Genomic DNA, 56,889 nt, shown 5'->3' on the forward strand with positions numbered 1-56,889 from the left:
TCCAGTTACCTGAACCTGGGCCTGCTGTGGTACTGGCTGGGCAAGACCGACGTCTACCAGCGCCGGCCGGGCTGGGGCGGCTATCTGCTGCGACTGCTGCTGGCCTGTGCGGCCATGGTTGGTGTGCTGCTGGCCCTGCTGCACTGGTTGCCGGGCTTCTCGGCGATGAGCGTGTGGGAGCGGATCGGCAGCCTGTCGCTGCTGGTCGGCGGTGGCGGTGCCACCTACGCGGTAGCCATGCTGGCGATGGGCTTCCGCCCGCGCGATCTGCGTGGGCATTGATCGCGGCTTGTGGCGGCTATACTTCAGGGTTACACCATTGAAGCGGCGGCCCCGGTCGGGCCGGAACGAGAGTTGATGAGCAGGCTGTTCAGAAGCGTCGAGGGCGGGGAGCTGTTCCCCAACGGAAGCGTGGTCTGTATCGGTGCATTCGACGGCCTCCACCTGGGCCATCGTGCGCTGGTCCGCCATGCGGTTGCCCGCGCGCGCGCCTTGGGCGTGGCCGCCGTGGCCGTGGCGTTCGAGCCGCTGCCGCGTGAGTTCTTCGCCCAGGGCACACCGCCGCCGCGGCTGACCCTGGCGCGCAGCAAGGTCGAGATCCTGCGCGAGCTCGGTGTCGATGCGGTCGGCCTGCTGCGATTCGACGCGGCGATGGCAGCGATGCCGGCCGAGACCTTCGTGCGCCAGTTGCTGGTCAAGCGCCTGAGTGCGCGTGAGGTCTGGATCGGCCCGGAGTTCTGCTTCGGCAACCGCCGCCGTGGCGACCTGGCTCTGCTGCAGAAAATGGGTGCCGAACTGGGTTTCACTGCGGGCGAAATTGAAGCGGTTGACCTGCATGGCGAACGCATTTCCAGCACCCGCATCCGCCAGCTGCTGCAGCAGGGCGACTTCGCCCGTGCCAACGACCTGCTGGGCCGTCCGTACGCGATCAGCGGCCGGGTGGTGCGCGGGCGCCAGCTCGGCCGTACGCTGGGCTTCCCCACCGCCAACCTGCGGTTCCCGAAGACCCCAGCGCTGTCGGGCATCTACGCGACCTGGGTGCATGGCGTGTTCGACCAACCGTGGCCGTCGGTGTCCAGCTTCGGCACCCGCCCGACGGTGGAGGGCGTGGAGCCGCTGCTGGAAGCCCACCTGTTCGATTTCCAGGGCGACCTGTACGGGCGCCACATCGATGTGGAGTTCGTCGCCAAGCTGCGCGACGAAGAGAAATTCAATGATCTGGCGGCGCTGACCGACCAGATGCACCGCGACGCCGAACAGGCGCGCGCCATCCTTTCCGAACATAGATTGCGAGCCACTGCGTGAGCCAGGACTACAAGACCACCCTGAACCTGCCAGCCACCGAATTCCCGATGCGCGGCGACCTGCCCAAGCGCGAGCCGGGCATTCTGGCGCGGTGGGAAGAGCAGGGGCTCTACCAGCAGCTGCGCGACAACGCCGCCGGCCGCCCGCTGTTCGTGCTGCACGACGGCCCGCCGTACGCCAACGGCCGCATCCATCTGGGCCACGCGGTCAACAAGATCCTGAAGGACATCATCGTCAAGTCGCGCTACCTGGCCGGCTTCGATGCGCCCTACGTGCCGGGCTGGGACTGCCATGGCCTGCCGATCGAGATCGCGGTGGAAAAGAAGTGGGGCAAGGTCGGCACCAAGCTCGACGCCGTTGAATTCCGCCAGAAGTGCCGCGAGTTCGCCGAAGAGCAGATCAACATCCAGCGCGTGGACTTCAAGCGGCTGGGCGTGACCGGTGACTGGGACAACCCGTACAAGACCCTGAGCTTCGACTTCGAAGCCAACGAGATCCGTGCACTGTCCAAGGTCGTGGCCAACGGCCACCTGGTGCGTGGCGCCAAGCCGGTGTACTGGTGCTTCGACTGTGGCTCGGCGCTGGCCGAGGCCGAGATCGAGTACCAGGAAAAGGAATCGCCGGCGATCGACGTGGCCTACGCCGCACGCGATGCGCAGGCCATCGGCCAGGCGTTCGGCGTGAGCGTGCCGGCCGACGTGGAAGTGGCCGTACCGATCTGGACCACCACCCCGTGGACGCTGCCGGCCTCGCTGGCGGTGTCGCTGGGCGCGGAGATCACCTACGTGCTGGCCGAAGGCCCGGCGCACAACGGCAAGCGCCGTTGGCTGGTGCTGGCTGCGGCGCTGGCCGAGCGCGCGCTGCAGCGCTATGGCGTCGAAAACGTGGTGCTGCACGGTGAAACCACCGGTGCGGCGCTGGAGAACCAGCTGCTGGCGCACCCGTTCTACCCGGAGCGCGAGATCCTGGTGCTCAACGGCGACCACGTCTCCGACGAGGACGGTACCGGTGCGGTGCACACCGCCCCCGGCCACGGCCAGGAAGACTTCGTGGTCAGCCAGAAGTACGGCCTGCTGGACAAGTACAACGCCGGCCAGGTGACCCCGATCGACGGCCGTGGCGTGTACCTGGAATCGACCCCGCCGGCCGGTGACGTGGTGCTGGCTGGCCAGCACCTGTGGAAGGCGCAGGAAGCCATCGTCGGCGTGCTGCGCGACAACGGTTCGCTGCTGGCGTTCCATCCGATCCGCCACAGCTACCCGCACTGCTGGCGCCACAAGACGCCGGTGGTGTTCCGCGCCACCCCGCAGTGGTTCATTTCGATGGACAAGGCCAACCTGCGCAACGATGCGCTGGCCGCCATCGACACCGTCGGCTGGTTCCCGACCTGGGGCAAGGCGCGCATCCAGAGCATGGTCGACGGTCGCCCGGACTGGACCATCTCGCGCCAGCGCACCTGGGGCGTGCCGATCGCACTGTTCACCCACCGGCAGACCGGCGAGATCCATCCACGTTCGGTGGAGCTGATGCAGCAGGTCGCCGACCGCGTCGAAGCCGAGGGCATCGACGTGTGGTACTCGCTGGATGCCGCCGAACTGCTGGGCGCTGAAGCCGCCGACTACGAGAAGGTCACCGACATCCTCGACGTCTGGTTCGACTCGGGCGTGACCCATGAAGGCGTGCTTGCGGCGCGAGGCTTCGGCAAGCCGGCCGACCTGTACCTGGAAGGTTCCGACCAGCACCGTGGCTGGTTCCAGTCCTCGCTGCTGACCGGCGTGGCGATCGACAAGCGCGCCCCGTACAAGCAGTGCCTGACCCACGGCTTCACCGTGGACGAGCACGGCCGCAAGATGTCCAAGTCGCTGGGCAACGGCATCGAGCCGCAGGACATCATGAACAAGCTGGGCGCGGACATCCTGCGCCTGTGGATCGCCTCGGCCGACTACAGCAACGAGATGTCGCTGTCGCAGGAGATCCTCAAGCGCAACGCCGATGCCTACCGCCGCCTGCGCAACACCGCACGCTTCCTGCTCGGCAACCTGGACGGTTTCGATCCGGCCCAGCACCTGCGTCCGCTCGACCAGATGGTCGCGCTGGACCGCTGGATCGTGCATCGCGCGTGGGAGCTGCAGGAGAAGATCAAGGCGGCCTACGACGGCTACAACATGGCCGAGATCGTGCAGCTGCTGCTGAACTTCTGCAGCGTGGACCTGGGCTCGCTGTACCTGGACGTGACCAAGGACCGCCTGTACACGATGCCGACCGATTCGCACGGTCGCCGTTCGGCACAGAGCGCGATGTACCACATCGCCGAAGCGTTCACCCGCTGGGTGGCGCCGATCCTGACCTTCACCGCCGACGAGCTGTGGGGCTACCTGCCGGGCGAGCATGCCGGCCATGTGCTGTTCACCACCTGGTACGACGGCCTGGCGCCGCTGCCGGCCGATGCCCAGCTCAACGCCACCGACTTCGACCAGTTGCTGGCTGTGCGCGAGCAGGTGGCCAAGGTGCTCGAGCCGATGCGTGCCAACGGCGCCATCGGTGCCGCGCTGGAAGCGGAGATCACCATTGCCGCCAACGAGGAGCAGGCCGCGAAGTGGCAGCCGCTGGCCGATGAACTGCGCTTCCTGTTCATCAGTGGCGACGTGCAGGTGCGCCCGGCGACCACCGACGAGGTGTTCGTCAGCGCCCAGCCGACCACCAAGGCCAAGTGCGTGCGCTGCTGGCACCACCGCGCCGACGTCGGCAGCAACGCCGACCATCCGGAACTGTGCGGCCGTTGCGTGAGCAACGTGACCGGCGCCGGCGAAGTGCGGAGCTGGTTCTGATGGCCGCGCCCCGTCCGCATCCGAACGCCCTGGTCTGGCTGCTGCTGTCGGCGGCCATCATCGGCCTGGACCAGTGGTCCAAGGCCTGGGTGCTGTCGAGCCTGCCGGAGTTCCAGCCGGTGGTGGTCATCGACGGCTTCTGGAACTGGTACCGCACCTACAACACCGGCGCTGCATTCAGTTTCCTGAGCGACGCCGGTGGCTGGCAGAAGTACTTCTTCACCGCGCTGGCGATCGCCATCAGCGGCCTGATGGCGTGGTGGCTGCGCGGCACCGCGCGCGGCAACTGGAAGGCCGCGGTGCCGTATGCGCTCATCATCGGCGGCGCCATCGGCAACGTGATCGACCGCCAGGTGCACGGCCATGTGGTCGATTTCATCCAGTGGTACGTGGGCAGCTACACCTGGCCCTCGTTCAACATCGCCGACTCGGCCATCGTGGTGGGTGCCATCGGCATCGCCCTGTTTGGGCTGTTCGACGGCAAGTCCGCCAAAAAGGCGGATAATGCCAATCCGAAACCGTAAGCCGGCCGCTGCCGGGAGATTGAACTGATGGATGTGCTGCTCGCCAACCCGCGTGGTTTCTGTGCCGGTGTCGATCGTGCGATCGAGATCGTCAAGCGCGCGATCGAAACGCTGGGCGCGCCCATCTATGTTCGCCATGAAGTGGTGCACAACCGCTTTGTGGTCGACGACCTGAAGCAGCGCGGGGCGATCTTCGTCGAGGAACTCGACGAAGTGCCGGACAACAACACGGTGATCTTCAGCGCCCATGGCGTGTCCCAGGCCGTGCGCCAGGAAGCCGAGCGCCGCGGCCTGAAGGTGTTCGACGCCACCTGCCCGCTGGTGACCAAGGTCCACTTCGAAGTCGCCCGCCACTGCCGTGCCGGCCGTGACGTGGTGCTGATCGGCCACGCCGGTCACCCGGAGGTGGAAGGCACCATGGGCCAGTGGAACCGCGAAGCCGGCACCGGCCAGATCTACCTGGTGGAAGACGTGGAGCAGGTTGCCACGCTGCAGATCAACCAGCCGGAAAACTTCGCCTACACCACCCAGACCACGCTGTCGGTGGATGACACGCGCGGCATCATCGATGCGCTGCGCGAGCGTTTCCCGGCGATGCAGGGCCCGAAGAATGACGACATCTGCTACGCCACGCAGAACCGCCAGGATGCCGTGCGCGATCTGGCCAAGCGCTGCGACCTGGTGCTGGTGGTCGGTTCGCCGAACAGCTCCAACTCCAACCGCTTGAGCGAGCTGGCCCGCCGTGAGGGCGTGGAGTCGTACCTGATCGACGGCGCGCACGAGATCGACCCGGCATGGGTGGCAGGCAAGCAGCACATCGGCGTGACCGCCGGCGCCTCTGCACCGCAGGTGCTGGTCGATGGCGTGCTGGCGCGCCTGGCCGAACTGGGCGCCACCGGCGTGGGCGAGCTGGACGGCGAACCGGAATCGATGGTGTTCGCGCTGCCGAAGGAACTGCGCCTGCGCCTGGTCGACTGACCGGGAAGCGCCTCATCCACGCATGGCGTGGATCTACTGGAACTGCTCTGGTGGGTGCGAACCGGCACAAGGTGGGTGCGAACCTTGGTTCGCACGCTTTTTCGCACGCAAGGATGGGCGGCCCGCCCATGACCTTTGGCCATGGGGCAGGGCACGTTACAGGCCTAGCATCGGAAGATTCTCCGCTGTTGGAACCTGCCCGATGAAGACCCGAGCCTTGGCGATGTCGTTGCTGTTCGCGCTGGCGGCCACGCCTGCACTGGCGCAGACCTCGCCACCGGCGAACGCTGAGGCCCCCGGCCTGCTGCGCATCGATGTCGACGCGCGCGATCTGGCCCGGCGCATCTTCAAGGTGACCGCTACGGTGCCGGCCAAGCCCGGCCCGATGACCCTGCTGTACCCGCAGTGGATTCCCGGCAACCATTCGCCCACCGGCCCGATCGACAAGTTGGCCGGCCTGCGCGTGACCGCCAACGGCAAGCCGCTGGCCTGGCAGCGTGACCAGTTCAACGTCTATGCGTTCAAGGTGAACGTGCCCGAGGGCGTGAGCGAGATCGTCGCCCACTTCGACTTCCTGTCCTCGCAGGGCGGCAGCCAGGGCCGGGTGGTGATGACCCCGGAAATGCTCAACCTGCAGTGGAACGCCAATTCGCTGTATCCGGCCGGCGTCGATGCGCGCGACCTGCAGGTGCAGGCCAGCGTGACCCTGCCCAAGGGCTGGTCGTTCGCAACCGCGCTGGAAACCGCGCGGCGCGACGGTGACACCGTGGTGTTCAAGCCGATCTCGTATGACCATCTGGTCGATTCGCCCTTGTTCGCCGGCGAGCACTACCAGCGCATCGATCTCGACCCGGGCGCGAAGGTGCCGGTGCACCTCAATGTGTTTGCCGACGACGCCAAGTCGCTGAAGCCGAGCGAGGCACAGATCACCATGCATCGCGCGCTGGTCCAGCAGGCCGACAAGCTTTACGGTGCGCGCCACTACAACCACTATGAGTTCCTGCTGGCATTGACCGACCGCCTCGGTGGCATCGGCCTGGAGCATCACCGTTCCAGCGAGAACAGCGCTGACCCGGGCTACTTCACCGAGTGGGACAGCAACGCGTGGATGCGCGATCTGTTGCCGCACGAGTACACCCATTCCTGGAACGGCAAGTACCGTCGCGGCGCCGACCTGACCACCGCCAACTTCAACGTGCCGATGGGCGACAGCCTGCTGTGGGTGTACGAGGGCCAGACCCAGTTCTGGGGCCAGGTGCTGGCGGCGCGTTCGGGGCTGTGGTCGACCGCGCAGGCGCGCGACATGCTGGCCAATGTGGCCGCGACCTACGACCGTGGCCGACCGGGCCTGGCCTGGCGGCCGCTGCAGGACACTACCAACGATCCGACCATTGCCCAGCGCCGCACGCTGCCCTACCGCAACTACCAGATGAGCGAGGACTACTACTCCGGCGGCCAGATGCTGTGGCTGGAAGTGGAGGGCAAGCTGCGCGAACTGAGCGGCAACCGCCGCAGCCTGGACGACTTCGCGCGTGCGTTCTTCGGCGTCGGCAATGGCGACTGGGACGTCAACCCGTACACCTTCGATGATGTGGTCGCGACCTTGAACGGCATCGCGCCGTACGACTGGGCGACGTTCCTGCGCGGGCGCCTGGACGGCCACGGTTCGTTGACCGGCGGCCTGGAGCTGGCGGGCTGGAAGCTGGTCTACCGCGATACGCCGAACGACGCCTACAAGGCACAGGAAAAACGCGCCAAGGCGGCACTGCTCGCCTATTCGCTGGGCGCGACCGTACTCGACAGCGGTACGGTCGGCGATGTGATCTGGGACAGCCCGGCGTTCAACGCCGGTCTTGCACCGGGCATGAAGGTGATCGCGGTTGGCGGCCGTGAGTACAGCAGCCAGCGCTTGAAGGACGCGGTGGCTGCGGCAGCGAAGGACAAGGCGCCGATCGTGCTGCTGGTGAAGCAGTTCGACCGCATCGAAACGATGAGCATCGCCTACCACGGTGGCCTGCAGTACCCGGTGCTGGAGCGTATCGCCGGCAAGCCTGACCGCCTCGCAGAATTGTGGAAGGCGCGATGAAGCCGCGCGCCCGCGATGGCGTGATCCTGCTGATGGCGATCCTGGCCATCATCGGTGCGTTCCTGCACGGTGACGGGCGCTGGCTGCACTGGCTGGCCAAGCCGACCACCACGCTGCTGATCGCTGCCATCGTCTGGCGCGTGCATGATCCCGCGCAGCCGTTCTATCGACGCGCGGTGCTGGCCGGCATGCTGCTGTCGTGCGTGGGTGACATCGCTTTGATGCTGCCGATGGATGCGTTCGTGCCGGGCCTGGTCGCGTTCCTGCTGGCCCACCTCTGCTACATCGTGGCCTTCCACGACGGCCTGCGTGCGGGGCGTGGGCTGTTGGCGGCCAGCGTCCTGCTGGCGACGTTTGCCGTGCTCAACGTACTTGGCCTGTGGCCGCACCTGCCTGCACCGATGCGTGTGCCGGTGCTGGCGTATGTGGTGGTGCTGGCCTCGATGGCGGTGCTGGCACTGGCGCGCCAGTGGCGCCGGCCACAGCCCGCTGCCGTGGAAGCCAGCAGCGCGCGCTGGGCTGCCGCCGGTGCGCTGCTGTTCGTCGCCAGCGATTCACTGCTGGCCTGGGACCGCTTCGCCGGCGGCCTGCCGCTGGCCAGCGTGCTGGTGCTGTCCACGTACTACGGCGCGCAGTACGCCATAGCCCGCTCGGTGAAATAGAAAAAGGGGACGGAGGGGATTAAGTCGCAATCCGCACCAAGGCACATGCGACTTAATCCCCTCCGTCCCCTTTTTGTGTGGCCTATCGGCGGTTCACGCCGCGCAGGGTGCCCTGCGCATCGAACTGCAGGCGCACGGATTCGCGGTCACCGGCGACGTCATCCGGCAGCCACACCAGCTTGCCGCCTTTGCGCACGATCACGTAGACGTGGCCGACTTCGGATGCGGGGTTCTGCAGCGCGTTGCGTTGTTCCTGCAGTGCCTGCCCCACGCGCGGCACGGCCTCGAAATCGATGCTGGCCAGGGGTGTGCTGCTGCGCTGCAGGCTGATGGTCGGCGCGAACTGCTGCGGGTTCACCGGATTGCCCTTGCGCCACTGGCCACGTTCGAAGTGGTAGCTGTCGACGTGGCCCGGCTGTTGCGGGTCGACCAGATCCAGGTTGATGCGGCCATCGTCGTAGAAGTGGATGCTATGGAAGACCGTCAGCCTCTGGCCGGCCAGTGCCGGCAGCTGCTCCAGTGCCTGGCGCGCAGCCTGCAGGTAGTCCGCATCGAACAGGCGATTGTTGCGTTCGGGCGCCGCAGCGGTACTCGCCGCGGGGAAGGCGGCCGGGGACGGCACAAGCGATGCGGGTTGCTCGCGCGGCGACTGAGACGAGACGGAGGGTTGCAACCGGTCCGGCTGTACCGAATGCCCCAGCGTTTCGCTGATGGTCTGCAGGGCGCCGCCGGCAACGGCCACGCCCGCCAGAACCAGCAGCAGTACCAGGAACACGGTGTGGGTGGAGGGCGGCTGTTTCATACGCCCTCCAGGCGCACGTTGCCACGGTCATCCGGGTCGTACAGCAGGGTCACGTTTTCGCGCGGGATGTTGGCTAGATCGATCAGCGGGATGAAGCGGCGCACGCTCACCTGCTGTACGCGGCCGTCGCGATCGGTGTACTCCAGCTGGAACTCCACCTGCGGCTGTTCGTTGAGGTAGGTGCCGGTCTGACGCACCTTCAGCACCCTGGCCTCAACGCCGATGCCGCGGTACTTCAACGCGTCGCCGCGCGCATCAGCCTGCAGCAGGCGGCCAAGCAGGCGCAGCCCCAACATGTACCCACACAGCACCAGCGGGCACACCAGCAGCGGGTGGCCGAAGGACAGGAAGGTCCAGCCAAAGCCCTCGCTCTGCAGCCGGTAGGCCGCCACATAGGCAGCGGCTACCAGGACGATGCCGAGCGCTGCGCCGATGCTTCGCCGCCACAGGCTGGCGACATCCAGTTCGGGCTGGGCACCGTCCAGTACCACGTTCGGGAACGCGCCCGGCACCCGGCTCAGGCGTGCATCGACGTGCCTGCCGACGCCGAAGCGCTGCAGTTGCGGCTTGCTGTCGACCACCAGCAGCTGTTCGCGGATCGGCGTGCCGGACAGGTTCTTGAAGGACAGCTGCAGTTTCCATTGCGCGAAGCCACGCACCTGTACGCCGGTCTGTTCAGCGTGTTCGATCAGCGCATCGCGCGGTTCGCCATCGGCGAGGATCGAGCGGACGCGATGCAGGGCGCGCGGTGGGCCGAGCAGCAGGAAATGCAGGAACGCGAACAGCAGAGAGAGCCATGCAGCCAGCGACAGCACAAGCAGCAGCAGGGACAGCCATGGCGCGCTGCGATCAGCCAGCGCCACCGGCCAGGAGGTTCCGAAATAGAGGATGCAGGGGAAGGGCAACGCGAAGAACAGCAGGAACGCGCCCCAGAACCAGAGATAGGCTTTCATGGGGAAGGTGGCAGACCGGTGGAACAGGCCGCGTAGCGTACTACGCTCAGCGGAACTGCAGGGTAAGCAGGTAGTAGCGACCCAGTGGATCGTCCAGCCCCGGCATCTGCCCACCATTGCCGACCAGGTAGTTCACCGGTTGCGCATCAAGCACGTTGTGCACGTCCAGCGCCGCGATGACGCGTGTGCCCAGGCGGCGCGCCAGGTGCAGGTTCCAGCGCAGCTGGCGCGGATTCATGCAGTGGTTCTGTTCGATCTGCCGCTGCGGGCACTCGGCGCCGGGCAGCCATGCGCGGGTGCGGCCCACCTGGTTGCCGCGCAGGGCGATGTCCCAGTTGCTGTTCTGCCATTGCACGTTGAGGACCGCCGCCATCTCGGGCGTGACATGCCCGCGCAGGTCGATCGCCGGCTCGTGGTCCCGACGGCGGCGCAGCTCCTGCTGCTTCAGCGCGTCCAGCGAGAACAACCACTGGCCGGTGCTGCCGGTGTCGATCCGGTATTCGCCACGCAGCACCCAGTTGCGGGAAGTGGTGCGGCCGATATTGTCGAACGACAGGCGGAGGCTGCTCAGGTTGCCATCCTCATCCAACTGCCAAGTGTCACGGTTCCACACGGCATCGGCCGGCTGCAGCGCGAGGATCTCGTTGCGCAGCTCGACGATGTTGTGGGTCAGCGAAAGCGAGAACGCATCGCTGGGTGACCAGGTCGCCGCCAGCGAATGGCTGCGTGAGCTCTCGGCCTTGAGCGCGTTGTTCTCCTCCACATCCGCAGTGACCACGCAGCGGCCGTCCGGCTCGCTCTGTGCACAAGGTGGCAGTGCGCTTGAGACGGGCAGGGTAAGGGTGCCGAACTGTCCTGGCGGGCGGCGCTGTTCGAACAGGCTGGGCGCGCGATAGCCGCGGCCGCTGGCCAGCAGGAACGACCAGTGCGGTGTTGGCGTCCAGCGCAGGCCGGCACGGGGCGAGAATGCCGTGTAGTCGCCGTCGTAGTCCCAGCGCGCGGCCAGGTCCATGCGCAGTTCCGACGTTAGTGGCAGGCCCAGTTCCGCATACGCACCGCCACTCTGCCGCGACAGGCGCCGCTGCTGCTGCGGCAGTCCCAGTGCCAGATCGCCCTGGCTCAGCAGGGTGTCCGGGTGCGACGTCCAGCGTTCGTGGCGCAGATCGATGCCGGTAGCCAGCTGCGCATTGCCGCCCCGCATCGGCATCAATGCGCGCTGTATGCCCCACCAGCCCTGCCACTGCTCGGTAAGTCCACGGTTGCGGATCGATGGGAACAGCGAAGTGGCTTCATCGGCGGGCAATGCATCGAAGCCTGGCAGGAACCTGAGCGACTGCGCCGCCTCGATGAATGGTTCGGCGCGCACGGTGCCCGGCGTGGCCAGGGTGACGTCGCTGCGCTGCGCGCTGATGCCGGCGTCCCAGCTGTGGCTGCCCTGGTCCCGGCCGATGCCCAGGGTGAGATCGGCGTCGGTGGCACGGACCTGGGGACGCACATTGCCGGCTTCGCGCAGGACACTGTTGAAGGTGTAGCCGTACAGGCCGAGGGCGACGGCGGTCGGGCCCAGATCGAAACGCTGCCGGTTGTGGCTGGCGCGGGCTTCGGCATAGACGTAGCGTCCCTGGCCACGCTCATGCCGGTAGCGCAGATAGGCCGAGGCGGTATCGGAGGCCGGTTGAAGCGAACGAGGGCGCGAACTGTCGAACCAGCAGGCGCCATTGCGTCGTTTCAATGGTCCGTCGCAGCGCGTAGCGGGCCAGTAGTCGCCATCGCGGAAGGCGCCGATCAGGTACTGCGACGTCTCTGCGTGCCAGTCACGCTGGTCCCCCGCCAGGTGATCGACGCGATGCAGGTCGATGCCTGCGAACCAGCGGTCGCCGCTCCCGCGCAGGCCTCCGGTGGCGGCCTGCACGCGGTACTGGCCGGCGTCGCCACGACTGCTCAGACCGGTCTGCAGCGTTGCCTCCGGGCCGTCGGCCTGGTCGCGGAGGATGATGTTGACCACGCCGGACATGGCATCGGCACCGTAGATGGCCGAAGCACCGCCGCGCACCAGTTCGATGCGTTCGACAAAGCTGAGTGGAATGCCGCCCAGGTCGGTGAGCCCGCCCTGTTCCAGGGACACCATCGGATAACGGGGCAGGCGCCGGCCATTGACCAGGAACAGGGTGGCGCGCGGTCCCATGCCATCCAGGCTGGTGGTGGCGGCTGCACCGACAGGCAGGTACTGCGAATCGCCACTGCGTGCGCTGCTCATCGCTGGCAGCCCGTTCATGCCGGGCAGGTGTCGCAGCAGGTCGAACAGGCTGCCGTAGCCACTGCGCAGGATATCTGCGCGATCGATCGTGGTCACCGGCAGGGTGGTCTGCACGGAGGTGCGCGGCAACCGGCTGCCGGTGACATGGATCGGCGCCAGGTCCACTTGGGGGGGCGACTGCGGGGGCATGCGCGGGCGCGGCGCCACCGTTGCCGGAACCGGCGGCGCGACGGCGGGCGCGACGCGGATGCGGCGGACCACGAAGCCACCGGACGGTGTTCGAAGGATGGTCACCGGCATGCCGGCGACCAGCTGTTTCAGGGCCGATGCTGGATCGGCCTGGCCATGGGTGCCGTTGGCATGGAGCCCCGCCAGTTCCCGGGCATCGAACACCAGAGCGATGCCGCTTTGCCGTGCCCATTGCTGCAATGCCGAGGGCAACGGGCCAGCGTTGATGCGGTAGTCGTGGGTGGCAGCCGGATCGCCTGCGAGGGCGGCAGGCGGCGCGGCGACCAGCAGCGCCAGGCACAGCAGGGGGCGGAGCAGCCCCCACTGCAGCGCGCCTGGTCCTGCCATCACCGCAGGCCTCCTCAGTACGTGCGGCGCAGTTCCAGCGCGCCATCCGGGCGCGTCTGGCCAGCAATGGACCAGCCAAGTTCCAGCGCGGACAGCAACTCCTGTGCGTCGCCTGCGCGGAACGTGCCGCTGACTGCCAGATCGGTGATCTCCGGGTCGGCGATCACCAGCGGTGCATGGCCATAGCGGTTCATGCGTTCGACCACGATCGACAGCGGGGTGGCATCGAAGACCAGCTGCCCATGCAGCCAGCCCTCGGCGGCTGCCGTGGAGGACAGCGCTGGACCGGGCTGGATGCGCCCGGAGGGGAGTACCTGCAGTTGCTGGCCAGGGGCCAGGGTGTGCTGGGCGGCGCCGTTGCTGACTTCCACCGCACCCTCCAGCAGCGCGACCTCGACCAGGCCATCGTGCAGGCGCTCGACCTGGAAGGTGGTGCCGATATCGCGGATGGTGCTGGTGCCGGCGCGCAGCTGCAGTGCTTTGTTCGATGGCGCGACCTGCAGCTGCAGGCGGCCGCGTTCGAGGTCCAGCTCGCGGTGGCGCCAGCCAAAGCGTGCGTGCAGCGTCGTGCCGGCATCGAGCATGGCTACGCTGCCATCGGGCAGGGTCAGCCGCTGCGCCTGATGCGTGTCATTGGCAAAGCGCTGCGGGGCTGGGTTGCCATCCACCGCTACCATCCAGCCCACGCCGATGGCCAGGCAGATACCAGCGGCCGCGGCCGCAGCAGGCAGCCAGCGGCGTCGGGCAGGCCGTGCCGCACGCGCCGCAGCCGTCCGCAGCCATGGGTCCGCAGCCAGGCCCTGGCTCTGCTGGAAAAGATCTTCGGCCTGCGCCCAGGCTTTGACATGGGCAGGGTCTTCAGCCAGCCAGTCTTCGAACGACTCGCGTTCGGCAGGGGTGCAGTCCGGGGCCTCCAACCGCGCCACCCAGGCGCTGGCGCGTGCGAACAGCGAGGCGTCTTCCGTGTGCCGGTGGCTGCTCATTCGGTATCCCCGTCGTTGTGCAGCGGATCCGGTCCCAACTCCTGGCGCAGGCCCTGCAGGGCGCGGGCGATGTGTTTTTCCACGGTCTTGGCTGTAATTCCACAGTGCCGCGCGATCTGCGTATAGCTCATGCCGGTGATCCGGTTGAGCAGGTACACCTCGCGCGCACGCTCGGGCAATTTGAAAAGGGCCTGCCGCAGCAGGGACAACATCTGCCCGGACTCTGCCTGGCGCAAGGGGTCCGGCGACGGGCTGGTGGGCTCGTCGTGACCATCATGCTCGGCCAGTGACAGGTGCGGTCGCGACTGCGGCGATCGGCCGCGATCGGCCAGGCGATTGCGCGCGATACGATACAGCAGCAGGCGCAGTTCGTCGGTGCCGTGCGCGCGATAGCGGATCAGCCGCTCCATGCAGTCCTGCGCGATGTCCTCTGCATCCTCCGGCCCGACGCCCCGTGTGCGCAGGAACGCGCACAGTGGCGCGCGTTCCTCGCGTACGAACGCGATGAAGGCGTCCGCAGGTGCGGGTGGCTCCGGCGCGTGGTGGATCAGGGGGGACGGAACGGACAGGGCTGGCCTCGGCTGACGTTGGCGGGTGCGCCTTCGAGTTTTACGCGACGATGACCGGATGGGGAAGAGTGTGTGGTGCCCCTCTCTCATTGTGAATGCATTCATTTTTTCCGGCCGACCGGGCTGGGGGAGATTCCGGCGCTTTGCCGTTTGACTCCTTACCCGCGTGTTGCGGGTGGAGAGAGAGAACGTATGAAGCATTCGAAGTTGAGCCTGGCCCTGGCCGGGCTGATCGCCGTTGGCGCCATCGCGGCGGCTGATGACGTCATGGCAATGAGTTATCACGTGCAGGGGGATCGCATCTTCCTGAGCGGCGGGGTGACCTACGCCGATGTGGTGTCGTTGCCCGCGTTGCTGGCCAAGGCACAGGCCGAGGGCCGGCCGATCCGCGAAGTGGTGCTGCGCACCTCCAATGGTGGCGCGCTGATCGCCGGCGAGTGGCTGCAGGGCGTGATCCGCACGTCCGGCCTGAACACCATCGTGTCCGGCCACTGCATTTCGTCCTGCTCGATCATGCAGTCCGGTGGCGTCGAACGCTATCTGGCCGGTGATCTGCCGATCGTCGATTCGGTACAGATCCACGCGGCCAGCAACAGCGGCAAAGTGATCTACACGCCGTCGCCGCGGATGACCCAGATCTACACCGGCAACTACGGCGGTGGCATCGATGCCGGGCTGCTGCACAAGGCCATGTATGAAGTCGTGCAGCCCAACGGCCTGCTGGTGTTCCGCGATCCGGCGCGCACCACGGGTGCCTCGGTCACTTTCGATCCTGATGGCAGCGGCAGCAAGCTGGAGTCGTTCCCGGGGCAGGACATCTACAGCAACAGGGTCATCACCGCCAAGGGCTACCGCGATCCGGGCGATACGTTGAATGTCACCGCCAACGTGAGCGGCGACATCAACCCGGGCTACCTGCGCACCGGTCGCCAGCTGCAGACCTTCGTCGATGATGACTTCGCGCGCTGGAACACCAACTGGCAGTCCAGCTACATCAACCTGGCGCAGAGCATCTACAACGCCTCCAGCAATGGTCCGCAGGGCATCGGCGCGAACTCGGTACAGGACTACCAGAACGATCCCACATACAAGGCCCTGCTGCTGTCGAAGCTGCGCCTGGGCGACCTGGATGTGTCCACGCTGGACAACTCCATGGGCGTGATCCGCGTGACCAACGGCGCGACATGGCGGACCTCCGCGACCACCGGTGCCGACTTCATGCTGGTCGACAACGGCACCATCGCGCTGGAAGGCGGCGCCCTGCGCGCTTCGGAGGTGCGGGTAATGGGCGCAGGCATGCTGGTCGGCAATGGTGACGTGGCCGGCACCGCTATGGATCTCAGTGCGCTGGCCAGCGGTACCCGCCCGTCCTGGCGCGAGGACGGCTTCAACCGCCTGCGCGTGTACGGGACCCTGATGCCGCGCGGCGGCGATCTGGTCACCCATGGCTACGTCAACATCATGCCGGGCGGGAAGGTGCTGTTCGATGTGACCGAGAACGGCGGGGCGGGCAGTGGCCGCCTGCGCGTAGGCAGTTTCTTCGACAGCAAGCAGACCGACGGCGCGCTGGTGATCTCCAAAGGGGCCTTCCTCGAACTGAACGTGGCGCAGGGTTACTACGGCCAGGACTTCCGCCGTGACCTGGTGCAGGGCCCGATCTACCAGGGCGGCTTCGAAGAGGTCGTGCGCCTGGGTGACACCGGCTACAGCGCCAGCATCACCGGCGGCGAAGTGTTCCGCCCGCGCCACAACTCGCTGCTGAGTTTCAACGTGAAGCAGGCCGCTGACGGCCTGTGGCTGACCGCCAACCCGGGTTTCGACCAGTTGGGCCTGTTCACCAACGGCACTTCCGGCGATGGCTTGGGCCGCGCGCTGGCGACCGCTTCCGATCGCAGGGATGGTGGCCTGAAGTCGCTGCTTGGCGCCCTGCAGTTCGCCGACCGTGACGTTATCGCACAGCAGGCCGGTGCCCTGCGCGGTGACGCGCACGCGACCCTGCGCCTGGCCGACAACGCATTGGTGGGCAGCATCGGCAACGTGGTGCAGCAGCACCAGGCCGCGATGCGCAGTGGCGGTGATGCCGACGGCTTGGCCTCGCAGGCCGCGCAATCGGTGTCGGCGCAGCCGGGCACGCGCCACGGCAGCCTGTTCAACCAACTGGCCATGCATCTGGTCGAGCCGGCGGCGGGTGGCGGTGAAGGCAGTGGCTCTGGTCGCAACCATGGCCTGTGGGCGCGCGGTTTCGCCAGCCACGGCCGCATCGATGCCGACGGTGGCGTGGCAGGCTTGAGCCATAACATCGGCGGCATCGTCGTCGGCGCCGATACCCGCGTTGCCGATGACCGCGTCACTCTGGGCGTCAGCGTGGCCGCGGCGGATATGTCGACCAAGGGCCGCGACGGCTCCAACTTCAGCGGTGACGTGCGCGCGCTGGACGTGGGCGGCTACCTGGACGCGACCTATTCGCGCGGCTATCTCTCGGCGGCGGTGCGCTACACAGACCTGCGTCACGACACCCGCCGCAGCGTCAGCGGTATCGATGGCCTGCAGCAGCCGCTGCGTGCCAAGTACAGCAACGATGCGATCTCCGCGCGGGTGGAGCACGCGTTCTCATTCACCACGGGCAAGGGCCTGGTGATCCAGCCGCTGTTGCCGGTGGTGGACTACGCGCGTACCTCGGCCACGCGCTTCAATGAAGGGCAGGGCGCGGGTGCACTGGTCGGTCGCAGCGGCAGCCTGGAGAGCATCCGCGTGGGCGCCGGCCTGCAGCTGTTCAGGACCTTCGAAGGCAACAACGGCGAGCGCATTACCCCGCGTGCCCGCGTGGTCTGGCAGAAGGAACTGGGTGACTCGCAGGCGCGCTACAGCACCGGCTTCGCCGCAGCACCGGATCTGGTGTTCGGGGCAAGCAGCCAGGCCGTGGGCGAGCAGGTGCTGGCCTGGAACCTGGGCGTGACCAGCCGCGCCAGCGAACGCCTGTCGATCATGGCCGACTACGTGGGCGAGCGTCGTGACGGGCAGATCCAGAACGGCGTGATGCTGGGGCTGGGTTACAAGTTCTGAGTGGCACAGGGCACCGGCGATGTTCGCATCGCCGGTGCCATCCCCACGGACGCGTGGCTGCGGTATGGTCGGCATGGCATTCCATCCAGGTTCTTCCATGCAGATCGCCGTTTTCAGCGCCCGACCCTACGACCGTCGCTTCCTGGACGAAGCCAACCTGCGTGAGGCGGCGGGGCAGGGTTACACGTTCATCTACTTCGATGCCGCGCTGGATGTGCATACCGCAGCGCTGGCACAGGACTGCGCCGCGGTCTGCGTGTTCGTCAACGATCGGCTGGATGCGCAGGTGCTGCGCGCGCTGCACGCGTTGGGTGTGCGGGCCGTGCTGCTGCGCTGTGCGGGCTTCAACAATGTGGACCTGGCCGCTGCGAAAGCGCTGGACCTGTTCGTCGCGCGGGTGCCGGCGTACTCGCCCGAAGCCGTGGCCGAGCACGCATTGGCGCTGGTGATGACCCTCAACCGCCAGACCCATCGTGCCTACAACCGCGTGCGCGAAGGCAACTTCATGCTCGACGGCCTGCTCGGGCGCACCCTGCATGGCCGCACGGTCGGCATCGTCGGTACCGGCAAGATCGGCCTGGCCACCGCGCGCATCTTCAAGGGCATGGGCTGCACGGTGCTGGGGCACGACCCGTATCCGTCGGCGGCCTTCGCAGGTATCGGCGAGATGGTGGCGCTGGATGAACTGCTGGCGCGCGCTGACATCGTCTCGCTGCACTGCCCGCTGACGCCCGATACCCAGCACCTGATCAATGACGCCTCGCTGGCGCGGATGAAACCGGGCGCGATGCTGGTCAACACCTCGCGCGGCGGATTGGTGGATACCCATGCAGTGATCCGCGGGCTGAAGTCGCGGCGGCTCGGCCACCTGGCCATCGACGTCTACGAGCAGGAAAGCGCGCTGTTCTTCCAGGACCTGTCCGGCGAGATCATCGACGACGAGGCCTTCCAGCGCCTGATGACCTTCCCCAACGTGCTGGTGACCGGCCACCAGGGCTTCTTCACCGTGGAGGCGCTGCAGGAGATCTCGGCGATCACGCTGGGGAACCTGCAGGATTTCGCGGCTGGGCGGGTGTGTGCCAACCGGGTAGAGGCGGACTGAGCCGGGTGGATTGACCGCCGGGGCGCCCAGCCCGTAAAATCGCGGGCTCCGCCGGAATAGCTCAGTTGGTAGAGCGGCGCATTCGTAATGCGTAGGTCGCAGGTTCGACTCCTGTTTCCGGCACCAGTTGTAGAAAAGCCCCGGCCTTGGCCGGGGCTTTTTTGTGCTCTGGTATGCCGGCCGCTGGCCGGCAGCTCCAGTAGTGCCAGCCCATGGCTGGCAGGTCGCGATTTTTGAGCCTCGCGATCTACCCGCCCCTCCGCCTTCCCAGGCGCATGGCTCCTTGCACAGTTCCTGACCTGGCAACTGCAGCCGGTCATTCCTGTGCTATGAATACCCAGCCTTGCTTCAAGGCTCTTTTAGAGATTGGAAGGATGCGCAGGTTCGGGGGAACTGCAGGCGGCGTGTTTACCCGCTTCAGGAGATGTGGAGATCGAATTCGTAAGCTGGGGGCATCAGGCGCTTGGCTGTGTTGTGTGCTGCTGATCGGCCTTGGTCTGTCGCCATCCGCAATCGCCCAGACCACTGTGACGTACATCCACACTGACGCCCTGGGCTCGGTCGTGGCTGAGAGCGATGCCAACGGCAATGTGATCAAGCGCTATGACTACGAGCCCTACGGGGCCGTGGTCGGTGGTCAGGTCACGGACGGGCCGGGGTATACCGGGCACGTGAGCGACTCGGCAACGGGCCTGATCTACATGCAGCAGCGCTACATGGATCCGCAGTTGGGTGTGTTCCTGTCGGTTGATCCGGTCACGGCGTATGAGCAGCCGGTGGGGCAGTTCAATCGGTATAGGTATGCGAACGGGAATCCTTACAGGTTCACGGATCCAGATGGGCGAATCGTCAAGTACGCATTTGAAGGCGGAGCGACGCTGCGCGATGGTGCTGCCGTGCTCAACCATTGGATGAAGTCAGAAACCATCAGCTCTGAACTGAAGCAGATTCTCCTATCCGATGAGACCTACACCATACAGTTCAATCGCAATGGTGATTTTGGATATGACGAGAACAAAAGAATCATCAGCATTGATGTCACCTCTGGACTTCGCGTCAAATCCTCCGGGGAGATCCAGTCTCCTGCTCTGGGGGGCGGTCACGAGGTGAGCCATGCTGCCCAGCATGATCGGGTTGGATTGTCCGCTTTCCAGGCTTCGCTTGTTGCGCCACAGTCCAACTCGGAGAGCAACGGCGTGATGCAGATCCGAGTCGGCGTATCTTCGGAGGAGGCGCGGGCTACGGGGGTGGAGACCCGGGCCGCGCGTGAGCTGGGGGAGCCTGCCCGGAAGAGCTACAGCGACACGAACGGCACGGTTAATGTCTGCTCCCCCACCAGCAATCGGGAGTGTTGAATGAACCGCGTTCTGATGCTTGCGTTGGCCTTGTCCAGTGCCTCATGTCGCGCCGGTGAGGAGCTCCCTGGGCCTTGCCAGGCGGCAAGCAGTCCGGTGGAGTCCATTGCGCCGATCGTTTCCGCCGCGACTGAGATGCAGGTGCGTGGCTCTGTCGTGGCGACCGTCGTCGTTGAAGAGGATGGGCGGGTGACAAATCCCGTCATCACGCGGTCACAGTTTGAAGCGCTGGACCGGGGGAGGGTCGACAATGCTGCTTATGAGCGCGCAGCCTTGGTTGCCGTGGCGAAGTGGCGTTTCCCTCCGGTCCCATCCCGGTGCACCAGGAAGGTCACATTCGATTTCCAACGTCTGGATTGAATGAGCCCGGTCAGGCCATGGAAGGCGTTGGCAATCCCCGCCATGGGGCAGCGCGAGTTGGGGAGAAGATCTGCCTCAATAAGCAAGATCGAAATAGTAGATCTTCTTTGCTCCGAACACGCCGCAACCTTCGCTGGTGAGTGCGTGGAAGCCGATCGGTGTCCGCGATGACGCCGCCGACAGGATGGCCGCGTACTTTTCCCGTCCGGATTTGTCGCTGGCCAGATCGATTGTCCAGCGCCCGTCGGAAGCACACTCGTTGTTGGTGGGCTGGCCTTCCAGCCACACGGAAACGAACGTGGATTCGACAACCAGTTTGGTGATTTTTCCGGTCTGGTGTGTATCGGCCCATGCGCTGCCGGACAGCAGCAGTGCACCGAGCGTGATAGCGAGCTGTTTCATGTCTTCCCTGCAGGCCCGGAGGATCAAGCCCTATATATAGCGCAGCAGGTGCCGGATCTGATGAGCACGAGCATCACCAGTTGCCGCAGATAGCCGCCGATCACCCCGGCCAGCACCCCGGCCGCGATCCGCATGGCCAGCCGGAACCATCGCCCGGTGCGTTCCCGCAGCCATGGCAGTACCACCGTTACCTGTGCGGCCAGCAGCAACACCACCACATCCATCCCCAGTGCATCGATCAGCGACAGCAGCGGCAGCAGGTCGGGATTGCAGGCCAGTACAAGCAACAACACGCTGCACAGCAGCGCGAAGGCGCGGCGCCCGGTGGGCAGGGTGGTCCAGCGCAGTAAACGATCAATCAGGGGCATGAAGCTTCTGCTCCTTGTCAGAGCGGTGCTCGCAGGCGGTCATTCCGCGCGGACGGGCTGCCGCAGCACGGTCTTCAACCGCGTCGCGTCGGTCCTGCGCGGGTCGCTCAGGTAGATCTCATGATGGGGGCCGGCAAAGGTGTAACCCAGTGCGGGCATCAGTTCGTCGTGCAGATGGGCCAGGGCCGGACCCTCGTCATCGTAGGCGCCTACGTGAAGCGTCTGCAGGCAGAGGCCCTCTTCAAGAATGTCGTGGCGAAGGCTGGCCGGAACGTCGCCCAGTTTCTTCGCCGCCTTGGCAATGGCAGCCTCCAACTGCGCTGGACGGATCCCATCCGGCGTGCGGATCATCGCCGTCCACCTCCACTCATCCTTGCGGCGTGCCACAAAGCTCGACGGATCCTCGGCGGTCCAAAGCGCTTCCAGCGGTGGCACCACGTAGTCCTGGCCCCCGGCCTTAAGGGCGAACTTCAGTGCATAGCTCACCGAGTACAGCCATTGCACTGCCTGCAGGTAGGCCGGGGCGGTGTTCGGGTCGCCGCGACCGTCGACCATCAGGTAGGGCAGGGGCGGTACATCGACCGGTACGAACTGGCCGGCGGGCGGGTGATAGAGTGCCCGGTCGCGCTTCTTGAAGTCGATCTTGTCCATCGGGGTCTTCCTCCTGTGCCGAGCATCCCATGCCAGGCACCCGTCAGCACGCCTGAACCGATTCAGGTGACTTTGCCGAACGAGGGCGAACGGCCCGCGAACGTCCAGGGCCGGAATGCCGCCCTGGGTCATGCGCCCCGTCATGCCCGCGCGGTGCGACAACGTGTCGCAGCCAGAATCGGGCCTTTCCTGCGCTCGATCAATGTCAATGCCTTTCTTAAATGGTGGGTGACGGCCTAAAATTGAAAGGCTGACTCGACCCACCTCCCTACCTGTCTTCCGGACCGGTGGGACCGGCTTTGGCCGGAACAGGCAGGACGGGGAACGGCATTCCCTCGCAATTGGATCGACCGATGATTCCGTTGAAAACCCTTGGGCGCTGGTTGCGCCCGGGCCTGCTGCTGTCGTTGCTGGTGATGCTCACCGGCTGCGATGCCGTGGCCATCCTCAGTCCGAAGGGCCAGATCGGCCAGGATGAGAAGACCCTGCTGATCACGGCCACCGTGCTCATGCTGCTGGTCGTCATCCCGGTCATCATCATGACCCTGACCTTCGCGTGGAAGTATCGCGCCTCCAACACCAAGGCCCGTTACGAGCCGAAGTGGTCCCACTCGACGGCGATCGAGGTGGTGGTGTGGTCCATTCCCTGCATGATCGTGCTGGTGCTGGCGGTCCTGACCTGGCGTTCGTCGCACGCGCTGGACCCGTATCGTCCGCTGGAATCGGACGTCAAGCCGGTCACCATCGAGGCGATCTCGCTGGACTGGAAGTGGCTGTTCATCTATCCGGAAGAGAAGGTGGCGGTCGTCAACGAAATCAAGTTCCCGGTCAACACGCCGCTGAACTTCAAGATCACGTCCGATTCGGTGATGAATGCCTTCTTCATCCCGCACCTGGGCAGCATGATCTACTCGATGGCTGCGATGGAGACCAAGCTCCACCTGATCGCCAACGAGACCGGTGAATTCCCGGGCATGTCCTCGCACTACAGTGGCGCAGGCTTTGCCAAGATGCACTTCACCGCCTACTCGGTCACCGATGCCGAATACCGCCAGTGGCTGGACCAGGTCCGTGCCGGTGAGCAGACCCTGGACAAGGCCTCGTTCAAGGCCCTGGGTGAAGCACGCAACGCCGAGTGGTATCCGGTCACCTACTTCGGCAAGACCGAAGAAGGCCTGTTCGACTGGGTCATCGCCAAGCACATGGGCGACAACAAGCATTACGGCATGAAGCACTCGCACGCCGGTGCCGCCGCTGCCGATGCCGCCAGCCATGAAGCGCACGAGGGGCATGCCCCCAGTGACGCGCATGATTCCAAGGAATCGGGTGAAAACCTGGATGCCACCGAACACGAACACGCTGGCCATGCTGGCCACGCGGGTTCGGGAGAATGAACATGTTGGGAAAACTCTCTCTTGAGTCGATCCCCCACGATCCGATCGTGCTGACCACCCTGGTCGGCGCGGTGCTGGGTGGCCTGGGCGTCATGGCCCTGATCACCAAGTTCAAGCTGTGGGGCTATCTGTGGAAGGAGTGGTTCACCTCGGTGGATCACAAGAAGATCGGCGTGATGTACCTCATCGTCGCCTTCGTCATGCTGCTGCGCGGCTTCTCCGACGCCATCATGATGCGTACCCAGCAGGCGCTCGCCGTCGGCGGGTCCGAGGGTTACCTGCCGCCGCACCACTACGACCAGATCTTCACCGCCCACGGCGTGATCATGATCTTCTTCGTGGCGATGCCGCTGATCACCGGCCTGATGAACCTGGCCGTGCCGCTGCAGATCGGTGCGCGCGACGTCGCGTTCCCGTTCGTCAACTCGCTCAGCTTCTGGCTGTTCGTGTCGGGCGCTGTGCTGATCATGCTGTCGCTGTGGATCGGTGAGTTCGCTGCCACCGGCTGGCTGGCGTTCCCGCCGTTGTCGGGCATCGAATACAGTCCAAGCGTCGGCATGGACTACTACATCTGGGGTCTACAGGTCGCAGGCCTGGGTACCACGCTGAGCGGTATCAACTTCTTCATCACCATCCTGAAGATGCGTACCCCCAGCATGAAGCTGATGCAGATGCCGGTGTTCACCTGGACCGCCCTGGTGACCAACGTGCTGATCGTCGCTGCCTTCCCGGTGCTGACCATCACCCTGGTGCTGCTGACCCTGGACCGTTACCTGGGTACGCACTTCTTCACCAATGACGGTGGCGGCAACGCCATGCTGTACATCAACCTGATCTGGATCTGGGGTCACCCGGAGGTGTACATCCTGGTCCTGCCGGCGTTCGGTGTGTTCTCCGAAGTCATCGCGACCTTCTCGCGCAAGGCGCTGTTCGGCTACAAGGGCATGGTCTACGCCACCGCCTGCATCGGCGTGCTGTCGTTCATCGTGTGGCTGCACCACTTCTTCACCATGGGCTCGGGTGCCAACGTCAATGCCTTCTTCGGCATCACGACGATGATCATCTCGATCCCGACCGGCGTGAAGATCTTCAACTGGCTGTTCACCATGTTCCGCGGCCGCGTGCACTTCACCACCCCGGTGCTGTGGACCATCGGCTTCATGGTCACCTTCGTCATCGGCGGCATGACCGGCGTGATGCTGGCGATCCCGGCCATCGACTTCGTGCTGCACAACAGCCTGTTCCTGATCGCCCACTTCCACAACGTCATCATCGGCGGCGTGGTGTTCGGCATGTTCGCCGGCATCACCTACTGGTGGCCGAAGATGTTCGGCTTCCGCCTCAACGAGTTCTGGGGCAAGTGCGCGTTCTGGTGCTGGTTCATCGGCTTCTACGTGACCTTCATGCCGATGTACGTGCTGGGCTTCATGGGCATGACCCGCCGCCTGCAGAGCACCGTCAACCCGGCCTATGAGCCGCTGCTGCTGATTGCCGCCGCAGGTGCCTTCATCGTGGGTGCCGGCATCCTGTGCCAGATCATCCAGGTGGCCGTGTCGATCCGCGACCGCAAGAAGACCGTCGACCTGACCGGCGACCCGTGGGATGCCCGTACGCTGGAGTGGGAAACCTCTTCGCCGCCGGCCTTCTACAACTTCGGCACCCTGCCGGAAGTCACCGAACTGGACGATTTCTGGGAGCGCAAGCAGCGTGGTGAAGCCTGGCCGAAGCCGGCCAAGTACACCGACATCCACATGCCGCGCAACACCGGCACGGGCGTTGTCATCGGTGCCTTCAGCCTGGTGTTCGGCTTCGCGATGATCTGGCACATCTGGTGGCTGGCCATCGTCGGCTTCGTCGGCATGATCGCCACGTTCATCTACCGCACCTTCGACCAGGACGTGGACTACTGGGTCCCGGCCGCCGAGGTGGAACGCATCGAGAACGAACACCGCAAGCACCTGGAAGCCCAGGGCCTGGTGAAGTCGGAGCTGAAGGCATGAGCACCAATACCTCGACCCTGAGCCACGGGCACGCCGCGCATGCGGCGGCCCATGGCCATGACGACCACGAGCACCACGACACCGGCGGCAACACCGTCTTCGGTTTCTGGGTGTACCTGATGAGCGACTGCCTCATCTTCGCCTCGCTGTTCGCCACCTACGTCGTGCTGGCAGGCGGCACCGATGGTGGCCCCACCGCGAAGGACCTGTTCGAACTGCCGTTCGTGGCATGGGAAACCGCGCTGTTGCTGACCTCGTCGCTGACCTTCGGCCTGGGCATGATCGCCATGCACCGCAAGCAGATGGGCCAGATGTACCTGTGGCTGGGCATCACCTGGCTGCTGGGCTTCGGCTTCATGTGCATGGAAGTGTGGGAGTTCCAGCACCTGATCCACCAGGGCTACGGTCCGGACCGCAGTGCCTTCCTGTCGGCGTTCTTCGCCCTGGTCGGTACCCACGGCCTGCACGTCAGCGCCGGCCTGCTGTGGCTGCTGGTGATGTTCGTGCAGCTGAAGAAGTACGGCCTGACCCCGACCAACAAGACCCGCATGGCGTGCCTGAGCCTGTTCTGGCACTTCCTGGACCTGATCTGGATCGGCGTGTTCTCCGTCGTCTACCTCAATGGAGCCCTGTAATGGCACATGACAACCATGCACACGACCACGGCACCGGCGGCGAAAGCCATGGCACCGTGAAGTCGTACCTGATCGGCTTCGTGCTGGCGGTGGTGCTGACCGTCATCCCGTTCTGGATGGTGATGTCGGGTGATTTCTCGCGCACCGTCAACGGTGTGGTCATCGCGATCACGGCAGTGCTGCAGATGCTGGTCCACCTGGTGTTCTTCCTGCACCTGGACCGCTCTTCGGAAAGCCGCTGGAACGTCAACGCTGCGGCCTTCACCGTGGTGGTGATCGGCATCATCGTGGTCGGTACCCTGTGGGTCATGCACAACATGAACGTACACATGATGCACTGACGTCCGCGCGACGTTGCCACGCAGAAAGGCCGCCCTCGGGCGGCCTTTTTGTTTGTCGCGCCCACCGGGAATGGCACGCGCGGTGGTAGTGCCGGCCGCTGGCCGGCAATTACGGGAAGCCGGCCAGCGGCCGGCTCTACCAGGATCCACGCCATGCGTGGATGGGGTCAGAGTCCTTGCCTGCGACAAGGGATCCGACCCCAAAGCCATCGGCCTCATCCCACCTGGCATGGCCGGCACAGGGGGTAGTGCCGGCCGCTGGCCGGCAGTTGCGGGAAGCCGGCCAGCGGCCGGCTCTACCAGGAGATCCACGCTGTACGGGGATGGGGTCAGAGCCCTTGCCTGCAGCAAGGGATCCGACCCCAAAGCCATCGGCCTCATCCCACCTGGCATGCCGGCACAGGGGGTAGTGCCGGCCGCTGGCCGGCAGTTGCGGGAAGCCGGCCAGCGGCCGGCTCTACCAGGAGATCCACGCCATGCGTGGATGGGGTCTCACCCCACCCGGCGCAGGAATTCCTCGGCGTCCATCGGTCGGCCCAGGTGGTAACCCTGCAATTGATCACACCCCAGTTCGCTCAGGTACTCGCGCTGTGCCTGCGTCTCCACACCCTCTGCCACCACCTGCAGCTGCAGGGTGCGCCCCAGCGCGATGATCGACGAGACGATGGCGGCATCCTCTTCATTGCATTCCAGATCGTGCACGAACGCGCGGTCGATCTTCAGTTCGGTGGCGGGCATGCGCTTCAGGTAGAGCAGGCTGGAATAGCCCGTGCCGAAGTCGTCGATGGCAATGTGCACGCCCATCGCGGTCAGGTCGTTGAGAATCGCCAGGCTGGCGTCCACGTCCTTCATCGCCGTGGTCTCGGTGATCTCCAGGGTCAGGCACGCCGGCTCGATGCGGTGCCGTTGCAGCACTTCGCGCACACTGTCCAGCAGCGCCGGCGAGGCGAACTGCAACGGTGACAGGTTCACCGCCATCGACCATTCGGAATGTCCGGCATCGTGCCACGCGCGCAGCTGTGCACAGGCACGGTCCAGTACCCAGTCACCGATCGGCAGGATCAGACCGCTGCGTTCGGCGATGGGAATGAACACATCCGGCGCCAGCAGGCCCAGCTCGGGATGCTGCCAGCGCAGCAGCGCTTCGGCGCCGGTGGCCGGTGCGCCGGCGGCAGGGAACTTGGGCTGGTAGTGCAGCACCAGCTCGTCGCGGGCGATGGCCTTGCGCAGGTCCTGCAGCAGGCGCAGCTGGCGGTTGGCACTGAGCTGCATCGAGGGGGTGAAGAACGTATAGCCGTTCCGGCCGGTCTCCTTGGTGTGGTACATCGCCGCATCGGCGTGTGCCATCAGCTCGCGCTCGTTGCCGGCATCAGCCGGATACAGGGCGATGCCCAGGCTGGCGCTGACCTGCAGCTCGGCTGCATCCAGCAGGAACGGTTCGCCCGCCGCCGCGATGATCCGCTCGGCGACCACCACTGCATCGTCGGGAACATCGATGGCCAGCACGATCACGAACTCGTCGCCGCCGAGGCGGGCGAAGGTGTCCTGTGGCCGCAGTAGGCCGCCGATACGCTGCGCCACCGCCACCAGCAGGCGATCTCCCAGCTGGTGTCCGTACGCATCATTGACCGCCTTGAAGCCGTCCAGGTCGCAGAACATCACCGCCACCGCCTGGTTGCGCCGCCGCGCCTTCTCGATGGCCTGCTCGATGCGGTCCTGCAGCAGCATGCGGTTGGGCAGCTGGGTCAGCGGGTCGTGCAGGGCGGCCTGGATCAGCCTGTCGTTGGCGTGTGCCAGTGAATCGGCCAGCAGCCCGGTGCGCACGCGCATCTGCCGGTCGAACAGCGAGGCCACCAGGGCGATGCCCAGGGTCGCTACCGTGGTGACGATCACCAGCACCGCCAGCCAACGCGTGTCGATGCCGCCGCTGCCGACCGCGCCGCAGATGCTGCCCTCCGGGAAGCGCGCCGCGGCCATGCCGGTGTAGTGCATGCCGACGATGGCCAGGCCCATCACCAGTGAGGCGAGCAGGCGCAGGCGCGTGGTGTTGCGCTGCTCGGCACGCAGGCGGAAGGCAATCCACAGCGCCGCACCGGCGGCGCCGATGGCAACCGCGATGGAGGCAGCGAACCAGCCCGGGTGATAGGCGATGCCCGGCTGCATGCGCATCGCGGCCATGCCCAGGTAGTGCATGGTGGCAATGCCCAGGCCCATCAGCACGGCGCCGGCCAGCAGACGTCGCCAGGGCAGGCTGGACCGCGACACCAGCCACAGCGCATAGGCCGAGGCGCCGATCGACACGGCCAGCGAGTACAGGGTGATGCCGAGGTCATAGCCGACCGGAATCGGCAGGTCGAAGGCCAGCATGCCGATGAAATGCATCGACCAGATACCCAGGCCCATCGCCGCCGCGCCGCCGGCCAGCCACCAGCGGGCCACGCGGCCCTCGGCGGTGGCCAGGCGGCCGGCCATGTCCAGCGCCGTGTACGAAGCAAGAATGGCCACCAGCAGGGAGATGGCGACCAGGCTCTGACTGTAACTGCCAGTCATGTTGAATCCAGAGGGGGAGGGAGGGGGCGCCCGCAAGGCGCACGCCCGCGACAGCTATCGGCGCGGGCAGACGGGACTTGAGCGGTCGCAGCACCTGCGACCCGGCTCGGCTATCCTGCCACGCCTGTTCCCGTTGCTGGAAATCATCCGATGGCCAAAGCCCGCACCGCCTACGTCTGCAATGAATGCGGCGCCGAATTCAGCAAGTGGCAGGGCCAGTGCACCGAGTGCAACGCCTGGAACTCGCTGTCGGAAATCGTGCTGGAGAGCGCGGCGGCGGCCAAGGCGCCGGCGTCGCGCCGGGCGGGTTGGGCGGGCAAGATCGATCCGCCGAAGATCACCGCGCTGAAGGACGTGGAGCAGACCGAGCACCGCCGGGTCAGCACCGGCATCGGCGAGTTCGACCGCGTGCTCGGCGGTGGCCTGGTCGAGGGCGCGGTGGTGCTGGTCGGCGGTGACCCGGGCATCGGCAAGTCGACCCTGCTGCTGCAGGCAGTGGCAAAGATGGCGGCCGAACTGCCGGTGCTGTACGTCACCGGCGAGGAGTCGCTGGCGCAGGTGGCCGGTCGTGCGCACCGGCTGGAACTGCCACTGGATGGGGTCAACGCGCTGGCCGAGACCGGCGTCGAGTCGATCCTGCAGCATGCCTCCAGGGCGGGCCCGCGGCTGATCGTGGCCGATTCGGTGCAGACCCTGTGGACCGAGAGCCTGACCGCCGCACCGGGTTCGGTCAGCCAGGTGCGCGAGAGCGCGGCGCGGCTGGTGCGTTTCGCCAAGGAGACCGGCACCGCCGTGTTCCTGGTCGGCCACGTGACCAAGGAGGGCGGCATCGCCGGCCCGCGCGTGCTCGAACACATGGTCGATGCGGTGCTGTACTTCGAAGGCGAGAGCGGCAGCCGCTTCCGTTTGCTGCGCGCGTTCAAGAACCGCTTCGGTGCGGTCAACGAACTCGGCGTGTTCGCGATGGGGGACAAGGGCCTGAAGGAAGTCTCCAATCCATCGGCCATCTTCCTGTCCGGCGGCAGCACCCATCAGCCGGGCAGCTGCGTGATGGTCACCCGCGAGGGCACGAGGCCCCTGCTGGTGGAGGTGCAGGCACTGGTCGATGCATCGCCGCTGTCGAACCCGCGCCGTGTTGCGGTCGGCCTGGAGCAGAACCGCCTGGCCATGTTGCTGGCCGTGCTGCACCGTCACGGCGGCGTGCTGGTCGGCGACCAGGACGTGTTCGTCAATGTGGTCGGGGGTATCCGCGTACAGGAGACCGCGGCCGACCTGCCGGTGCTGCTGGCGGTGCTGTCCTCGCTGCAGGACCGGCCGCTGGCGGAAAAGACGATTGCCTTTGGCGAGGTTGGCCTGTCCGGCGAGATCCGCCCGGTGCCCAACGGCGAGGACCGCCTGCGCGAGGCGGCCACCCATGGTTTCAAGCGCGCCATCGTGCCCAAGGCCAACGCGCCCAAGGGCGGTTCGGTGAAGGGCATGGAAGTGATCGCGGTGGAGCGCCTGTCCGAGGCCATCGACGCGGCGTGATGCGCGGGGCCCTGCCTCTACAAGCGTCGTATACGGCAACGGTCAGCCTGCCTGTGCTAGTTTTTCCCGCTCGACGAAGGCGCCCTCTGGCGTCTTTCCGTGCCCAGGAGTAAACGATTACATGCAGGACACCACGCTCACCGCCCCCAACGCTGAAATCCGTCGTGCCGGGGTCGATCTCAATGGACTGATGACGGTGCTGGGCAAGCACCTGTACTCCACTCCGGTGGTGGCGCTGCGTGAGCTGGTGCAGAACGCGCACGACTCGATCATCCGTCGTCGCATCGAACAGCCCGGCATCGAAGTGCCTTCGCGCATCTCGGTACAGGTCGATGCCGCTGCCGGCGTGCTGCGCATCATCGATACCGGTGCTGGCCTGACCCGCCAGGAAATCCACGACTACCTGGCTACCGTGGGCGTCGGCTACACCCGTGGCCTGCGCCAGGGCGGCGAGGACGATGAGGGCCTGATCGGCATGTTCGGCCTCGGATTCCTGTCGGCCTTCGTGCTGGCGCGCAGGGTCAGCGTGCGTACCACCTCGTACCAGACGCCGGAACTGGGTCATCTGTACGTGTCCAGCAATGCCGAGCAGTACACCGTCAGCGAAATGCCGGCGCGCGCGGTTGGCACCGAGGTGGAACTGGAGCTGCATCCGGATTTCCTGCCGCTGGCCAACGAGGCGCGCCTGCACGAGGTGCTGGGCCGCTATTGCGCGCTGCTGTCCGAGCCGATCTTCATCGGTGCTGCGGCCGAGGCGCTCAACCCCGAGCCGCCGCCGTGGCGCAGCCAGGGTGACGTCGTCGTGCATCCGGTGCAGGCGCGTCGTCAGGCGCTGCAGTTCGCTGCGCGCTTCGAGCATGATTTCGAGCCGATCGTCACCGTGCCACTGCACGCGGATGGCGACAGCGATGCCACCGGCCTGCTGTGGGTCCAGGACGGCGCTACCTACGGCACCAGTGACAACCGCAATCTTTCGGTGTTCGTGCGCGGCATGCTGCTGGACGACGATGCGCGCGACCTGCTGCCGCCGTGGGCCGGTTTCATCGGCGGGGTGATCGAATCCTCGCGGCTGACGCCCACCGCCAGCCGCGAAGACCTGCAGCGCGATGACCAGTACCGGGCCGTGCAGCACGCGCTGCTGGAGGCGCTGATTGATGGCCTGGCCGACGTCGCGCGGCAGCAGCCGGAAGCCTGGCGACGCGTTCTCACGCGCCATAATGAGGCCTTGCTGGGCGCGGCGCTGTGCGATGACCGCCTGTTCGACCTGCTGCTGGAGCACGTGCGCGTGCCGACTTCGCAGGGCGACCTGCCGGCCAGTGCGCTGCCGGCACGGGGTGCCGTGCACGTGATTCTCGACAATGGCGGTGGCTTCGAGGAGATGCTGTTCCGTGCGATGGGGGTACCGGTCGCGCATGGCCACCGCTATGCAGTCGTGCCGTTCCTGCGTCGCTGGGCCCAGGCCAAGGGCCTGCGCCTGGTTGAACTGGGGACCGAGCAGGGTAACCGTGCACTGTTCCGAAGCGATGACAGCCTCGACGAGGCGCAGCTGGCATGGCTGCGCGAGCAGCTGGGCGACGGCGAACAGTTGCTGCCGGCACGCTTCAGCCCCGAGTCGCTGCCGGTGGTGGTGGTGCCCGACCGCGAAGCCGAGCTGAAGCAGCGCCTGGAAGACGACGAGAACGACAAGCGCGTGTCGATGGCCGCGCTGCGCCTGGCCCGGCAGTTCACCGCACGCATCGAGTCGCGCGCGCCGTCGCGGCTGTACCTCAACCTCGACAACCCGGCAGTGCAGGCGCTGTTGCGCGCCCAGCGCGAGGGGCATCCACAGGCCGAAGCCGCAGCCCGTCTGCTGCGCTCACTGAAGATCATCGTCGCCGCGCAGGGCCGCCCGCTGGCACGCGCGAACGCTACGCCCGGCCCGGATCTCAACGGCGCCTTTACCGATATTGCCGGTGCCCTGCAGCAGATGCTGCGCTGAGCACCGTACCTTCTCATCCAGCCTTCGCTAGACAGGAGCACTTACCCCATGGACATCTGGAACTGGGTCGAAAAACTGCAGGGTGACCTGCGCCAGGCCGGCCAGGCGCAGAACGCGCACCTGCTGAACCGTCTCGCCGACGAGGTGAGTGAACTGCAGATCGACCGCGTCGATGCGTTGCTGCCCGAGGCGCGTGCGCTGGGCAAGGCGCTGGACAACCCGTGGGTCGACGTCTATGTCGGCCACTGGGCGCTGCGCAACCGCGTCGGCAACCGCGTCGAAGGCGAGAGCGCGCTGGGCGAAGCGGTGGCGCTGTTCGAACGTGCGCACCGTGAGGACACGCTGGAATGCCCGCAGTCGATCTGCGTGACCCAGGATCTGGCTGCCTGCTATGGCAACATCGATGGCCCGGGCTGGGTGCCCGAGCGCATCGAGGTCTGCGATGAAACACTGGGTCGCATCGACCCGAGCTGGGCGTGTTTCCAGTGCCTGAGCTGCGAGAAGGCCGACGCGCTGCTCGATGATGGTCGTGGCCAGGCGGCGCTGGATTACCTGCAGGCGCAGGCCGATGCCGTGGAGGCCTGTGGCAAGGAAGTGTTCGACAGCTTCCCGGAGATGCAGATCAAGATCCTGCTGGGAATGGGCCGTGCCGATGAGGCACTGGCGCTGATCGAAAAGCGGGAGGCCGAAGTTGCTGCGTCCGGAGAGTACGAACCGGCCAACTGCACGGTGCCGCGCCGCCTGTCCAAGGCCTGGGCGCTGGCCCAGCTGGGCCGCGACGAAGAGGCGCTGCAGCAGCTGGTGCCGTGGAGCGAGCTGACTCCGAACTACTGGCGCCTGTGGGCCAACACCGCCGCCGCGCTCTGCCAGCGGGATCCTGCGCGCAACACCTGGGATCTGGGCACGCGATTCAACACGATCATCGAGCACTTTGCCCGGGTCGGATCGCATCGCCTGCTGATCGAAGTGGCAGCGCTGAGCCTGGAGCTGGCGCTGCAGCGTGGCGCGCGCTGGGTGGCACTGCGGCAGCTGGAACTGGCCCGCACCCATCTGGCGCAGCTGCGCCAGGATCGTGGTGCTGCGGCGCTGGTGGCCGGCCTGGCCACGCGCATCGACGCGTTGCCGGATGTCGCACCGCTGCCGGCGCCGGCGGGCGAGCTGCTGGCATGGCTGGACGCGCAGGGCGAACAGAACCAGTCGCGCGATCCCGAGCGCGAAGCGCAGTGGTTGCTGCAGGCGCATGCCGAGCTGCCCGATGACGAGGCGCTGGCCGAGATGGCGGCCAGCGCACTCAATGCCTGCGGCGCGCAGCCCGAGGCGCGCGCGCTGCTGTGGCGGTTCGTACGCAGCCATGCGCAGAACGATGGTCCCGCGGCCTACACGTTGATGCGCTGGCTGGCCGAACAGGGCGACGACGATGGCCTGCGCCAGCTGGCCGATCTCTACCGTGGCAGCGTGCCGGTGTTCGCGCACTGGTGCGAGGTGCAGCGTGCACGCCGCGTGTCCGACTGGCCGGCGCTGGAGCAGGCGGCCCGATCCCTTCTGGAGCTGTCTCCGGGCTCGCACGGCGCGCGCGGCACGCTGGCGCGCATGTACATGGAAACCGGCCGCTTCAGCGAAGCACAGGCCTGCTATGCGCAGCTGGTTGAATTGCTGGAAGAGCCGAATGCCGCGCATTGGGACCACATGAGCGCCGCCAGCGCGGCGCGGGATTGGGACGCCGTGCGTCGCTCGGCGAAGGCGATCGGCATGGAGCTGTCCAGCCAGGAAGGCGTGGTCGAAGAGCCGTGGGGCTGGGTGATCATCCGCAGCGAAGAGAACGGTGAGCCGATGGAGTACTACGCCCGTCGCAGCGGACCGGTGACCGCGCGCATCGTCGAGAACGCGCCGTCCAACCGCGCCCAGCAGGTGGGCGACTGGGTGGTGTTCGATGCCGCGCTGGTGCATCCGGCACCCGAGGAGGAGGATGCACGCGAGCATTTCATCCCGACCTATGCGCAGGTGCATGTGCTGGAACGCGGCGGCTTCGCCCGCAGCTGGATGATCGATGGCGCGCACCCGGGCGAAGAGGCCTGGAACGTCTTCGTCGAGGCGGCCGAAGCACAGGGTTGGAAGGTGTGGTCGCACAGCCGCCCGGACTACACCGTCACCGACCCCGATGTGGAAGACGGCACGCTGCCCGGCCTGCTGTTCACCGTGGCCCAGCCGCAGGACCATGCACCGCTGGCGCTGCACCGCTTCCTCCAGCAGCAGACCGCGACGTGGCCGCATCCGCATTGCTGGCTGCGCCTGGCCGAAGCCTGCGACCAGGATCGCCAGCCGCACCTGGACGTGATCGAGCGTTACGGGTTGTAAGCCGGGTATCGGGTAGTGCCGGCCGCTGGCCGGCAGCACCGGGATATCCTGTAGTGCCGGCCAGCGGCCGGCACTCCCTCGAGGAGAAATACATGCGAAAGACAGGGATGTTCGTGATCGCCGGGCTGCTGCTGGCCCCCACCGTGCAGGCTGCTCCCGCCTGCCGGGAGCCTGCGGCTGTGGCCCGCGCGTTCTACGAGGCGACGACCGGCAACGGTGATCTGCTGGAGCCGCCGGCTGCGCTGGTCAGCGCGGCCTTCGGCAAGGCGCTGCGTGATGAGCGTGCCTGCCAGCAGCGCGAGGAGGGCATCTGCACGATCGATTCCGATCCGTGGCTGGATGCGCAGGATGGCGACATCGACAGCCCCGTGCGTTACAGCTGGAAAGAGGCCTCGGCGACCACCGGTCAGGTAGAAATGCGCTATTGGGTCTGGAAGAAGGCCTACGTGACCCGGTTGCCGATGGTGCGCCAGGGCCAGGGCTGCTGGCAGGTCGATGACATCCTCACCAACAGCGGCCGTTCGGTGCGGAAGATCCTGGCGCAGCCGGTGCCCTGACCGGCGGCAGCATCCACGCAGGGTGCGGTCCAGTTGCCGGCCAGCGGCCGGCACTACCCGGTGATGTTGGGTGGGTGCCGACCGTTGGTCGGCACGCCTCTACCGCGTATGCCCGAACACCAGCTCGATCACGAACTGGCTGCCGAAGAAGGCCAGCAGCAGCAACAGCATCGCTGCCAGCGTCCAGTGCACCGCCTTCATGCCGCGCCAGCCGTAGCGGCGGCGGCCGACCAGCAGCACGCCGAACACGACCCACGACAGCACGCTCAGCACGGTCTTGTGCACCAGCTTCTGTGCCAGCAGGTCATCGACGAACAGCACACCGGTGACCAGGGTCAGGGTCAGCAGCGCGAAGCCGACGGTGATCACCCGGAACAGCAGTGATTCCAGGTCGGCCAGCGGCGGCAGCGCCCGCAGCCACGGCCGGAACTCGCGGCGACGCAGTGCGCGTTCCTGCAGCCACAGCATGATTGCCAGCAGCGCGGCGATGCTCAGCGTGGCGTAGGCCAGCAGCGCCAGCCAGGCGTGGCTGGCCAGACGCCAGCCCAGCACTTTGCTCGGTTCGTGGCCGTAGCCGTGGTAGGCCAGCAGCAGCACGGCAGCCAGCGGGAACACCACCACGCCCAGCGCCGACATCCGCCCGCGTGCGCCGACCAGCGAGGTCAGCCAGGCCATGCCCAGGCCGACCAGCGACAGCGCGGCGAAGAAGTGCATGTCCGGCCCGCCGTTGGTGCGCATCGCCACCATCACGTGGTAGCCGCCGTGCAGCAGCATCGCCGGCAGGGCGGGCCACAGCCAGGCGGGGGAGCCGGTGCTTTCATCGCGGCCAAGCGCACGCACCAGCAGGGCGCTGGCGGCCAGGTAGAGCAGGGCGGCGATGAGAACGATTAACATCGTTGCAGTTTCGCATACCCCTGCGGTGGTGGCGACGGCCCCGTGGTCGCAGCCCGGGGAGGGGAGCGGACCCGTTATACTGTCTGCCTTATTGTCCCCCGCTTTCAGACAGGTTGCGCCGCATGTTCGAGTCCCTGACCCAGCGCCTTTCCGGCACCATCGAGCGCCTGCGTGGCCGTGGCCGCCTGACCGAGGAGAACATCCGCGAGGCGACCCGCGAAGTGCGCATCGCGCTGCTCGAAGCCGACGTTGCGCTGCCGGTGGTGCAGGCCCTGATCGAGCGCATCAAGGTACGAGCGGTCGGCCAGGAAGTGCTGAAGTCGCTGACCCCGGGCCAGGCGCTGATCAAGGTCGTGCGCGACGAGCTGACCGCGGTGATGGGCGCCGAAGCCAGCGACCTGAACCTCAATGTGCCCGCGCCGGCCATCATCCTGATGGCGGGCCTGCAGGGCGCCGGCAAGACCACCACGGTGGGCAAGCTGGCCAAGCACCTGAAGGAAAAGCGCAAGAAGAAGGTGATGGTGGTTTCGGCCGACGTCTACCGTCCGGCCGCGATCGAACAGCTGAAGACCCTGGCCGAGCAGGTCGGCGTGCTGTTCTTCCCGTCCAGTGCCGACCAGAAGCCGGAAGCCATCGTCCGTGCCGCCATCGACGACGCGCGCAAGTCGTTCGTCGACGTGCTGCTGGTCGATACCGCCGGCCGCCTGGCCATCGACGAAGCGATGATGGCCGAGATCAAGGCCCTGCACGCTGCGGTGAACCCGGCCGAAACCCTGTTCGTGGTCGACGCCATGACCGGCCAGGACGCGGCCAACACCGCCAAGGCCTTCGGCGATGCCCTGCCGCTGACCGGCGTGGTGCTGACCAAGACCGACGGTGACGCCCGTGGCGGTGCCGCACTGAGCGTGCGCTACATCACCGGCAAGCCGATCAAGTTCGTCGGCGTCAGCGAAAAGCCGGAAGGCCTGGACGTGTTCCACCCGGACCGTATCGCCAGCCGCATCCTCGACATGGGCGACGTGCTGTCGCTGGTCGAGCAGGTCGAGCAGCAGGTCGACAAGGACAAGGCGGCCAAGCTGGCCGAGAAGGTCGCCAAGGGCAAGAAGTTCGACCTGAACGACATGCGTGACCAGCTCGAGCAGATGCAGAACATGGGCGGCATCGGCGGCCTGATGGACAAGCTGCCGGGCCTGGGCAACATCCCCGACCATCTGAAGCAGCAGGTCAGCCAGGGCAAGGAAGTGCCGCGCATGATCGCCATCATCAGCTCGATGACCAAGAAGGAACGGCGCAACCCGAACCTGCTGAACGGCTCGCGCCGCGCGCGCATCGCCAAGGGCTCGGGCGTGACGCCGGCTGACGTCAACAAGCTGATGAAGCAGTACATGCAGATGGAAAAGATGATGAGCAAGATGGCCGGCGGCGGCATGAAGGGCATGCTGCGCAGCATGAAGGGCATGATGGGCGCCATGGGCGGCCGCGGCATGCCGTTCCGTTGATGCAGCGACGGGGCCGGCGCGCATTGCGACGCGGCCCCGGTCACAATGACTGGCGTATGCTGGATGGCGACTTCTCCAACAGGTATGTCGCGTGAATGCATCGCCGATTCTTGAACGCGCCGACACCTTCTGTCGGCGTTTTTCATTGCAGCTTCCGATCCTGCTGGCACCGATGGCCGGTGCCTGCCCGGTGCCGCTGTCGGCTGCGCTGGCCAATGCCGGCAGCATGGGCGCGATGGGCGCGGTGTTGTCCTCTTCGGCCGATATCGGTCGCTGGATGGACGATTTCCGCGCCGCTTCGACCGGCCCGGCGCAGGTGAACCTGTGGGTGCCGGATCCGGTGCCGACCCGTGACGTTGCCGCCGAGGCTGCCAGCCGCGCCTTCCTGGCGCAGTGGGGCCCGGACGTGCCGGCCAGCGCCGCCGATGCCACGCCCGCCGACTTCGAAGAACAGTTCGCCGCACTGCTGGCCGCACGCCCGGCGGTGGCCTCGACCATCATGGGCGTGTTGCTGCCGCGCCACGTGCAGCAGTTGAAGGATGCCGGCATTGCCTGGATCGCCTGCGCGACCACCTTGTCCGAAGCGCGTGCAGCACAGGACGCCGGTGCCGATGCGGTGGTGGCGCAGGGCATGGAAGCGGGCGGCCATCGCGGTGCGTTCGATCCGGCGATGGCCGAGCGCCAGCTGGTCGGCCTGTTCGCGCTGCTGCCGCGCCTGGCCGATCACCTGCAGATCCCGGTGATTGCCGCCGGCGGTATCGCCGATGGCCGCGGTATCGCCGCCGCGCTCACGTTGGGGGCCAGCGCGGTGCAGATCGGCACCGCGTTCCTGCGCACGCCCGAAGCAGCGATCGCCTCGGCATGGGCCGATGGGCTGGCCGCCAGCGAACCGGAAGACACCTGGCCGACCCGCGCCTTCAGCGGCCGCCTGGGCCGCGGCCTGGCGACCGCCTATGTGCGCGCCGCTGCCGCAGAAGGCGCCCCGGCGCCACGCCCGTACCCGGTGCAGCGCGGGCTGACCGCGCCGATGCGCAAGCAGGCCGCGCAGGAAAACCGCCTGGCGGCGATGCAGGCCTGGGCCGGGCAGTCGGCGTGGATGGCGCCGGCACAGCCGGCCGCCGACGTGCTGCGTGGCATGTGGAGCCAGGCGCAGGCGCTGCTGCGATGACGGTGACCTGCAACGGTCTGCCGGCACAGGTCGAGGATCTGCTGCCGGCGCTGGTCAACTACGGCCATTTCACCTCGCTGCAGGTGCGCGACCACGCGGTGCAGGGACTGGACCTGCATCTGGCGCGGCTGTCACAGGCCACGCGTGCACTGTTCGGCAGCGAGCTGGATACGGTGCAGGTACAGACCTGGATGGCACAGGCCCTGCAGCAGGCCGGCCTGGCCGATGCCTCGCTGCGGGTGACGGTGTACTCGCGCCGGTTCGATTTCCGCAACCCGCTGGCGGCGGTGCCGGTGGACGTGCTGGTGGCAGTATCAGCGCCGGTGGCCCTGATCGCGCCCAAGCGTGTGCGCAGCGTGGTCTGGCAGCGCGAAATGCCGCAGATCAAGCACGTGGGCACGTTTGGCCTGTTCGCCGAGCGCCGCGCGGCGATGGCCGAAGGATTCGACGATGTGCTGTTCGTGACCGCTGATGGCGACGTGAGTGAAGGCAGCACCTGGAACCTGGCCGTGCACGATGGTGAACGGCTGCTCTGGCCGCAGGCGCCGGCCCTGCGCGGTACGGCCGAAGCGCTGCTGAAGCGGCATTGGCCCGATGCGCAGTTGACGCGGCCGTTGGCGCTGGCTGAACTGGGCAGTGTGAAGGCCGCTTTTGCCTGCAACGCCAGCGGCCTGTGGGCGCTGGAGGCCATCGACGGGCATCTCCTGCCAAGCTCGCAGGCGCTGGCTGAACAGGGCAGGGCGGTGCTGGCGGCTGTGGCTTGGCAGCCGCTTTCCTGAACGAGGCGCGTAGTTGGCGATCGCTGGGCATGGCCGGACGCTACCTTGAAGCGTTGCAGTCGGTAGCGCCGGGGCCATGCCCGGCGGATGCGTCCGCAGCGAACAACACTCAGGAGTTCCAATCAGATATGGGTACGGTCACCGAGCAGCATCGCGCGGTAGCGATGCACGCAATCAAGGTCATGGGCGCTGAGGGGCGGCCCAAGGTCCAGACCTTTCACGATGATCATCGCCTACGTTCGGTCGATATCCTCACGACGTTCAGCTCTCCGGAAGCAGGGCTGAAGTCCATCTCGTCCATCGGCCTATCGGATTCTGTGTTACGTCATGCGGAGGGGCACGAACTGGAAACGCGCGTCGAGCTGTGTGCGTGCGCAGAACAGGACGCGCTGCACTGGGACAACGTCGTCGCCTCGACGGCTTTCGCGATCCTGCGCGATCGTGCGGCGGTGCAGCCCGGTAGCGTGATTCCCGACATCCTGCGGGACTACTTCCCGTCGACCCGGATGCCGCACGTCTATCTGGTGCCGCCCTTCTTCTGGAATGACGCCAGGTTCCCGGGGCTGCAGTTCCCGCCGGTGGCCATCAACTGGCTGCAGTGCATCGCCATCCACGAATCCGAGCGGCAACTTGTCGAGCGGATTGGCGGCGATGCATTTGACGACCTGCTGCAGCGGCACGAGGTAGATGTGCTGGACATGCATCGGGCGCCGGTAGCTGGAGCGCTCTGACGCTATCGCCCCGGGAATCTTGGAGGGGCGGTCGGAGGTTGATCACTTAGCTGAACGAAAGTGGCGAGGCATAGCACTGCGCTACCGTGAAGATGGATACAGCCCGGGGTTGGCTCGGCCGGGCTCTGCCGCTATAATCGCCCGCTTACCTCGCCATCCTGGCGACTGGGCAATAGGAAAAACACCATGGTCAAGATTCGACTGACCCGCGGCGGCGCCAAGAAGCGTCCGTTCTACCACATCATCGTCACCGACGTGCGCAGCGCGCGCGACGGCCGCAACATCGAGCGCGTTGGTTTCTACAACCCGGTCGCCCAAGGCGGCGAGAAGCGCATCGAGCTGGACCTGGCCCGCGTTGACCATTGGGTCAAGAACGGCGCCCAGCCGACCGACAAGGTCCGCAACCTGATCAAGGAAGCGACCAAGTCCCAGGCCGCTGCGGCCTGATCCTGACGGGCCACGCTTCGGCGTGGCCCTCTTGGTTGAAGCAGATGAAAGATATCGAGCGCCGCATCCTGCTGGGCAGGGTTGTCGGCGCTTTTGGTGTGCGCGGCGAGATCAAGCTCGAGTCCTGGACCGAGCCACGTTCCGCCATTTTCCGTTACCAGCCGTGGATCGTGCGCAGCCCGTCCGGCGTGGAAACCACAATTGAAGGTGTGCGTGGCCGCGACAGTGGCAAGCACCTGGTCGCCCGTTTCCCCGGCGTCGAGGACCGCGATACCGTCGAAGCGATGCGCGGCACCGAGATCTACGTGGCCCGCAGTGCCCTGCCACCGCCGAAGCCCGATGAGTATTACTGGGTGGACCTGGAAGGCCTGGACGTGAAGACCACCGAGGGCGTTGCCCTGGGCCAGGTCTCGCACTTGTTCAGCACCGGCGCCAACGACGTGGTGGTGGTCCGGGGTGACCGCGAGCGGATGATTCCGTTCGTGCAGCCGGACTTCGTCAAGTCGGTCGATTTCGAGGCCAACCTGGTCGTGGTCGACTGGGATCCCGAGTTCTGAGTGTGAGCATGCGTTTCGACGTCATCACCCTGTTCCCCGAGTTCCTCGCCCAGTCCGCTGGACTGGGCGTGGTCGGGCGCGCGCAGGAGAAGGGATTGTTCAGCCTGCATGGCTGGAATCCCCGTGATTACGCCGAAGGCAACTACCGCCGGGTGGACGACCGTCCGTTCGGTGGCGGCCCGGGCATGGTGATGCTGATCGAGCCGTTGCAGGCCTGCCTGCAGGCGATCCGCGATGCTGATCCGACCCCGGCGCGGGTGATCTACCTCAGCCCGCAGGGGGCGCCGTTGACCCAGGCCAAGGTGCGGGAACTGGCGGCATTGCCGCGCATGGTCCTGCTCTGTGGCCGCTACGAGGGCATCGACGAGCGTTTCCTGGAAGCCAATGTCGACGAGGAAATCTCCCTCGGCGACTACGTGCTGTCGGGTGGCGAGCTGGGTGCCGCGGTCATCATCGACGCCGTGGCCCGCCTGCAGGACGGGGCCCTGAATGACGCTGAATCAGCGGCCCAGGACAGCTTCGAAGGTGATCTGGGCCTGCTCGACTGTCCGCACTACAGCCAGCCGGCCCAGCACCCTCTGGGCGACGTGCCGGACGTGCTGCGCTCAGGCAACCATGCGGCCATCGCCGCGTGGCGCCGCCAGCAGTCGCTGGTCCGTACCGCCCAGCGGCGCCCGGACCTGCTGGATGAACAGGCGCTGGGCAAGGCCGACCGCACGCTGCTGGAACAGGGCCGTCAGGCCCAGAAACAGAAGGCCGACCCCTAGCGCAGGGCCGGCTTTATCGGCTATCATGGCCAATTACCGCCAGCCTAGGCCGGCGCGCGCAGTACCCACAACAAACGTGCAGCACAGTCCGGTGACTGCATGAGCCCACGTTGTCTACATGACACGCCCACCCGAACAAGAATCGGTGTAACCCATGAGCAAGCTGAACAAGTCCATCGTTGCGGAATTCGAATCCGCCCAGATCACCCGTGAACTGCCGAAGTTCAGCCAGGGCGACACCGTTGTCGTCAACGTGAAGGTGAAGGAAGGCAGCCGCGAGCGCGTGCAGGCCTACGAAGGCGTCGTCATCGCCACCAAGAACGCCGGCCTGAACTCCTCGTTCACCGTGCGCAAGATCTCGCACGGCTACGGCGTCGAGCGCGTGTTCCAGACCCACAGCGCCATCATCGACTCGGTCGAAGTGAAGCGTCGTGGCAAGGTCCGCGCCGGCAAGCTGTACTACCTGCGTGGCCTGGAAGGCAAGGCTGCCCGCATCAAGGAAGACCTGGCTGCCGCTGCTGCCGCCAAGGCTGCCCGTCTGGCCGAAAAGGCCTGATAAACAACTTCGGTTGTTGCCGCGACGGCCACCTTCGGGTGGCCGTTTGCGTTTTCGGCAGCGCATCGGCCACGATCAGGTGATGAACGACATCAACCCGCGCTATCCCGCCGTGATCCAGTCGGCGTTGCGCTTCCTCGACGGCAAGGGATTGGCGCGTGTGCAGTCGGCGCCGTTGCTGCATCGCCTGCTGTGGCGCATGGGCATCGCACTGCCACCGCCGATCCTGGTCGGCTTCGGTACCAATGCGCTGGTGCAGGGCCTGTTGTTCGGGCTGTTCTGGACCGCGCTGATGTGGCTGATGCTGTGGCAGGGCAGTGAGCGTCCGCTGGCGCTGCTGCTGGTGGCCGGGCTGTTGGCCGGAGCGCTGTTCGGCATGGTGATGGCGGCGCTGATGCGCGCGCTGCGCCGGCACCGCAAGCTGCCGGAGTGGCGCCAGTTCCGCGCGGGGCAGGCGGACTGAGCCGATGGCGCACTGCGCCGTGACCGCCCGGCACAGGCCGCGGTAGGCTGCCGGCATCATCCCGATGGACGTGCCGTGCGATGCCTGCCAAGCGAACCGCACCTTCCGCTGCGCACAAGCTGTTGTCAGGCGGTAATCCGCAGATCGCCAAGGGCGAGGGCGATGCCACGGTACAGGCCTATATCGCGGCGATGCCGGACTGGAAGCGGCCGATCGGCGCACGGCTGGATGCGCTGGTCGAACAGGCCGTACCCGGGGTGCACAAGGCGGTGAAGTGGAACTCGCCGATGTATGCGGTGGCCGCGGGCGAAGGCTGGTTTCTCAGCTTCCATTGCTTCACCCGCTATATCAAGGTGGCGTTCTTCCGCGGCGCTGCGCTGAAACCGGTGCCGCCGGAGCCGTCCAGGAGTGCCGATACGCGCTACCTGCACATTGCACAGGATGGCGTACTGGATGAAGCCCGGTTTCTTGACTGGGTGCGCCAGGCCGCGGCATTGCCCGGCGAACACATGTAAGCCCACCGTTCTGATCTCCTTGCCGACGAGAGCCGCTGATGGCCACGCATGCACCCAACCCGGCTGATGCCGGAACCCCGGCCGCCGAACTGATCGATGCGCGCATCGCCGAACTGGGCGACTGGCGTGGCGAAGCGCTGGCACGCGTGCGTGCGTTGATCCAAGAGGCGCTGCCCGACGTGCAGGAAACCTGGAAATGGCGGGGTACACCGGTGTGGGAGCACAACGGCATCCTGTGCACCGGCGAGACCTACAAGCAGGCGGTGAAGCTGACGTTTGCCAATGGCGCGGCGCTGGCCGATCCGAAGGGCCTGTTCAACGCCAGTCTGGAGGGCAACACGCGCGCGCGATCGATATCCATGAAGGCGCGATGCCGGATGCCGCCGCGTTCAAGGCGCTGATGCGCGCGGCGGCCATGTTCAACGCGGCGAAGAAGAAGCGGTAGAGCCGGCCGCTGGCCGGCTGTGCCGCGATGCTGCTGGAGAGGTGTGAGGTTGCCGGCCAGCGGCCGGCACTACCGTGGCGTTCACTGGCCCATGAGGTTGCCGGCCCGCGGCCGGCACTACCGCAGCGGTGCGGCATCCGGGTCGGCCACCGGCGACGGCGGGCAGGCCGGAATTTCCGAGGGCGTGGCCAGTTCCTCGGCGTGCGAGGGCTTGCTGATCATCTTCGCCTTGCGCCAGCCGCCCCAGCGGTAGTACGCCAGCGACAGCAGCATCGAAACCAGCGAGCTGACCGGGAAACTCCACCAGATCGCATCGGCGCCCCAATACGGCTGCAGCAGCTCGGCGAACGGCACGCGCACGCCCCACAGCGAACCAGCCAGGATCAGCAGCGGCGGGATCACCGCGCCGGTGGAGCGCACCACGCCGGAGATCACGAAGCTGACGCCGAAGAACAGGAACGAGCCGATCACCACGTGGTTGAGGTGACGGGCAATGTCCAGCGCCTGGCTGGCCGGCGGCAGGAACAGGGCCAGCAGCTGGCGATCGAACAGGACCAGCGGCAGGATCAGCGCGCCGGTCAGCAGGAAATTGAACAGCACGCCCTGGCGTGCGGTGCCGCGTACGCGGTCCCAGCGCTGTGCACCGACGTTCTGCGCCGCCATCGAAGAGCACGCCGCGCCGATCGCCATCGCCGGCATCTGCAGGTAGTTCCACAGCTGCAGGGAAGCGCCGTAACCGGCGGCGGTGTCGGTGCCGTACTGGTTGACCATGGTCATCAGCAGGATCACCGACAGCGAGATCAGCACCATCTGCAGGCCCATCGGCACGCCCTTGAGCACCAGCGCTTTCAGGATGGTCAGGTCGAGCTTGAACAGGCGCATGTCGGCGCGGCCCAGCCACAACGTGTGGCGCTTGTGCCGCATGTACAGCAGCAGGCCGGCCAGCGACAGCGTCTGCGCGACGAGCGTGGCCCAGGCCGAGCCGGCGATGCCCAGCGCGGGGAACGGCCCCATGCCGAAGATCAGAACCGGGTTCAGCACGATGTCCAGTGCCACCGACACCATCAGGAAACGGAACGGTGTGCGCGAGTCACCGGCACCGCGCAGCGCGGCGGTGAGGAAGGCGAACGCATACAGCGTCGGCATCGCCAGGAAGATGATCTGCAGGTAGGCCTCGGCCAATGGCAGCGAGGCGGCCGGCGTGCCCATCGCCGCCAGCAGCGGATGGGCCATGAACCAGCCGGCGATGGCGATGATCACCGACAGGCCGATGAAGAAGGTGGCGCTGGTACCCACCACGCGCCGCGCCTGCGCGATGTCGCGCGCGCCGATCGCTTGGCCGATCAGGATGGTCGAGGCCATGCCGAAGCCGAACACCGAGCCGATCAGGAAGAACATGATGTTGTTGGCGTTCGCGGTGGCGGTCAGTGCCGCCTCGCCGAGGAAGCGCCCGACCCAGACCGCATTCACCGAACCGTTCAGCGACTGCGCGATGTTGCCGGCCAGGATCGGCAGGGAAAACAACAGGAGATTGCGGCCGATCGGGCCGGAGGTCAGGTCAAGCGGCGCTTTGGCCATGGAGTGGTGATCGAATCCCGGGAGGCGCACACTAGCACCAAGCCGGTTTGCAGGATGTGGCAATGCATCAACGACTGCAGGTGAAGCGAAGCCTGGCGCTGGCCTTGATCGGCGCCGCGCTGGCCGCATGTTCGACAGGTGACCGGCTGGGCGATACCCAGGTGCGGCCAACCGACCGCCCCGAGTGCCTGGTCGGCAGCCAGCGCCAGGATCTTTCCGCCGGCGTTCCCACCCTGATCGGGGGCAGTGGCTGCCGCACCGACCCCGACAACCCGCGTCCCCTGAACAAGCGAACGGAGTAGTCCCTGCCGATGACCGAGCTTTCCCCGCTGTCGCCCAGTGTCCGCCTGGACATCTGGCTGTGGGCGGCCCGTTTCTTCAAGACCCGCAGCCTGGCCAAGCAGGCCATCGAGACCGGCAAGGTCAGCGTCGCCGGGCAGCGCCCGAAATCCTCACGCGCAGTGCGCGTCGGTGAGCAGCTGCAGGTCGACCGCGGCGAAGAGCATTTCGAGATCCAGGTGCTGGGCCTGAGCGACCAGCGCGGGCCGGCGCCGACGGCGCAGCAGTTGTATGCTGAGAGTGAGGCCTCGAAGGCGCGCCGTGCCGAACAGCGCGCGTTGCGCATCGCGGCGCGCGATGGTTTCCAGCCGCCGGAGCACAAGCCGGACAAGCGCGCACGGCGGTTGATCCGTGCACTGGGCGATATCGACGCGTTGTGATGCGGTCCGGCCTCGCTAATGGCGAGACCGGCTGCTTGACGGCGGACGGCAGCCTGGCGAGCGTTGCCGGAATGCCGCAGCGGCTGTTCAGTCAGTGCGGGACTGATCGAAATGAGCGACAACGCCGCGCAGCAGGCCAGCGGCCTGCAGCGTTGAGTCCGTTGAAATCGCCTTCCGCCACAGCTCGATCCGTTCCATGCTTTCTGCCATGGAGACCAGGTCATCAAGAATGGCCGACGGGACGTCCTGGCCGTCCAGCAGCCTGATCAATCGTGTTCGCGGCGATTCGAGCAATTCGAGCAACTCGAGCGACGCGGCGTCGATGCTCGCCTTGGCCGCTGGCTTCACAGCATCGTCCAGCGGATCGATCAGCATCCACAGATACTCTGTGGTCAGCAGACGGAATTCCTCGGACGCCGGATCCAGTTTGCTCCAGGCGGAAAGCAGGAGGTGGTGGCTGCAGAGCTGGGTACGCGCCGACTGGGCCAGCTCCCCGCGATCGGTGTTTTCGAACAAGTTGTTGAGTACAAACAGGCTGTGGTGCAGGGGCAGCGTGGCCTCGGCTTTGATGTCATCCAGCACCCGGTGGCTACCCCGTTGGAAGATGCGGGCGGCTGCATCCGCTTCGAGCTGCGTCGACAGTACTTCCCAGGCCAGGCCAAGATCCCCGACGCTGTAGTCAGCGACCTTGAGCAGTGCCATCTCCAGCCGGCCCCCCTCCGGCTTGGGATGCATGCGGACCAGGTTGTCCAGAAGCAGTGTTTCCCGCGTGCTGCAGGCAATGCCGGCAAACATCTCCGCATTGGAGGGTAGCCGGATCTCGACGAGAACGGCTTTTGCCAGGTCCGCATCGAATGCCTCTGACACCCGGTCCAGCAGGGCATTGATGAACTCGGCCCAGGCGCGGCCGATGCCGATGCCACCATACTTGGAGTTCACGCCCGCCTCGCTTACCAGGGCGGCCAGCCCACGTCCCAGCGACGTCGCCAGTTCCCTGCTGCAGATGCGCAGCAAATCGAATGTACCCTGCAGCGTGGTGAGATGTCCGGCATCCACATCGGACACACTCGGGATGAACTTCACCAGCAGTGCCAGTGATGCCTGCACATCCCTGTTGCCGGCATCCAGCCGGGAGATTCTCGAGGCGATGCTGGAAAAATCGCTCGCGCGAATCGGGCGAAGGCCCAAGGTCCTCACCGTCATTTCAAGGTGATGAGAGAACCCGGATCGTGAGCTCAGCTCCAGCAGGCGCTGCGCATCATCGCCGGGGGCGGACAAGGCGGCCAGGATCAGGTCGGGCAGCAGGATCTGCGTTGCGTGGGCGACCGGAACGTTGAACCACAGGGCGGCCAGGTGCTCCTGCAGATGCTCATCGTCGGCCAGTTTGACCAGCGCCGGCTCCAGGCCCTCCGGGCGCCCGTGCATCGTCTCGAGCAGCCTTGGCGAGTGGCGGGTGGCGACGAACAATGCAGCGGTCTGCAGCGGAATTTCCTCCCACCACTGGTCGGTGATCGAGGTCAGGTCGTTGATGAACGAGATGATCCGTCGTGGCGTCTGCGCTTGGTCAGGATCGGCAGCGGCGAACATCCGGTAGACCTGGTCGCACGCGAGTGCATTGGTGCCTTCCGGCAGCGCCTTGCGGAGCTGGCAGGAAAAGAACTCCGAAGCATCGGACAGGACCGGCGCTGAAACCACGAACGACACATCAAAGGTCTTTCGCAGCAGGTCCGCCTGCTCTTGGTGGCTGCCGCCACCCCGCGATCCGTGCATGGCGGAAAGCACATGACCGCGATCATAGGGGATCACGATCAGCAGATTTCCAGTCGATGGACTGCGCGATTCGAAGGAATCCACCGTGATCGAATGGATGTCCGCCCAGGCGGCCGGGATGCGCGAGGGCGGCAGCCGGTCCACATTGTCCAGGACAATGACCAGCCGGCGATCATCGTTCTGGAATTCAGATGAAATGTTGGCAAGCAGCTTCCTGAAGCCATGCTGCGTGGAATCATGCTCATTGATCTTCTGCTCGACATCGGTGCTGGCGGCATCCTTGTCAAACAGCCGGATCGCGCTGGACAGGGCATAGGTCATTCTGTGGCTGAACCCTCTGACGTCCTCGGGTGCATCGGCATAGGCGCGCTTGACATGGATCGCACCGGCACTGAGTACCGTGGCCAGAATCGCCATCGACGAGAAGATGTGCAGTGGCGACGGATCTGCGGCACGCAGCTGCGACAATTCCAGGCCGGAGTAGACAATCGGCAGCAGCGGCAGGCTCAGCAGGGCGACCAGGCCAAAACCACTGAATAGCTTCCGGTTGCTGGTATGCGTGCGTACTTTCCTGGCGGAGACGTTGTCTGCCAGTTCGCGGCAGAAGGGCTTGAGCGTTTCATCCTGCTCCTGCATCCAGATCAGCAGGCTTTCCGTGAACGTGGCGCGGAAGCCTGTCGATTGATTGGCCCACAAGTCGTAATTGAAGAACCGGAACCTGCCTGCGGCACGCCGGTCCAACTCGGCTGCGGCCAGCTGCACAAGGGTGGACTTGCCCGAACCCCAGGGCCCTTCGATTCCGATGGTCGCGGAGCGCACCTGCAGCTGTTCAAGCGTGTTGGCCAGGGCGCGTGCGGTTCTGGCGTGACCGCCGCCGGAAAACTGGTCGCTGTCGGACGGAATGTCGAACAGCACCGTGCGTCTGCGATCGATCATGAGCGTTTCACTTTCCTTGTGATGGGCCACACACGCTAGCAGGCGGGCAGGGCCATCAACAATGGCCCTCATGCCCACGGCAACCGGCCCCACGCGCGGCCAGGGCCGTGCGCGGTGATATCGACGCGTTGTAAGCAACCGGGCGCCGGACCGGGTCCGGCGCCCGCATGCCTCAGCGCTTGCCGCCCAGCAGGCTGCCGCCGATCTTCAGCAGATCGCCCACGCCGAGCTGGCCGTCACCATCCTGGTCCAGCAGGCTGCCGAGCAGGCCACCGGCAAGACCGCCCTGCTGCTGCACCTGCTGCTTTTCCTGGCCGAGGGCCTGGCTGAGCGAGCCGGCGTCGGCCTGGCCGCCACCGAGGCGCTGGGCGAGGAAAGCCATCACGATCGGTGCGAGGATCTGCAGCAGCTGGCTGGTGCGGCCACTGTCGAGCTGGGTGGCCTGGGCCAGGCCGGTTTCCACCTTCTGCTGGTTGCCGCCGAAGATGTGGCCGAGGATGCCGGCGCCATCGCTGGCGGCACCACCGCCACCGCCGCCCAGTACCGAACCGAGCACGCTGCCCAGGTCCAGCCCACTGTGGTTGTTCTGCAGCGCGCCGAGCAGCGCCTGCGCGCCCTGCGGCTGCGAGGCGTTGTTGCCCAGCGCGCCCATCAGCACCGGCAGCGCGGCACTGATCGCACCGGAAGCCTGGGTGTCGCTGATGCCGAGCTGCTGCGACACCTGCTGCAGCGGGGCGCCCTGCAGTTTGGCGAGAAGTTCGTCGGTGAGGCTCATCTGCGGAATCCTTGATTGGGGTGGGGCGTGCAGAAGGTACGACGCGGACCGTTAAAACGGCGACGCCGCCTCACGGGGAGGCGGCGTGCTGTTCACGGGGCAGGGCGATCAGAGCTCGATGTCTTCGGCGCCCGGGGTCGCGGTGGGGAAGTCCGCTTCCGGCTGCGCCGGCTTGAACGGATCCGAAGGCTGGCTGGCCAGCGCCTTCAGCGCTGCGGCAACGCCAGCGCCATAGGCCGGGTCGGCCTTGCTGCAGTTGTCGATGTGGCGCTGCTTGATGAAGTCCGGCGCATCGCCCAGGGCGCGGGCGGTGTTGGCGAACAGGCGGTCCTTCTGTGCCTGGTTGTAGCTGCGGAACAGCGCACCGGGCTGGCTGAAGTAGTCGGCGTCGTCCTCACGGAAATTCCAGAAGTCGGCGTCACCGCGGATCTTCATCGGCGGCTCGCGGTACTGCGGCTGTTCCTGCCACTGGCCGTAGCTGTTCGGCTCGTAGTGCGGCAGGCCGCCGTAGTTGCCGTCCACGCGCATCGCACCGTCGCGGTGGTTGCTGTGCACCGGGCAGCGTGCGGCGTTCACCGGAATCTGGTGGTGGTTTACGCCCAGGCGGTAGCGCTGCGCATCGGAATAGGCGAACAGGCGTGCCTGCAGCATCTTGTCCGGCGACGGGCCGATGCCCGGCACCAGGTTGCTCGGTGCGAACGCAGACTGCTCCACGTCCTGGTACCAGTTGACCGGGTTGCGGTTCAGTTCGAACTGGCCGACTTCGATCAGCGGGTAGTCGCTCTTCGGCCACACCTTGGTCAGGTCGAACGGATGGATGCGGTAGGTTTCCGCCTCCAGCTCGGGCATGACTTGGATGAACAGCTTCCACTTCGGGAAGTCGCCCTTCTCGATTGCGGCGAACAGGTCGCGGCCGTGGCTTTCGCGGTCATGGCCGACCAGGATCTGCGCCTGCGCGTCGGTCAGCGATTCGATGCCCTGCTGGCTGACGAAGTGGAACTTCACCCAGAAGCGCTCGCTGTCGGCGTTGGTGAAGCTGTAGGTGTGCGAGCCGAAGCCGTGCATGTGGCGGAAGCTGCGCGGGATGCCGCGGTCGCTCATCACCACGGTCACCTGCAGCAGGGCTTCGGGCAGCAACGTCCAGAAGTCCCAGTTGTTGCGCGCGCTGCGCAGGTTGGTATGCGGGTCGCGCTTCACGGCCTTGTTGAGGTCGGCGAACTTGCGCGGGTCGCGCAGGAAGAACACCGGCGTGTTGTTGCCGACCAGGTCCCAGTTGCCTTCTTCGGTGTAGAACTTCAGCGCGAAGCCGCGGATGTCACGCTCGGCGTCGGCGGCGCCACGCTCGCCGGCCACGGTGGTGAAGCGGGCGAACATCTCGGTCTGCTTGCCGACCTTCTCGAACAGCTTGGCGCGGGTGTACTTGCTGATGTCATGGGTGACAGTGAAGGTACCGAACGCGCCCGAGCCCTTGGCGTGCATGCGGCGCTCGGGAATGATCTCGCGGTTGAGGTTGGCCAGCTTCTCCAGCAGCCAGACGTCTTCCATCAGCAGCGGGCCACGTGGGCCGGCGGTCTTGCTGTTCTGGTTGTCCACCACCGGTGCGCCGAAGGCCGTGGTCATCGGCGTGACCGGATCATCGCCGTGCTTCTGCTTGGGCGTGGTGCTCAGTTCACGCTGCTGCTGGGCGCCTTCCGCAGGCGACGGCGCGGTGTGATACGGGCACTTGGGGCTGTTGTTATCGGACTGGCTCATGGCTGGCTCCTGCGGGTGAAGACGGGGTGGAACATCTTCACTCGACTTTAGCTATGGCCAGATGAAATGAATAATCGAATGAATCATTCACTTCTATAGCTTCTGTCTATCGATTGTCGGGAATTCATTGCCGGGGCCTTGTTCCGGTCGCCCGGCGGCTCGCATCCCGACACGCTCCGATCATGGGCCAGCAGTGCTCGATTCGACGATGCGCACCGGGCGCGCTAGGCCGTCGAATGCATCCACATAACGACGATGAAGCATCCCGTCCCGGCGCAGCTGGGTGTCCTGCATCGGCCGGATCTGGGTGGTCAGCGGATTCCCGCGTGGCGCCAGTTGCGTTCCATAGCGTGCGGGGTAGGGCCCCGATGCGGCTGCCTTCACATACCGGGTTTCCTGTACCACCAGGCCGGCACGGCGAAGGCGCTCGATCTGCAGGTCGCCGATGTTGGCGGTGTAGTCGTTGCCGAAGACATACTCGGCCTGCACGCCGTCGGGCCGGTTTTCCCAGGTTGTTGAAACGCAGTTGGAGGTGCAGCCACCGGTGAATGACCAGTGTGGTGAGTATGTGTACGTCCAGGAGGCGGGCTGGATGCCGGGCCCGGACAGGGTCTTGGATACCAGCGACTTGGCCATGTAGGCATTGGGAATGCCGAATGAGCCAAACCCGAAGTTGGAGGAACTAGTGCCGATGATGCCGCAGCTGCCAGGCGTGTTGTCCGATCCGTGGATCAACTGGCGAAGCGAGAACACCCCTTGTGCGCCGCTGGGATGGCGCATGGTGATCACATCGTTGAAGGCCGGGTCGCCGGCATCTTCCGAGCGGAATCCCGTTGCATTCTGCGCGCAGGAATTCATGTAGAAGCCTGGATTCAGGACGGGGGGCACCATCGTCCACGGCATGGCACCCACATGGCGGTCGGTGGAGAAGGTCCAGCGCGACTGGTCGGGAAGTACGACTTCGTTGAGCGTGCGCCCCCAGTAGCTGTCGACGTAGTTGTAACGCCAGGTGCGATCCCCGGCCCGGACGGCGCCGATCTTGCCCTGCGCGTCATAGTCGATATCGATCCGGGCTCCGTCATTGGAAATGATCGCCAGCAGGCGGGTCGGGTTGGCACCGTCGTAGCTGTAACTGACCCAGTTGCCGTGGCGGTCCTCGACACGTGTCGCGTAGAGGAAGACATCGACGACCGGAACCAGCAGGTAGGGCTGCGATGTGCCATTGCCATTGCCATCACGATAGTACTCGTTGGCCAGCACGTCGTGCTGGTCGCGGACCGCCATCCAATCGAAGAAGTAACGGGTGCCATCGGTGGTCCGCACCACAAAACCTTCGCCGGTTCCATTCCTGATGGCTGGCAGGCAGCTGACGCGCCACTGGCTGGCCGAGGTGCCAATGTAGGTTGCCCCATCCTGGGGCAGGCTTGCCCCTGCTTCCTTCAGCAAAAGGGATTCATAACCGACCGCAGGGAGGTTGATGAAGATGCCGCTCCAATAGGTGTGCTTCGGGATGACCCGGGTGTTGAAGTCCGGTGACGGGCCCACCCACTCGGTCGGGGACAGGTTGCTGCCGCTGCAGCGGCCGCCGCCCGCCGCATTCCAGCCCCGGCGTTGATCGTAGGAGCCCATCATGTAGGGGGCATCGATCTCCCAGGACGCCCCCAGCGGGGCGGCAGCGCGATCCAGTCCCTGTTTCTGCTTCGGCGTTGTGCGGGTGAATGCGACCCGCATTCCACTGCTGGTCGGCACCACGACATCGGTCTGCGAGAACTGCAGCGTGCCATCCTTCCTGTTTAGGGAATCACCAAACAGATCATCGCCGAGCGCCGCGACCCGCGCACCCCGCAGGCGTTCGTCGTAGGTACGCTCGCTGCTTACGAATTCCTGTGCATCGGCCACGCCACACACCAGCAACAACGCTAGAACCGTACGCCGCATGTTCGTTCCCTCGTGATCGAATCCCCTCGCTTCGATGCCGCGGCATGTTGCCCGGCCCCATTGCATGCCGCTGGGATCGCAGTTTCAGTGACTGTGCGGAACGGCGCCCCAGCTCCCCTGTGGCGGTCTGCGTGGCCGAGTATGCAGGATTCTCCGCGGTGGCTTCCAGGGGGGCATGGTGCCCCCTGGCCAGGCGCACTTACAGCAGCGTTTTCAGCCGGTACAGCGCTTCCAGCGCCTGCTTCGGCGTCAGTTCGTCCGGATCGATCGCCGCCAGCGCTTCCTGCGCCTTGCTGGATGGCGCCGCGAACAGCCCGAACTGCTGCGGGGCATCCAGCGCCTGCGGCGCCAGCTCGGCGGCGTGGCTTTCAGCGCCGCGCTGTTCCAGCTCGGCCAGGCGACGCCGTGCCTGCGCCACAGTGGCGCGCGGCAGGCCGGCCAGTGCGGCCACCTGCAGGCCAAAGCTGCGGTTGGCCGGGCCGTCCTTCACTGCGTGCATGAACACCAGCGCTTCGCCGTGCTCGACCGCGTCCAGGTGCACGTTGGCGATGCCGCTGCGGCCGCCCTCATGCTGTTCGTCGGCCAGCGCGGTCAGCTCGAAGTAGTGGGTGGCGAACAGCGTGTAGCAGCGGCTCTGGTAGGCCAGGTGGCGGGCCACCGCGTCGGCCAGCGCCAGGCCATCGTAGGTGGAGGTGCCACGGCCGATCTCGTCCATCAGCACCAGCGAATGGGCGGTGGCGTGGTGCAGGATGTAGCTGGTCTCGGCCATCTCGACCATGAAGGTTGACTGCCCGCGGGCGAGGTCGTCGCCGGCGCCGATGCGGGTCAGGATGCGGTCGATCGGGCCGATCACCGCCCGGCTGGCCGGCACGAAGCTGCCGATGTGGGCCAGCAGAACGATCAGCGCATTTTGCCGCATGTAGGTCGATTTACCGCCCATGTTCGGGCCGGTGATGACCAGCATGCGACGGTCCGGATGCAGGTCCAGGTCATTGGGTTCGAACGGCTGTTCGCGTACCGCTTCGACCACTGGATGGCGGCCGCGTTCGATCTTCAGGCACGGCTCGGCCTGCAGTTCCGGGCGCGCCCAGTCCAGCGCCTGCGCGCGTTCGGCGAAGGCGGCCAGCACGTCCAGTTCGCTCAGCGCAGCGGCACACTGCTTCAGCGGTTCCAACTGCCCGCCAAGGGTGTCCAGCAGCTGCTCGTACAGGTACTTCTCGCGCGACAGCGAACGGTCGCGCGCGGACAGCACCTTGTCCTCGAATGCCTTCAGTTCTTCGGTGATGTAGCGCTCGGCATTGGTCAGCGTCTGGCGGCGGGTGTAGTGCACCGGCGCACGATCGGACTGGCCCTTGCTGATTTCGATGTAGTAACCGTGAACGCGGTTGTAGCCCACCTTCAGGGTGGGAATACCGCTGCTCTCGCGCTCGCGCAGTTCCAGGTCGACCAGGAACTGGTCGGCATGGGTGGACAGCCGGCGCAGCTCGTCCAGCTCTTCATCGAAGCCATCGGCCAGCACGCCGCCGTCGCTCAGCTTCAGCGGCGGCATGTCGGCGATGGCGCTGGCCAGCAGCTGCGCGCACGCGTCGTGTTCGCCCAGCGCCGCATGCAGGGCCTGCAGGCGCGGCGAGTCCAGCGGGGCCAGCACTTCGCGCACCGCCGGCAGCAGGCCCAGGCCGTCACGCAGGGTGGAGAAATCGCGCGGGCGCGCCGAGCGCAGCGCGACGCGGGTGAGGATGCGTTCCAGATCGCCGAGGCGGCGGAACTGCTCGCGGATGTCGGCGTCCGCACCGCGATCGATCAGGGTTTCCACCGCGTGGTGGCGCTGCACCAGCACCTCGCGCAGGCGCAGCGGGCGGTGCAGCCAGCGGCGCAGCAGGCGCCCACCCATGGGTGTCACCGTGCTGTCGAGCACGCCCAGCAGGGTATTGCGGGTATCACCGTCGACACGCGTGTCCAATTCCAGGTGGCGGCGGGTGGCGGCGTTCATCGCGATCGCCTCGCCGGCGGTTTCCATCGCGATCGAAGTCAGGTGCGGCAGGCGCTGCTTCTGGGTTTCCTCGACATAGCCGAGCAGGGCGCCGGCGGCGGCGGTGGCACGTGGCTTGTCATCGATACCGAAGCCGCTCAGATCGTGCAGCTTGAAGAAGTTCAGCAGCTGTCGGCGCCCGCTGTCCGCGTCGAACAGCCACGGCGCACGGCGGCGCACGCCGGTGCGCTGGCGCAGGAACTCCGGCCAGTTCTCCTCGTCGGGCACCAGCAGCTCGGCCGGCTCCAGCCGTGCCAGCTCGGCTTCCAGGGCGTCGTCGGTCTCCACTTCGTTGACCAGGAAGCGGCCACCGGCAAGGTCGGCCCAGGCCAGGCCGTAGCCCTGCTTGCTGCGCGACAACGCCATCAGCAGGGTGTCGCGGCGGTCGTCCAGCAGCGCTTCGTCGGTGACCGTGCCGGGGGTGACGATGCGCACCACCTTGCGTTCGACCAGGCCCTTGGCCAGCGCCGGGTCGCCGATCTGCTCGCAGATCGCCACCGACTCGCCCAGCGCCACCAGCCGTGCCAGGTAGCCTTCGTAGGCATGCACCGGCACGCCGGCCATCGGGATCGGTGCGCCGCCGGAGCTGCCACGCTGGGTCAGGGTGATGTCGAGCAGCCGCGCAGCCTTGCGCGCGTCGTCGTAGAACAGCTCGTAGAAGTCGCCCATGCGGAAGAACAGCAGCAGGTCCGGGTAGTCGGACTTGGCTGCGAAGAACTGCTTCATCAGCGGGGTGTGCTCGGCGGACTTGTCTTTGGACATGGGACTCGTGGATCAGGGCGTCCGGCCGCGCCGGGCGGCAGCGGCAGCGGAGCGGGTACAGGGCCGTCCATGGTAACTGCTGGGGCCGGTGGGCGCCGCTGCGGTTGGTGGGCATTGCCGTGCGGGGCACACAGTCAGGCCGGAACCAGGGTGATCTGCCGGTGGCTTGCGAAGATCTCCATTACGATCCCGAAGTAGGTCTGGCCCTGGCCTCGTTGCAGGGCGTCCAGCTGGAGCGCAATGGTCCTCCTATTGAAGGTGCCCGGGGCTTCCAGCTTGGACTGCAGCCACTGACATGTGGTAGTTCGTCCCAGTGCGGCGCGGCTGTGCTCGATATCACCCCAGATCACCGTGGCCCGGTCGTGGCCGGCCAACACCCCATAGCCGCCATGCAGCAGGTCATCCAAGGCGTCGAGGCTTGGCCCGAGCTGCCAGTTCTCGCCGGCCATGAACACGCGGTTGATCTCCGCGTACAGGCTGGGGATGTCATTGATGGCGGCGCCTTCAATCTGTAGGACGATGGTCATGCGGCGACTGTAGCGTCAGCAGGCGGAAGCTGGCGTGCTGTAGTACCAGGGTTCGCGCCATGGCCCGAACGCGCAGCGTCCCGGGCGTTTGCGGCGTGTTGCCCCGCAGTCGACTGAATTT

Annotated in this window: 48 protein-coding genes, 1 tRNA gene and 1 pseudogene (1 of these 50 only partly in view); 33 read left to right on the top strand and 17 right to left on the bottom strand. The window is 66.2% G+C overall.

Translation table 11 applies throughout. The features are described 5' to 3' along the window. From murJ to AC5P9N_RS01410, 7 genes are all read left to right on the top strand, one after another. Nucleotides 1-282 carry the 3' portion of a murein biosynthesis integral membrane protein MurJ gene (gene murJ, locus AC5P9N_RS01380; protein ID WP_032965638.1) on the top strand. It extends 1,323 nt beyond the left edge of the window, so 282 of the gene's 1,605 nt are visible here — the last part of the coding sequence; its start codon lies beyond the left edge, outside the window; the stop codon is at nt 280-282. Nucleotides 283-357: 75 nt separating this feature from the next. Then, on the top strand, nt 358-1,305 hold the full coding sequence (locus AC5P9N_RS01385) for a bifunctional riboflavin kinase/FAD synthetase (RefSeq protein ID WP_012479506.1): 948 nt from the start codon (nt 358-360) through the stop codon (nt 1,303-1,305). Next, nucleotides 1,302-4,133, top strand: a complete 2,832-nt coding sequence (ileS, locus tag AC5P9N_RS01390) for an isoleucine--tRNA ligase (RefSeq protein ID WP_043034123.1) — start codon at nt 1,302-1,304, stop codon at nt 4,131-4,133. Before AC5P9N_RS01385 ends, ileS begins: the two co-directional genes overlap by 4 nt. After that, nucleotides 4,133-4,657: a signal peptidase II gene (gene lspA, locus AC5P9N_RS01395; protein ID WP_005408564.1), complete on the top strand. Its 525-nt coding sequence runs from the start codon at nt 4,133-4,135 to the stop codon at nt 4,655-4,657. The genes ileS and lspA overlap by 1 nt, the downstream gene beginning before the upstream one ends. 27 nt (nt 4,658-4,684) lie before the next feature. Then, on the top strand, nt 4,685-5,635 hold the full coding sequence (gene ispH / locus AC5P9N_RS01400; RefSeq protein WP_005408565.1) for a 4-hydroxy-3-methylbut-2-enyl diphosphate reductase: 951 nt from the start codon (nt 4,685-4,687) through the stop codon (nt 5,633-5,635). Nucleotides 5,636-5,837: 202 nt separating this feature from the next. Beyond that, a complete protein-coding gene (locus AC5P9N_RS01405) occupies nt 5,838-7,721 on the top strand; it encodes a M61 family metallopeptidase (protein ID WP_099484356.1) in 1,884 nt (627 codons plus the stop codon). After that, nucleotides 7,718-8,383, top strand: a complete 666-nt coding sequence (locus AC5P9N_RS01410) for a lysoplasmalogenase (protein ID WP_049417546.1) — start codon at nt 7,718-7,720, stop codon at nt 8,381-8,383. The genes AC5P9N_RS01405 and AC5P9N_RS01410 overlap by 4 nt, the downstream gene beginning before the upstream one ends. 82 nt (nt 8,384-8,465) lie before the next feature. Here AC5P9N_RS01410 and AC5P9N_RS01415 read toward each other — a convergent pair whose 3' ends face one another. From AC5P9N_RS01415 to AC5P9N_RS01435, 5 genes are read right to left on the bottom strand one after another with little or no spacing between them, the layout of a single operon-like run. Then, nucleotides 8,466-9,185, bottom strand: a complete 720-nt coding sequence (locus AC5P9N_RS01415) for a hypothetical protein (protein WP_099484357.1) — start codon at nt 9,183-9,185, stop codon at nt 8,466-8,468. Further along, a complete protein-coding gene (locus tag AC5P9N_RS01420) occupies nt 9,182-10,138 on the bottom strand; it encodes a hypothetical protein (protein ID WP_062606738.1) in 957 nt (318 codons plus the stop codon). Before AC5P9N_RS01420 ends, AC5P9N_RS01415 begins: the two co-directional genes overlap by 4 nt. Before the next feature lie 46 nt (nt 10,139-10,184). Beyond that, on the bottom strand, nt 10,185-12,971 hold the full coding sequence (locus AC5P9N_RS01425) for a TonB-dependent receptor (RefSeq protein ID WP_062606740.1): 2,787 nt from the start codon (nt 12,969-12,971) through the stop codon (nt 10,185-10,187). A 14-nt stretch (nt 12,972-12,985) separates the two neighbouring features. After that, the gene (locus tag AC5P9N_RS01430; protein ID WP_062606741.1) at nt 12,986-13,954 is read right to left on the bottom strand and encodes a FecR family protein; all 969 of its coding nucleotides are present in this window, start codon (nt 13,952-13,954) and stop codon (nt 12,986-12,988) included. Then, the gene (locus AC5P9N_RS01435; RefSeq protein ID WP_080052359.1) at nt 13,951-14,460 is read right to left on the bottom strand and encodes an RNA polymerase sigma factor; all 510 of its coding nucleotides are present in this window, start codon (nt 14,458-14,460) and stop codon (nt 13,951-13,953) included. Before AC5P9N_RS01435 ends, AC5P9N_RS01430 begins: the two co-directional genes overlap by 4 nt. A 255-nt stretch (nt 14,461-14,715) precedes the next feature. Here AC5P9N_RS01435 and AC5P9N_RS01440 point away from each other — a divergent pair, with 255 nt between their 5' ends. The 5 genes from AC5P9N_RS01440 (at nt 14,716) to AC5P9N_RS01460 (ending at nt 20,403) form a co-directional block, all read left to right on the top strand. Next, the gene (locus AC5P9N_RS01440; protein WP_099484358.1) at nt 14,716-17,586 is read left to right on the top strand and encodes an autotransporter outer membrane beta-barrel domain-containing protein; all 2,871 of its coding nucleotides are present in this window, start codon (nt 14,716-14,718) and stop codon (nt 17,584-17,586) included. Nucleotides 17,587-17,683: 97 nt separating this feature from the next. Then, the gene (locus AC5P9N_RS01445) at nt 17,684-18,688 is read left to right on the top strand and encodes a 2-hydroxyacid dehydrogenase (RefSeq protein WP_043034114.1); all 1,005 of its coding nucleotides are present in this window, start codon (nt 17,684-17,686) and stop codon (nt 18,686-18,688) included. Between the two features lie 50 nt (nt 18,689-18,738). After that, nucleotides 18,739-18,814, top strand: a tRNA-Thr gene (locus AC5P9N_RS01450). Nucleotides 18,815-19,017: 203 nt separating this feature from the next. Continuing rightward, complete coding sequence (locus tag AC5P9N_RS01455; RefSeq protein ID WP_414489026.1) at nt 19,018-20,043, top strand: RHS repeat domain-containing protein; 1,026 nt, start codon at nt 19,018-19,020, stop codon at nt 20,041-20,043. Nucleotides 20,044-20,178: 135 nt separating this feature from the next. Next, entirely contained in the window at nt 20,179-20,403 is a 225-nt protein-coding gene (locus AC5P9N_RS01460; RefSeq protein ID WP_227415829.1) for a TonB family protein, read from the top strand. 75 nt (nt 20,404-20,478) lie between these two features. Here AC5P9N_RS01460 and AC5P9N_RS01465 read toward each other — a convergent pair whose 3' ends face one another. From AC5P9N_RS01465 to AC5P9N_RS01475, 3 genes are read right to left on the bottom strand one after another with little or no spacing between them, the layout of a single operon-like run. Beyond that, nucleotides 20,479-20,805 (bottom strand): hypothetical protein, encoded by a 327-nt coding sequence (locus tag AC5P9N_RS01465; protein ID WP_005408578.1) that lies wholly within the window; start codon nt 20,803-20,805, stop codon nt 20,479-20,481. Nucleotides 20,806-20,828: 23 nt separating this feature from the next. After that, nucleotides 20,829-21,173 (bottom strand): hypothetical protein, encoded by a 345-nt coding sequence (locus tag AC5P9N_RS01470; RefSeq protein ID WP_005412641.1) that lies wholly within the window; start codon nt 21,171-21,173, stop codon nt 20,829-20,831. Between the two features lie 39 nt (nt 21,174-21,212). Then, nucleotides 21,213-21,824 carry a GyrI-like domain-containing protein gene (locus AC5P9N_RS01475; protein WP_043034112.1) on the bottom strand — a complete coding sequence of 204 codons (612 nt, stop codon included), beginning with the start codon at nt 21,822-21,824 and terminating at the stop codon, nt 21,213-21,215. A gap of 353 nt (nt 21,825-22,177) precedes the next feature. On the opposite strand from AC5P9N_RS01475, the gene cyoA reads away from it, so the two are divergent. Genes cyoA through cyoD form a run of 4 tightly spaced genes read left to right on the top strand, consistent with a single transcriptional unit; the run spans nt 22,178 to nt 26,194 of the window. Next, nucleotides 22,178-23,218 carry a ubiquinol oxidase subunit II gene (cyoA, locus tag AC5P9N_RS01480; protein ID WP_005408581.1) on the top strand — a complete coding sequence of 347 codons (1,041 nt, stop codon included), beginning with the start codon at nt 22,178-22,180 and terminating at the stop codon, nt 23,216-23,218. Nucleotides 23,219-23,220: 2 nt separating this feature from the next. Then, nucleotides 23,221-25,218 (top strand): cytochrome o ubiquinol oxidase subunit I, encoded by a 1,998-nt coding sequence (cyoB, locus tag AC5P9N_RS01485; protein ID WP_005408582.1) that lies wholly within the window; start codon nt 23,221-23,223, stop codon nt 25,216-25,218. Next, the gene (gene cyoC, locus AC5P9N_RS01490; RefSeq protein ID WP_005408583.1) at nt 25,215-25,853 is read left to right on the top strand and encodes a cytochrome o ubiquinol oxidase subunit III; all 639 of its coding nucleotides are present in this window, start codon (nt 25,215-25,217) and stop codon (nt 25,851-25,853) included. Before cyoB ends, cyoC begins: the two co-directional genes overlap by 4 nt. Further along, the gene (gene cyoD, locus AC5P9N_RS01495) at nt 25,853-26,194 is read left to right on the top strand and encodes a cytochrome o ubiquinol oxidase subunit IV (protein WP_005408584.1); all 342 of its coding nucleotides are present in this window, start codon (nt 25,853-25,855) and stop codon (nt 26,192-26,194) included. The genes cyoC and cyoD overlap by 1 nt, the downstream gene beginning before the upstream one ends. A 492-nt stretch (nt 26,195-26,686) precedes the next feature. On the opposite strand, the gene AC5P9N_RS01500 is transcribed toward cyoD, so the two are convergent. Next, a complete protein-coding gene (locus AC5P9N_RS01500) occupies nt 26,687-28,744 on the bottom strand; it encodes a putative bifunctional diguanylate cyclase/phosphodiesterase (RefSeq protein ID WP_099484359.1) in 2,058 nt (685 codons plus the stop codon). A gap of 150 nt (nt 28,745-28,894) precedes the next feature. Here AC5P9N_RS01500 and radA point away from each other — a divergent pair, with 150 nt between their 5' ends. From radA to AC5P9N_RS01520, 4 genes are all read left to right on the top strand, one after another. Then, nucleotides 28,895-30,271 (top strand): DNA repair protein RadA, encoded by a 1,377-nt coding sequence (gene radA, locus AC5P9N_RS01505; protein ID WP_005408586.1) that lies wholly within the window; start codon nt 28,895-28,897, stop codon nt 30,269-30,271. 121 nt (nt 30,272-30,392) lie between these two features. After that, nucleotides 30,393-32,249 (top strand): ATP-binding protein, encoded by a 1,857-nt coding sequence (locus tag AC5P9N_RS01510; protein ID WP_099484360.1) that lies wholly within the window; start codon nt 30,393-30,395, stop codon nt 32,247-32,249. A 48-nt stretch (nt 32,250-32,297) separates the two neighbouring features. Then, nucleotides 32,298-34,604, top strand: a complete 2,307-nt coding sequence (locus AC5P9N_RS01515; protein WP_099484361.1) for a tetratricopeptide repeat protein — start codon at nt 32,298-32,300, stop codon at nt 34,602-34,604. Nucleotides 34,605-34,696: 92 nt separating this feature from the next. Continuing rightward, nucleotides 34,697-35,161 (top strand): YqhG/Tai3 family protein, encoded by a 465-nt coding sequence (locus AC5P9N_RS01520; RefSeq protein WP_099484362.1) that lies wholly within the window; start codon nt 34,697-34,699, stop codon nt 35,159-35,161. A gap of 99 nt (nt 35,162-35,260) precedes the next feature. Here AC5P9N_RS01520 and AC5P9N_RS01525 read toward each other — a convergent pair whose 3' ends face one another. Then, a complete protein-coding gene (locus AC5P9N_RS01525) occupies nt 35,261-36,055 on the bottom strand; it encodes a cytochrome C assembly family protein (RefSeq protein ID WP_049451940.1) in 795 nt (264 codons plus the stop codon). 122 nt (nt 36,056-36,177) lie between these two features. On the opposite strand from AC5P9N_RS01525, the gene ffh reads away from it, so the two are divergent. The 11 genes and pseudogenes from ffh to AC5P9N_RS01580 all read left to right on the top strand — a co-directional run bounded on the left by ffh (nt 36,178) and on the right by AC5P9N_RS01580 (nt 43,982). Further along, the gene (ffh, locus tag AC5P9N_RS01530) at nt 36,178-37,554 is read left to right on the top strand and encodes a signal recognition particle protein (protein WP_005408591.1); all 1,377 of its coding nucleotides are present in this window, start codon (nt 36,178-36,180) and stop codon (nt 37,552-37,554) included. 91 nt (nt 37,555-37,645) lie between these two features. After that, nucleotides 37,646-38,722 (top strand): NAD(P)H-dependent flavin oxidoreductase, encoded by a 1,077-nt coding sequence (locus AC5P9N_RS01535; RefSeq protein ID WP_005412650.1) that lies wholly within the window; start codon nt 37,646-37,648, stop codon nt 38,720-38,722. Then, nucleotides 38,719-39,501: an aminotransferase class IV family protein gene (locus tag AC5P9N_RS01540; RefSeq protein WP_099484363.1), complete on the top strand. Its 783-nt coding sequence runs from the start codon at nt 38,719-38,721 to the stop codon at nt 39,499-39,501. Before AC5P9N_RS01535 ends, AC5P9N_RS01540 begins: the two co-directional genes overlap by 4 nt. A gap of 29 nt (nt 39,502-39,530) precedes the next feature. Beyond that, entirely contained in the window at nt 39,531-40,232 is a 702-nt protein-coding gene (locus tag AC5P9N_RS01545) for a suppressor of fused domain protein (protein WP_229298714.1), read from the top strand. A 186-nt stretch (nt 40,233-40,418) separates the two neighbouring features. Then, on the top strand, nt 40,419-40,679 hold the full coding sequence (rpsP, locus tag AC5P9N_RS01550; RefSeq protein ID WP_005408594.1) for a 30S ribosomal protein S16: 261 nt from the start codon (nt 40,419-40,421) through the stop codon (nt 40,677-40,679). Between the two features lie 44 nt (nt 40,680-40,723). Continuing rightward, complete coding sequence (gene rimM, locus AC5P9N_RS01555; RefSeq protein WP_005408595.1) at nt 40,724-41,236, top strand: ribosome maturation factor RimM; 513 nt, start codon at nt 40,724-40,726, stop codon at nt 41,234-41,236. 8 nt (nt 41,237-41,244) lie between these two features. Further along, the gene (gene trmD / locus AC5P9N_RS01560; RefSeq protein ID WP_024956747.1) at nt 41,245-42,003 is read left to right on the top strand and encodes a tRNA (guanosine(37)-N1)-methyltransferase TrmD; all 759 of its coding nucleotides are present in this window, start codon (nt 41,245-41,247) and stop codon (nt 42,001-42,003) included. Nucleotides 42,004-42,157: 154 nt separating this feature from the next. Continuing rightward, nucleotides 42,158-42,559, top strand: a complete 402-nt coding sequence (rplS, locus tag AC5P9N_RS01565) for a 50S ribosomal protein L19 (RefSeq protein ID WP_005408597.1) — start codon at nt 42,158-42,160, stop codon at nt 42,557-42,559. An 82-nt stretch (nt 42,560-42,641) separates the two neighbouring features. Then, nucleotides 42,642-43,022 carry a DUF6404 family protein gene (locus AC5P9N_RS01570; protein ID WP_099484365.1) on the top strand — a complete coding sequence of 127 codons (381 nt, stop codon included), beginning with the start codon at nt 42,642-42,644 and terminating at the stop codon, nt 43,020-43,022. Between the two features lie 80 nt (nt 43,023-43,102). Then, nucleotides 43,103-43,537 carry a DUF1801 domain-containing protein gene (locus AC5P9N_RS01575; protein WP_062606757.1) on the top strand — a complete coding sequence of 145 codons (435 nt, stop codon included), beginning with the start codon at nt 43,103-43,105 and terminating at the stop codon, nt 43,535-43,537. A gap of 38 nt (nt 43,538-43,575) precedes the next feature. Then, nucleotides 43,576-43,982 (top strand): annotated as a pseudogene (locus tag AC5P9N_RS01580) (DUF1801 domain-containing protein). Between the two features lie 117 nt (nt 43,983-44,099). On the opposite strand, the gene AC5P9N_RS01585 reads toward AC5P9N_RS01580, so the two are convergent. After that, nucleotides 44,100-45,560 carry an MATE family efflux transporter gene (locus AC5P9N_RS01585; protein ID WP_065183098.1) on the bottom strand — a complete coding sequence of 487 codons (1,461 nt, stop codon included), beginning with the start codon at nt 45,558-45,560 and terminating at the stop codon, nt 44,100-44,102. Nucleotides 45,561-45,622: 62 nt separating this feature from the next. On the opposite strand from AC5P9N_RS01585, the gene AC5P9N_RS01590 reads away from it, so the two are divergent. Next, nucleotides 45,623-45,862 carry a hypothetical protein gene (locus tag AC5P9N_RS01590; RefSeq protein ID WP_099484366.1) on the top strand — a complete coding sequence of 80 codons (240 nt, stop codon included), beginning with the start codon at nt 45,623-45,625 and terminating at the stop codon, nt 45,860-45,862. Nucleotides 45,863-45,871: 9 nt separating this feature from the next. Then, entirely contained in the window at nt 45,872-46,279 is a 408-nt protein-coding gene (locus AC5P9N_RS01595) for an RNA-binding S4 domain-containing protein (protein ID WP_005408603.1), read from the top strand. Between the two features lie 87 nt (nt 46,280-46,366). Here the strand turns inward: AC5P9N_RS01595 and AC5P9N_RS01600 are convergent, their stop codons facing one another. The 6 genes from AC5P9N_RS01600 to AC5P9N_RS01625 all read right to left on the bottom strand — a co-directional run bounded on the left by AC5P9N_RS01600 (nt 46,367) and on the right by AC5P9N_RS01625 (nt 56,768). Further along, nucleotides 46,367-48,985, bottom strand: coding sequence for a P-loop NTPase fold protein (locus AC5P9N_RS01600; protein WP_043035635.1), 2,619 nt, complete (start codon nt 48,983-48,985; stop codon nt 46,367-46,369). A 172-nt stretch (nt 48,986-49,157) separates the two neighbouring features. Continuing rightward, nucleotides 49,158-49,760, bottom strand: coding sequence for a DUF937 domain-containing protein (locus AC5P9N_RS01605; protein ID WP_005408604.1), 603 nt, complete (start codon nt 49,758-49,760; stop codon nt 49,158-49,160). Between the two features lie 108 nt (nt 49,761-49,868). Beyond that, the gene (locus AC5P9N_RS01610; protein WP_005408605.1) at nt 49,869-51,512 is read right to left on the bottom strand and encodes a catalase; all 1,644 of its coding nucleotides are present in this window, start codon (nt 51,510-51,512) and stop codon (nt 49,869-49,871) included. 180 nt (nt 51,513-51,692) lie between these two features. Then, nucleotides 51,693-53,450 (bottom strand): hypothetical protein, encoded by a 1,758-nt coding sequence (locus tag AC5P9N_RS01615; RefSeq protein ID WP_005412660.1) that lies wholly within the window; start codon nt 53,448-53,450, stop codon nt 51,693-51,695. A 199-nt stretch (nt 53,451-53,649) separates the two neighbouring features. Beyond that, a complete protein-coding gene (gene mutS / locus AC5P9N_RS01620; protein WP_164212649.1) occupies nt 53,650-56,241 on the bottom strand; it encodes a DNA mismatch repair protein MutS in 2,592 nt (863 codons plus the stop codon). A 134-nt stretch (nt 56,242-56,375) separates the two neighbouring features. Next, nucleotides 56,376-56,768, bottom strand: a complete 393-nt coding sequence (locus tag AC5P9N_RS01625; RefSeq protein WP_043035632.1) for a barstar family protein — start codon at nt 56,766-56,768, stop codon at nt 56,376-56,378. Nucleotides 56,769-56,889 lie beyond the last annotated feature (121 nt).

This window comes from Stenotrophomonas sp. YJH_SMC_6, from assembly GCF_059371335.1.

What these genes read in the sequence shown, in the direction of transcription:
- AC5P9N_RS01610 (WP_005408605.1), bottom strand. Translation starts at nt 51,512, where the DNA reads ATGAGCCAGTCCGATAACAACAGCCCCAAGTGCCCGTATCACACCGCG.
- trmD (WP_024956747.1), top strand. Translation starts at nt 41,245, where the DNA reads ATGCGTTTCGACGTCATCACCCTGTTCCCCGAGTTCCTCGCCCAGTCC.
- AC5P9N_RS01410 (WP_049417546.1), top strand. Translation starts at nt 7,718, where the DNA reads ATGAAGCCGCGCGCCCGCGATGGCGTGATCCTGCTGATGGCGATCCTG.
- AC5P9N_RS01465 (WP_005408578.1), bottom strand. Translation starts at nt 20,805, where the DNA reads ATGAAACAGCTCGCTATCACGCTCGGTGCACTGCTGCTGTCCGGCAGC.
- AC5P9N_RS01600 (WP_043035635.1), bottom strand. Translation starts at nt 48,985, where the DNA reads ATGATCGATCGCAGACGCACGGTGCTGTTCGACATTCCGTCCGACAGC.
- rplS (WP_005408597.1), top strand. Translation starts at nt 42,158, where the DNA reads ATGAGCAAGCTGAACAAGTCCATCGTTGCGGAATTCGAATCCGCCCAG.
- AC5P9N_RS01595 (WP_005408603.1), top strand. Translation starts at nt 45,872, where the DNA reads ATGACCGAGCTTTCCCCGCTGTCGCCCAGTGTCCGCCTGGACATCTGG.
- AC5P9N_RS01625 (WP_043035632.1), bottom strand. Translation starts at nt 56,768, where the DNA reads ATGACCATCGTCCTACAGATTGAAGGCGCCGCCATCAATGACATCCCC.
- AC5P9N_RS01515 (WP_099484361.1), top strand. Translation starts at nt 32,298, where the DNA reads ATGGACATCTGGAACTGGGTCGAAAAACTGCAGGGTGACCTGCGCCAG.
- rimM (WP_005408595.1), top strand. Translation starts at nt 40,724, where the DNA reads ATGAAAGATATCGAGCGCCGCATCCTGCTGGGCAGGGTTGTCGGCGCT.
- AC5P9N_RS01575 (WP_062606757.1), top strand. Translation starts at nt 43,103, where the DNA reads ATGCCTGCCAAGCGAACCGCACCTTCCGCTGCGCACAAGCTGTTGTCA.
- ispH (WP_005408565.1), top strand. Translation starts at nt 4,685, where the DNA reads ATGGATGTGCTGCTCGCCAACCCGCGTGGTTTCTGTGCCGGTGTCGAT.
- AC5P9N_RS01510 (WP_099484360.1), top strand. Translation starts at nt 30,393, where the DNA reads ATGCAGGACACCACGCTCACCGCCCCCAACGCTGAAATCCGTCGTGCC.
- AC5P9N_RS01420 (WP_062606738.1), bottom strand. Translation starts at nt 10,138, where the DNA reads ATGAAAGCCTATCTCTGGTTCTGGGGCGCGTTCCTGCTGTTCTTCGCG.
- lspA (WP_005408564.1), top strand. Translation starts at nt 4,133, where the DNA reads ATGGCCGCGCCCCGTCCGCATCCGAACGCCCTGGTCTGGCTGCTGCTG.
- AC5P9N_RS01540 (WP_099484363.1), top strand. Translation starts at nt 38,719, where the DNA reads ATGACGGTGACCTGCAACGGTCTGCCGGCACAGGTCGAGGATCTGCTG.
- cyoB (WP_005408582.1), top strand. Translation starts at nt 23,221, where the DNA reads ATGTTGGGAAAACTCTCTCTTGAGTCGATCCCCCACGATCCGATCGTG.
- radA (WP_005408586.1), top strand. Translation starts at nt 28,895, where the DNA reads ATGGCCAAAGCCCGCACCGCCTACGTCTGCAATGAATGCGGCGCCGAA.
- AC5P9N_RS01405 (WP_099484356.1), top strand. Translation starts at nt 5,838, where the DNA reads ATGAAGACCCGAGCCTTGGCGATGTCGTTGCTGTTCGCGCTGGCGGCC.
- AC5P9N_RS01500 (WP_099484359.1), bottom strand. Translation starts at nt 28,744, where the DNA reads ATGACTGGCAGTTACAGTCAGAGCCTGGTCGCCATCTCCCTGCTGGTG.
- AC5P9N_RS01455 (WP_414489026.1), top strand. Translation starts at nt 19,018, where the DNA reads ATGAATACCCAGCCTTGCTTCAAGGCTCTTTTAGAGATTGGAAGGATG.
- AC5P9N_RS01385 (WP_012479506.1), top strand. Translation starts at nt 358, where the DNA reads ATGAGCAGGCTGTTCAGAAGCGTCGAGGGCGGGGAGCTGTTCCCCAAC.
- cyoD (WP_005408584.1), top strand. Translation starts at nt 25,853, where the DNA reads ATGGCACATGACAACCATGCACACGACCACGGCACCGGCGGCGAAAGC.
- rpsP (WP_005408594.1), top strand. Translation starts at nt 40,419, where the DNA reads ATGGTCAAGATTCGACTGACCCGCGGCGGCGCCAAGAAGCGTCCGTTC.
- AC5P9N_RS01605 (WP_005408604.1), bottom strand. Translation starts at nt 49,760, where the DNA reads ATGAGCCTCACCGACGAACTTCTCGCCAAACTGCAGGGCGCCCCGCTG.
- ffh (WP_005408591.1), top strand. Translation starts at nt 36,178, where the DNA reads ATGTTCGAGTCCCTGACCCAGCGCCTTTCCGGCACCATCGAGCGCCTG.
- AC5P9N_RS01520 (WP_099484362.1), top strand. Translation starts at nt 34,697, where the DNA reads ATGCGAAAGACAGGGATGTTCGTGATCGCCGGGCTGCTGCTGGCCCCC.
- AC5P9N_RS01525 (WP_049451940.1), bottom strand. Translation starts at nt 36,055, where the DNA reads ATGTTAATCGTTCTCATCGCCGCCCTGCTCTACCTGGCCGCCAGCGCC.
- mutS (WP_164212649.1), bottom strand. Translation starts at nt 56,241, where the DNA reads ATGTCCAAAGACAAGTCCGCCGAGCACACCCCGCTGATGAAGCAGTTC.
- AC5P9N_RS01460 (WP_227415829.1), top strand. Translation starts at nt 20,179, where the DNA reads ATGCAGGTGCGTGGCTCTGTCGTGGCGACCGTCGTCGTTGAAGAGGAT.
- AC5P9N_RS01545 (WP_229298714.1), top strand. Translation starts at nt 39,531, where the DNA reads ATGGCCGGACGCTACCTTGAAGCGTTGCAGTCGGTAGCGCCGGGGCCA.
- AC5P9N_RS01430 (WP_062606741.1), bottom strand. Translation starts at nt 13,954, where the DNA reads ATGAGCAGCCACCGGCACACGGAAGACGCCTCGCTGTTCGCACGCGCC.
- AC5P9N_RS01440 (WP_099484358.1), top strand. Translation starts at nt 14,716, where the DNA reads ATGAAGCATTCGAAGTTGAGCCTGGCCCTGGCCGGGCTGATCGCCGTT.
- AC5P9N_RS01585 (WP_065183098.1), bottom strand. Translation starts at nt 45,560, where the DNA reads ATGGCCAAAGCGCCGCTTGACCTGACCTCCGGCCCGATCGGCCGCAAT.
- AC5P9N_RS01415 (WP_099484357.1), bottom strand. Translation starts at nt 9,185, where the DNA reads ATGAAACAGCCGCCCTCCACCCACACCGTGTTCCTGGTACTGCTGCTG.
- AC5P9N_RS01470 (WP_005412641.1), bottom strand. Translation starts at nt 21,173, where the DNA reads ATGCCCCTGATTGATCGTTTACTGCGCTGGACCACCCTGCCCACCGGG.
- AC5P9N_RS01590 (WP_099484366.1), top strand. Translation starts at nt 45,623, where the DNA reads ATGCATCAACGACTGCAGGTGAAGCGAAGCCTGGCGCTGGCCTTGATC.
- cyoC (WP_005408583.1), top strand. Translation starts at nt 25,215, where the DNA reads ATGAGCACCAATACCTCGACCCTGAGCCACGGGCACGCCGCGCATGCG.
- AC5P9N_RS01445 (WP_043034114.1), top strand. Translation starts at nt 17,684, where the DNA reads ATGCAGATCGCCGTTTTCAGCGCCCGACCCTACGACCGTCGCTTCCTG.
- AC5P9N_RS01570 (WP_099484365.1), top strand. Translation starts at nt 42,642, where the DNA reads ATGAACGACATCAACCCGCGCTATCCCGCCGTGATCCAGTCGGCGTTG.
- AC5P9N_RS01425 (WP_062606740.1), bottom strand. Translation starts at nt 12,971, where the DNA reads ATGGCAGGACCAGGCGCGCTGCAGTGGGGGCTGCTCCGCCCCCTGCTG.
- cyoA (WP_005408581.1), top strand. Translation starts at nt 22,178, where the DNA reads ATGATTCCGTTGAAAACCCTTGGGCGCTGGTTGCGCCCGGGCCTGCTG.
- AC5P9N_RS01475 (WP_043034112.1), bottom strand. Translation starts at nt 21,824, where the DNA reads ATGGACAAGATCGACTTCAAGAAGCGCGACCGGGCACTCTATCACCCG.
- AC5P9N_RS01615 (WP_005412660.1), bottom strand. Translation starts at nt 53,450, where the DNA reads ATGCGGCGTACGGTTCTAGCGTTGTTGCTGGTGTGTGGCGTGGCCGAT.